Annotated in this window: 46 protein-coding genes, 1 tRNA gene and 2 pseudogenes (1 of these 49 running past the window's edge); 31 read left to right on the forward strand and 18 right to left on the reverse strand. The window is 40.2% G+C overall.

Features of this window, described 5'->3' with window-relative positions:
* The first annotated feature begins 515 nt into the window (after nt 1-515).
* The gene (locus VB775_RS16635; RefSeq protein WP_281009393.1) at nt 516-1,166 is read left to right on the forward strand and encodes a DUF2079 domain-containing protein; all 651 of its coding nucleotides are present in this window, start codon (nt 516-518) and stop codon (nt 1,164-1,166) included.
* Nucleotides 1,167-1,169: 3 nt separating this feature from the next.
* Here VB775_RS16635 and VB775_RS16640 read toward each other — a convergent pair whose 3' ends face one another.
* On the reverse strand, nt 1,170-1,868 hold the full coding sequence (locus VB775_RS16640) for a Uma2 family endonuclease (protein WP_281009057.1): 699 nt from the start codon (nt 1,866-1,868) through the stop codon (nt 1,170-1,172).
* Between the two features lie 66 nt (nt 1,869-1,934).
* Here VB775_RS16640 and VB775_RS16645 point away from each other — a divergent pair, with 66 nt between their 5' ends.
* From VB775_RS16645 to VB775_RS16665, 5 genes are all read left to right on the forward strand, one after another.
* Nucleotides 1,935-2,636 carry an ABC transporter ATP-binding protein gene (locus VB775_RS16645; protein WP_281009058.1) on the forward strand — a complete coding sequence of 234 codons (702 nt, stop codon included), beginning with the start codon at nt 1,935-1,937 and terminating at the stop codon, nt 2,634-2,636.
* Nucleotides 2,637-2,820: 184 nt separating this feature from the next.
* A complete protein-coding gene (locus VB775_RS16650; RefSeq protein ID WP_281009059.1) occupies nt 2,821-3,909 on the forward strand; it encodes an AI-2E family transporter in 1,089 nt (362 codons plus the stop codon).
* Nucleotides 3,910-4,099: 190 nt separating this feature from the next.
* Nucleotides 4,100-4,402 (forward strand): hypothetical protein, encoded by a 303-nt coding sequence (locus VB775_RS16655; protein WP_281009060.1) that lies wholly within the window; start codon nt 4,100-4,102, stop codon nt 4,400-4,402.
* A 257-nt stretch (nt 4,403-4,659) separates the two neighbouring features.
* Nucleotides 4,660-4,980, forward strand: coding sequence for a hypothetical protein (locus VB775_RS16660; RefSeq protein WP_094534760.1), 321 nt, complete (start codon nt 4,660-4,662; stop codon nt 4,978-4,980).
* 918 nt (nt 4,981-5,898) lie between these two features.
* Complete coding sequence (locus VB775_RS16665) at nt 5,899-7,374, forward strand: alpha-amylase (protein WP_281009061.1); 1,476 nt, start codon at nt 5,899-5,901, stop codon at nt 7,372-7,374.
* A gap of 172 nt (nt 7,375-7,546) precedes the next feature.
* On the opposite strand, the pseudogene VB775_RS16670 reads toward VB775_RS16665, so the two are convergent.
* A pseudogene (locus VB775_RS16670) lies at nt 7,547-7,690 on the reverse strand (IS256 family transposase); the annotation flags it as partial.
* 24 nt (nt 7,691-7,714) lie between these two features.
* A pseudogene (locus tag VB775_RS16675) lies at nt 7,715-7,865 on the reverse strand (transposase); the annotation flags it as partial.
* Nucleotides 7,866-7,906: 41 nt separating this feature from the next.
* On the opposite strand from VB775_RS16675, the gene VB775_RS16680 reads away from it, so the two are divergent.
* A complete protein-coding gene (locus tag VB775_RS16680; RefSeq protein WP_281009394.1) occupies nt 7,907-8,011 on the forward strand; it encodes a hypothetical protein in 105 nt (34 codons plus the stop codon).
* A 153-nt stretch (nt 8,012-8,164) separates the two neighbouring features.
* On the opposite strand, the gene VB775_RS16685 is transcribed toward VB775_RS16680, so the two are convergent.
* Both VB775_RS16685 and wecB read right to left on the reverse strand, forming a co-directional pair.
* Nucleotides 8,165-9,091 carry a glycosyltransferase family 2 protein gene (locus tag VB775_RS16685; RefSeq protein WP_281009063.1) on the reverse strand — a complete coding sequence of 309 codons (927 nt, stop codon included), beginning with the start codon at nt 9,089-9,091 and terminating at the stop codon, nt 8,165-8,167.
* 128 nt (nt 9,092-9,219) lie between these two features.
* Entirely contained in the window at nt 9,220-10,305 is a 1,086-nt protein-coding gene (gene wecB, locus VB775_RS16690) for a non-hydrolyzing UDP-N-acetylglucosamine 2-epimerase (RefSeq protein ID WP_281009064.1), read from the reverse strand.
* A gap of 165 nt (nt 10,306-10,470) precedes the next feature.
* Here wecB and VB775_RS16695 point away from each other — a divergent pair, with 165 nt between their 5' ends.
* On the forward strand, nt 10,471-11,646 hold the full coding sequence (locus VB775_RS16695) for a glycosyltransferase (protein WP_281009065.1): 1,176 nt from the start codon (nt 10,471-10,473) through the stop codon (nt 11,644-11,646).
* Between the two features lie 60 nt (nt 11,647-11,706).
* Here the strand turns inward: VB775_RS16695 and asnB (VB775_RS16700) are convergent, their stop codons facing one another.
* The gene (asnB, locus tag VB775_RS16700) at nt 11,707-13,617 is read right to left on the reverse strand and encodes an asparagine synthase (glutamine-hydrolyzing) (RefSeq protein ID WP_281009066.1); all 1,911 of its coding nucleotides are present in this window, start codon (nt 13,615-13,617) and stop codon (nt 11,707-11,709) included.
* 72 nt (nt 13,618-13,689) lie between these two features.
* Between asnB (VB775_RS16700) and VB775_RS16705 the strand changes: the two genes are divergently transcribed.
* From VB775_RS16705 to VB775_RS16775, 15 genes are all read left to right on the forward strand, one after another.
* Nucleotides 13,690-15,030: a nucleotide sugar dehydrogenase gene (locus VB775_RS16705; RefSeq protein ID WP_281009067.1), complete on the forward strand. Its 1,341-nt coding sequence runs from the start codon at nt 13,690-13,692 to the stop codon at nt 15,028-15,030.
* A gap of 39 nt (nt 15,031-15,069) precedes the next feature.
* On the forward strand, nt 15,070-16,023 hold the full coding sequence (locus tag VB775_RS16710) for a Gfo/Idh/MocA family protein (protein WP_281009068.1): 954 nt from the start codon (nt 15,070-15,072) through the stop codon (nt 16,021-16,023).
* Nucleotides 16,016-16,630 (forward strand): acyltransferase, encoded by a 615-nt coding sequence (locus VB775_RS16715; RefSeq protein WP_281009069.1) that lies wholly within the window; start codon nt 16,016-16,018, stop codon nt 16,628-16,630. The genes VB775_RS16710 and VB775_RS16715 overlap by 8 nt, the downstream gene beginning before the upstream one ends.
* Nucleotides 16,627-17,784 carry a DegT/DnrJ/EryC1/StrS family aminotransferase gene (locus tag VB775_RS16720; protein WP_281009070.1) on the forward strand — a complete coding sequence of 386 codons (1,158 nt, stop codon included), beginning with the start codon at nt 16,627-16,629 and terminating at the stop codon, nt 17,782-17,784. The genes VB775_RS16715 and VB775_RS16720 overlap by 4 nt, the downstream gene beginning before the upstream one ends.
* A gap of 97 nt (nt 17,785-17,881) precedes the next feature.
* A complete protein-coding gene (locus VB775_RS16725; RefSeq protein WP_281009071.1) occupies nt 17,882-18,895 on the forward strand; it encodes an NAD-dependent epimerase/dehydratase family protein in 1,014 nt (337 codons plus the stop codon).
* 15 nt (nt 18,896-18,910) lie between these two features.
* Nucleotides 18,911-20,788, forward strand: coding sequence for an asparagine synthase (glutamine-hydrolyzing) (gene asnB / locus VB775_RS16730; protein ID WP_281009072.1), 1,878 nt, complete (start codon nt 18,911-18,913; stop codon nt 20,786-20,788).
* Between the two features lie 92 nt (nt 20,789-20,880).
* Nucleotides 20,881-21,627 carry an ABC transporter permease gene (locus tag VB775_RS16735; RefSeq protein ID WP_323216888.1) on the forward strand — a complete coding sequence of 249 codons (747 nt, stop codon included), beginning with the start codon at nt 20,881-20,883 and terminating at the stop codon, nt 21,625-21,627.
* Entirely contained in the window at nt 21,624-24,020 is a 2,397-nt protein-coding gene (locus tag VB775_RS16740) for an ABC transporter ATP-binding protein (RefSeq protein WP_281009074.1), read from the forward strand. The genes VB775_RS16735 and VB775_RS16740 overlap by 4 nt, the downstream gene beginning before the upstream one ends.
* 5 nt (nt 24,021-24,025) lie before the next feature.
* Nucleotides 24,026-25,990: a class I SAM-dependent methyltransferase gene (locus VB775_RS16745; RefSeq protein ID WP_281009075.1), complete on the forward strand. Its 1,965-nt coding sequence runs from the start codon at nt 24,026-24,028 to the stop codon at nt 25,988-25,990.
* A gap of 9 nt (nt 25,991-25,999) precedes the next feature.
* A complete protein-coding gene (locus VB775_RS16750; protein ID WP_281009076.1) occupies nt 26,000-26,917 on the forward strand; it encodes a class I SAM-dependent methyltransferase in 918 nt (305 codons plus the stop codon).
* 16 nt (nt 26,918-26,933) lie between these two features.
* Complete coding sequence (locus tag VB775_RS16755; protein WP_323216889.1) at nt 26,934-28,538, forward strand: glycosyltransferase; 1,605 nt, start codon at nt 26,934-26,936, stop codon at nt 28,536-28,538.
* A 56-nt stretch (nt 28,539-28,594) separates the two neighbouring features.
* Nucleotides 28,595-29,731 (forward strand): class I SAM-dependent methyltransferase, encoded by a 1,137-nt coding sequence (locus VB775_RS16760; protein ID WP_281009078.1) that lies wholly within the window; start codon nt 28,595-28,597, stop codon nt 29,729-29,731.
* The gene (locus VB775_RS16765; RefSeq protein ID WP_281009079.1) at nt 29,728-30,933 is read left to right on the forward strand and encodes a hypothetical protein; all 1,206 of its coding nucleotides are present in this window, start codon (nt 29,728-29,730) and stop codon (nt 30,931-30,933) included. Before VB775_RS16760 ends, VB775_RS16765 begins: the two co-directional genes overlap by 4 nt.
* Nucleotides 30,930-31,814 (forward strand): NAD-dependent epimerase/dehydratase family protein, encoded by an 885-nt coding sequence (locus VB775_RS16770; RefSeq protein WP_281009080.1) that lies wholly within the window; start codon nt 30,930-30,932, stop codon nt 31,812-31,814. Before VB775_RS16765 ends, VB775_RS16770 begins: the two co-directional genes overlap by 4 nt.
* A gap of 14 nt (nt 31,815-31,828) precedes the next feature.
* Entirely contained in the window at nt 31,829-32,905 is a 1,077-nt protein-coding gene (locus VB775_RS16775) for a glycosyltransferase (RefSeq protein ID WP_281009081.1), read from the forward strand.
* Nucleotides 32,906-32,961: 56 nt separating this feature from the next.
* On the opposite strand, the gene lhgO is transcribed toward VB775_RS16775, so the two are convergent.
* The gene (gene lhgO, locus VB775_RS16780) at nt 32,962-34,146 is read right to left on the reverse strand and encodes an L-2-hydroxyglutarate oxidase (protein ID WP_281009082.1); all 1,185 of its coding nucleotides are present in this window, start codon (nt 34,144-34,146) and stop codon (nt 32,962-32,964) included.
* Between the two features lie 440 nt (nt 34,147-34,586).
* Here lhgO and VB775_RS16785 point away from each other — a divergent pair, with 440 nt between their 5' ends.
* Complete coding sequence (locus VB775_RS16785; protein ID WP_281009083.1) at nt 34,587-35,156, forward strand: Uma2 family endonuclease; 570 nt, start codon at nt 34,587-34,589, stop codon at nt 35,154-35,156.
* A gap of 92 nt (nt 35,157-35,248) precedes the next feature.
* On the opposite strand, the gene VB775_RS16790 is transcribed toward VB775_RS16785, so the two are convergent.
* From VB775_RS16790 to VB775_RS16820, 7 genes are all read right to left on the reverse strand, one after another.
* Nucleotides 35,249-35,701, reverse strand: coding sequence for a DUF29 domain-containing protein (locus tag VB775_RS16790; RefSeq protein WP_407072979.1), 453 nt, complete (start codon nt 35,699-35,701; stop codon nt 35,249-35,251).
* 106 nt (nt 35,702-35,807) lie between these two features.
* Entirely contained in the window at nt 35,808-36,191 is a 384-nt protein-coding gene (locus VB775_RS16795; protein ID WP_281009085.1) for a tetratricopeptide repeat protein, read from the reverse strand.
* Nucleotides 36,192-36,263: 72 nt separating this feature from the next.
* The gene (locus tag VB775_RS16800) at nt 36,264-38,048 is read right to left on the reverse strand and encodes an Hsp70 family protein (protein ID WP_281009086.1); all 1,785 of its coding nucleotides are present in this window, start codon (nt 38,046-38,048) and stop codon (nt 36,264-36,266) included.
* Nucleotides 38,049-38,120: 72 nt separating this feature from the next.
* Nucleotides 38,121-38,846 (reverse strand): nucleotide exchange factor GrpE, encoded by a 726-nt coding sequence (gene grpE / locus VB775_RS16805; RefSeq protein ID WP_281009087.1) that lies wholly within the window; start codon nt 38,844-38,846, stop codon nt 38,121-38,123.
* 101 nt (nt 38,847-38,947) lie between these two features.
* On the reverse strand, nt 38,948-39,247 hold the full coding sequence (locus VB775_RS16810) for a molecular chaperone DnaJ (RefSeq protein WP_281009088.1): 300 nt from the start codon (nt 39,245-39,247) through the stop codon (nt 38,948-38,950).
* Nucleotides 39,248-39,337: 90 nt separating this feature from the next.
* Nucleotides 39,338-41,824 (reverse strand): tetratricopeptide repeat protein, encoded by a 2,487-nt coding sequence (locus tag VB775_RS16815; protein WP_407072950.1) that lies wholly within the window; start codon nt 41,822-41,824, stop codon nt 39,338-39,340.
* Nucleotides 41,825-41,995: 171 nt separating this feature from the next.
* Nucleotides 41,996-42,787: a PD-(D/E)XK nuclease family protein gene (locus VB775_RS16820; protein WP_281009090.1), complete on the reverse strand. Its 792-nt coding sequence runs from the start codon at nt 42,785-42,787 to the stop codon at nt 41,996-41,998.
* On the opposite strand from VB775_RS16820, the gene VB775_RS16825 reads away from it, so the two are divergent.
* Nucleotides 42,787-45,891 carry a hypothetical protein gene (locus VB775_RS16825; RefSeq protein WP_281009091.1) on the forward strand — a complete coding sequence of 1,035 codons (3,105 nt, stop codon included), beginning with the start codon at nt 42,787-42,789 and terminating at the stop codon, nt 45,889-45,891. The genes VB775_RS16820 and VB775_RS16825 overlap by 1 nt on opposite strands.
* 3 nt (nt 45,892-45,894) lie before the next feature.
* A complete protein-coding gene (locus tag VB775_RS16830; protein ID WP_281009092.1) occupies nt 45,895-46,353 on the forward strand; it encodes a Crp/Fnr family transcriptional regulator in 459 nt (152 codons plus the stop codon).
* 232 nt (nt 46,354-46,585) lie between these two features.
* Here the strand turns inward: VB775_RS16830 and VB775_RS16835 are convergent, their stop codons facing one another.
* Nucleotides 46,586-48,220, reverse strand: a complete 1,635-nt coding sequence (locus VB775_RS16835) for an ArnT family glycosyltransferase (RefSeq protein WP_281009093.1) — start codon at nt 48,218-48,220, stop codon at nt 46,586-46,588.
* A 352-nt stretch (nt 48,221-48,572) separates the two neighbouring features.
* On the opposite strand from VB775_RS16835, the gene VB775_RS16840 reads away from it, so the two are divergent.
* The 3 genes from VB775_RS16840 to VB775_RS16850 all read left to right on the forward strand — a co-directional run bounded on the left by VB775_RS16840 (nt 48,573) and on the right by VB775_RS16850 (nt 50,132).
* Nucleotides 48,573-48,836, forward strand: a complete 264-nt coding sequence (locus VB775_RS16840; RefSeq protein WP_094535344.1) for a hypothetical protein — start codon at nt 48,573-48,575, stop codon at nt 48,834-48,836.
* A gap of 178 nt (nt 48,837-49,014) precedes the next feature.
* Complete coding sequence (locus VB775_RS16845; RefSeq protein ID WP_281009094.1) at nt 49,015-49,953, forward strand: DMT family transporter; 939 nt, start codon at nt 49,015-49,017, stop codon at nt 49,951-49,953.
* A gap of 107 nt (nt 49,954-50,060) precedes the next feature.
* Nucleotides 50,061-50,132 (forward strand) — tRNA-Asn (locus tag VB775_RS16850).
* A gap of 331 nt (nt 50,133-50,463) precedes the next feature.
* Here the strand turns inward: VB775_RS16850 and VB775_RS16855 are convergent.
* Both VB775_RS16855 and VB775_RS16860 read right to left on the reverse strand, forming a co-directional pair.
* Nucleotides 50,464-52,575, reverse strand: a complete 2,112-nt coding sequence (locus tag VB775_RS16855) for a putative bifunctional diguanylate cyclase/phosphodiesterase (protein WP_281009095.1) — start codon at nt 52,573-52,575, stop codon at nt 50,464-50,466.
* A 278-nt stretch (nt 52,576-52,853) separates the two neighbouring features.
* On the reverse strand, nt 52,854-53,378 hold the full coding sequence (locus tag VB775_RS16860; protein ID WP_281009096.1) for a Ycf51 family protein: 525 nt from the start codon (nt 53,376-53,378) through the stop codon (nt 52,854-52,856).
* Nucleotides 53,379-53,868: 490 nt separating this feature from the next.
* Between VB775_RS16860 and VB775_RS16865 the strand changes: the two genes are divergently transcribed.
* Entirely contained in the window at nt 53,869-54,645 is a 777-nt protein-coding gene (locus VB775_RS16865; RefSeq protein WP_323216890.1) for a carbonic anhydrase family protein, read from the forward strand.
* Between the two features lie 465 nt (nt 54,646-55,110).
* A complete protein-coding gene (pgeF, locus tag VB775_RS16870) occupies nt 55,111-55,857 on the forward strand; it encodes a peptidoglycan editing factor PgeF (RefSeq protein ID WP_281009098.1) in 747 nt (248 codons plus the stop codon).
* Here the strand turns inward: pgeF and VB775_RS16875 are convergent.
* On the reverse strand, nt 55,837-57,671 hold the 3' portion of the coding sequence (locus VB775_RS16875) for a low-complexity tail membrane protein (protein ID WP_281009099.1). 550 nt of this gene lie beyond the right edge of the window; 1,835 of the gene's 2,385 nt are visible here — the last part of the coding sequence; the start codon falls outside the window, past its right edge; its stop codon occupies nt 55,837-55,839. The two genes, pgeF and VB775_RS16875, sit on opposite strands and share 21 nt — an antisense overlap.

Below are 57,671 nucleotides of genomic sequence, written 5' to 3' on the forward strand. Positions count from 1 at the left end.
AGGACTTTCAGAAGGCAGTGAATTTGATCAATTACAGACCCAGAAAATCACTTGACTATCGTACTCCTTACGAAGTATTCTTTGCTTCATCAGAACCCGTTGCATTTCATCCTTGAATTGGCGAACCTTATAAATAAAAGCGTCATGAGTGAAGCCAAGTCTTTATTTATAAGGCATTGGTCAGCTAAAAAAGTGATCGACTTATTTGAGTCTTTTCTGTCGTCATGAAATGTCCATTTCAAACCCAATTCATCTTTAACAGACCAGTGGCTATTTATACAACGTCTAAACAAGCTGAAGTGCTTAGTGGTGCAGAAAATTTTTTGAGGTCTTATTTTAAGATTTTATTCAGGCAAATTAATCTCTTGAAATAGCATATTTACAAGGCTTTGAGTAAAAGCTGTTAAAATACATCTTAGGTTAAGACTACGATATAGTGCGGATTTCCAGACTTTTCTGCACCACTAAGGCAAAGATCTCTAGGCGTTGCATTTCATCCTTGAATTGGTGTAGTTATAAAACCAAACTTGATTTTAAGTAAAGTTTTCTCAGTTGAGAGCTTGATATACTTATTGTTATTAGTTGCACCAGTTATTTGGTGCTTAAAACATGCAAATAAAACACTATTAGTAATTGCATTCCCAACCATATTAATGAGTGTTTTGTCAGCTGATCCTCAACAAAGATATTTGGCAAATCATTATCCTTTGCCTATCTTACCGATTTTGATTGTAATGGTCATTTCTAGTATTAGTGAATTTACAGGACAAAAGAAATGGCGGTATCAATTTATATTGTTTTGGACAGCATTAGCATTTGTAACAATGTCACGTTTAAATCTATTTACTGGCGAATACTTGGGATCATTAGATACTTGGCAAGCTAATAATGAAGCTATCGCCTTGGTTAAAACTCAAGGCAGTATTCTTACCACCCATGAAATTTCTTCCCATGTTACTCATCGCCCTCAAGTCAAATTAGCCTTTTCTAATCTGAATCCTAATCTTGAGGAGTTTGATTATATTCTGCTAAATACGAGGCATCCCGGTTATCAAAGCGATCGCAATTATGCGCTGAGTCTGGTTGAACAAGCAAAACAAATACCTAGTTTCAAACTTGAGTATCAGAAAGATGATGTTTATTTATTTGCGAAAAATAATTTGTGATTTCTAGATTGATAATTGATTAGGGTCAATTCCTTGTGATCGCAAAATAGCCTCTAACTTATCAGCTCTTTCTTCTGCTGTTGGGATCAATTCGCCATCAGCAGTAAACCATCGCAATTGTTTTTCATAGATACCCAGATATAGCTCTAGTTGATCGCTCCATAGATATCCTGATTCATTCGGTGCGATCGCCTCATACTTGCCATCAACTAGCTTAAACCCAGCGAACTCTAAACTATCGGGATCAAACCAGAAGTAATTAGGTAAGCGCCACAGATCTTGATATAGCAGTTTTTTGGTGCTGCGATCTACTTTTGCCGTAGAGTCTGACAATAACTCGATCACTAGATTCGGATATTTATTGCCCTCATTCCACAATACCCAACTTTTGCGATCGCGCTTTTCTACATCCATCACCACAAATACATCGGGTCCCCGAAAGTCACGGTTTGTGAGTTTGTCTGGATTGTAATAGACTGTGAGGTTACCTGTCACATAGACATCTTGGCGATCACGCCAGTAATATTTCAAAAGGCGAACTAAAAGATTGATTTGTTCACGGTGTAAATCACTTTCCAATTCTGGCTCGTCACTCTCTATTTCAATCGGAAGTAGTTTGATATCTTTAGAAATACTTGCATCAATATCACCATTGACAATATTTTCACTAACAGATGGCGGGTTGACATTCAAAAGCACCATGGCAAGTCTCCATAGCAATATTCGTTTTAGTATAGCTTAGGCAGAAAATTTGGGAGATGAGATTAAGTGTTAGAGATTAATAACCTTAGCGTTAACTATGGTGGCATTCAAGCCTTACAGGATATTAATTTAACAGTCAATGAAGGCGAAATCGTGACCTTGATTGGCTCTAATGGCGCAGGTAAGACGACCACTTTACGGACTATTTCTCGTCTTGTTTCGCCACGTTCAGGACTGATTATTTACAACGGTAAAAATCTTACGAATCTACGACCAGATCAAATAGTCAAAATTGGGATTGCCCATAGCCCAGAGGGGCGGAGAGTATTAGCAAGACAAACTGTGCTGGATAATTTGGAACTAGGGGCTTTTTTACGTAGCGATCGCTGGGGAATTAAAGCTGATATCGAAAAGCAATTTCAGATTTTTCCGAGACTAGGTGAACGTCGTGATCAACTCGCAGGAACCTTAAGTGGTGGTGAACAACAAATGTTAGCGATCGCCCGTGCAGTAATGAGCCGCCCCAAGTTGTTGCTATTAGATGAGCCAAGTTTAGGGCTAGCACCGCAAATTGTGCGCGAAATTTTTAAAACCATTGTTAATCTCAACCAAGATGGAGTCACGATTTTATTAGTTGAGCAAAACGCCACCTTGGCTTTGCAACATGCAAATCGCGGCTATGTGATGGAGTCGGGAGTGATCACCATTGAGGGGCAAGCGTCAGACTTATTAGTTGATCAAAGGGTGCGCCAAGCTTATCTAGGATGAGACCTAAAAGACGAGTGGCGGTGCTTTGCACCGCCACTCGTCTTTTAACGTGAGTTCGATATAGCAGCTATATCGAACTCACGTTCTTTTAAGCTTTATGGGAAACTTTTAGTGGATTTGTGTTTTATCCAACACTTTTAGCGCACAATTTTAAGTAGATACCTAGCGCTTCAAATTGTTTCGTATGATTGAGACCCTCAATAAGTTGCCTCGTTGGTTTTCACTGGGCTTAACTTTCCCGTTAATCTTTCTAAACGGGTGGTTATTGCTATTGCTATGCCGAGAATTGCAACCATTAGTCAGTATTCTCATTACGGCAACAGTTATTTCGTTTTTGCTAGATTATCCCATACGCTTTCTGATCAAACTGAAGGTTAAGCGAGGCATTGCCGCAGGACTAGTAATCCTGATATTTTTCATGCTGCTTAGCACCTTAGCAATTTTTCTTGTGCCTTTAATCTTGGCACAGGCAAATGAATTAATCGTGCGCCTACCTGAATGGATTAAGTCGGGTCAGCAGCAGCTACTAACTCTTGAAACTTGGGCGATCGCCCAGCAGTTACCGATTGATATTAGTAGCACCTTTAATCAACTCATCGAAAAGTTAACGGGTGTCTTGCGATCGCTGACTAGTCAACTTTTTAGTATTGTCTTTGGAGCGATCGGTAGTCTTGTAAATATCTTCTTAACCTTGATATTTTCAATTTTTCTCGTCCTGCGTGGCTCCTTTTTGTGGAATGGTTTGCTAAGTTGGCTACCCCAAAAATGGAACGATCAAGTTCGGAATTTATTGCCCCGTAATTTTGAGCGTTTTATTGTTGGACAGGTAACTTTAGCAACGATCCTCGGTGTGTCACAAACTACTGCCATGCTAATTTTAGGGGTTCCCCTTGCTCAGCTTTTTGGCTTTGGTATTGGTATTGCCAGTTTAATTCCCCTTGGTGGCTCCAGCACAATTATTACTGTAAGCCTATTAATCGCATTACAAAATTTTTGGCTTGGAGTCAAGGTGTTATTGGTCGCCGTAGCAATAATTCAAATTGTGGAGAATGTACTCGGTCCTCGAATTGTTGGTGAGTTAACGGGTTTAAATCCCGTATGGATGCTAATTTCTCTTGATATTGGCTTTAAGTTAAATGGTGTACTCGGTTTATTGGTAGCTGTGCCGATCGCTGGTTTTATCAAAGGTACTTTCGACACAATTCGCGGTGTGAATAGTCCGCCTACTATTGAGGCGAGTCCTGAAGCTCATACAGAAGTTTCAATTAAATGACAAATTTCTAGAATATATAGCACTGTAAGTTTTGCTTAGAAAATGAAACCCAAATAGATAGAGGCGGCGCGAAGTGCCGCCTCTATCTATTTGGGTATTGTATTTACATGTTTTTTATCATCAAAATAAGGGTAAGATTAATTTTTAGAGGGGGAATACCTATTAATTAACTTACAATATTCTAAAAACAATGCTCGATTTACTTCTCAGTACAACAATAAACACTACTCAAATTCAACTTGTCGCCCAATCACAAGCAACAATTATTTATCTGCCAATCTCAACTAAACAATCTACCACCCCTAAATGTGTTACTTATGTAGCCAAAAATTCTACTGGTAGAACAGTAAGAAATGTAAAAGTCAACCGCCGCAACAGTCAAGGCAAAATTTATCAGGAGCGTTTAACTTCTTCATTAGCTGCTGGTAAAACTACATCGTTTGATCAATGTCAAAGTGACGGCTCATTTGTAAATGTTGAAGCAAGGCAATAAACTAACGTGAGTTCTAAAAAGGCGAAAAATGGTAAGCATCGCTAAGCGATGCTTACCATTTTTCGCCATTTGCGTCGTGCTTCGCACGACGCAAATGGCGATAGCAAAACGTACATTGCTATAAATGCATCTTTAAGTTTTTGTAACTTATGCCCCGATTCATGGATATCCTGTTAACCTAAGTAAAAGAAACATGAGTAGCAACCAAACGCCGCTCATGTTTCTCTATTTAGAGAATTACTGAATAATTTGTGCATATGAAGCGTTTTCGGGATGAATGGATTGACGAATGGTGTCAAGAGAATGGTTGGACTGACCTATTTGTAGAACGTTGTTGTAACTATTGGGCATTTCCACCTAGTTCTGTAATGCCATTACCAATTCCTAACGATACTCTTCGAGCCATTAAAAATGCCAAAGGAATGAGTGATGATGAAAAGACTTGGACATTTGCCGCGATCGCCATTTCCTGCCTAGCATCAATCTTTAGCTTTATCCTCAAAAACCCCTTGCCGATTACCTGTGCTTTCGGCTGTGTCGCCTTTATTGTTGGTCAACTAGAAATTGAAGAATTTTAATTGAAATGTTATTGCTAAGTTCTCTAAGAAACCATTTAAGAATTACTTTCTGCGGTCAAAAGTTCTAAGAGATCCCCCTCAATCCCCCTTAAAAAGGTGTTCATTTACTTAACAAACCAAAGCACTAAGCCCTCACCCCTAGCCCCTCTCCCGCAGGAGAGGGGAACAAGAAATCTAATATTTCTCCCCTTCTCCTGCGGGAGAAGGGATTGGGGGTTGAGGGGTGCGTCAAGTATGTTAACGCCCTTAAAAAGGGGTAAGAATTCAAATCCCCCCCTCTTTTTAACGTCAGTTCGACGAAAGCAGAAAATGGTAAGAATCGCTAAGCGATTCTTACCATTTTCTGCCATTTGCGGCGTGCTTTGCACGCCGCAAATGGCTATATCGAACTCACGCTCTATTACACTTTGCGACAGCTATAGCACTCCTAAATGAGTTGTAAGATTTTGAGGGTTGTGAGAGAGCGCCCTGAAGGGGCGCTCTCTCACAACCTATTTAGGATTGCTATATACATTCATAAAAGTGTGGTTGATATATCGAATGAAATGAGTGACTTGATGAATTACGAAATAAAATGTAACAAATGGTATTCAGCTTGTAGATATAGCGATCGCATTTCTAGTTAAAACACAATCAGAGTAGGCGCAAAACGTCATTGTCTTTAGGAAAAAACAGTTCTGACATCAAAAGTCCCACTTGCTCTTAGATGTTTGATTTGTCTTAATAATTTTGAAGATAGATGATCGCCAGCCCTTGTATCCATGGGGTGAAATTTTAAATTGCTAAAATAGTCTAGATTTCCTTAAATGCATTATTTAGGCGTGTTCCCAAAGGCTTTATTGCCAAGAGGATCTCGCAATGAAGCAAGAACTTCTTGCTTCTAGTTTGTTTTTTTAACCTTACACCGAGAATGTAACAATGCCTGACCAGAATGGTGTGATGATGCAGTACTTCCATTGGTACTTGCCAGATGATGGAAGCCTATGGAATCAAGTAGCTGAGAAAGCCGAGGAATTAGCAAAAATTGGCATTACTTCCCTTTGGCTGCCACCTGCTTATAAAGGCACAGGTGGAGGGATGGATGTGGGCTACGGCATTTATGACTTATTTGACCTTGGGGAATTTGACCAAAAGGGTTCCATCAGAACCAAATACGGCACTAAAGATGAATATATTCGTGCCATTAAAGCTTCCCAGAAAGCAGGAATTCATATCTATGCGGATGTAGTGTTTAATCATAAACTAGGAGCCGATCAGACAGAAGAAGTAGAAGCAACACCATTTAGCATGGAAAATCGCAATCAAGCGATCGGTGAGTATCAAAAGATCAAGGCTTGGACGCATTTCACCTTTGAAGGTCGCAAAGGCAGATATTCCACAATGGAATGGCATTGGTGGCACTTTGATGCGATCGACTACAACGTTTATAACGAAGGTGAAGATGCTATCTACTTACTCAAGGGCAAATCCTTTGACCAAAATGTTGATCTTGAGAAAGGGAACTTCGATTACTTAATGGGCTGTGACCTCGACATACAAAATTCTGAAGTACAGGGAGAACTCAAATATTGGGGAGAGTGGATTTATGATACTACCCATGTGGATGGCTTCCGATTTGATGCAGTCAAACATGTTTCTGCCGAATTCTTTCAAGAATGGCTAGGGCATGTGCGCCATTATGCCAAACGGGATTTATTTGCCGTAGGAGAATATTGGTCTTACGAAGTTGAAGCTTTGCATCATTTCATCGAGGTTACTGAAGGCAAGGTTGATCTATTCGATGCACCCTTGCACCTAAATTTCCATCTCGCTAGTCAAGCTGGCAAAGATTATGACCTCAGCCAAATTTTTGAAAATACCTTGGTCAAAGAGCAACCAACCCTTGCCGTTACCTTGGTAGAAAACCATGACTCTCAACCATTGCAGTCTTTAGAATCCATCGTCGAGTCTTGGTTTAAGCCCCTTGCCTATGCACTAATTTTGCTGCGCCGTGAAGGATATCCTTGTATTTTTTACGGTGATTACTACGGTGCACATTACAAAGATTTTGGGAAAGATGGCAATGAGTACGAAATTTGGATGGATAGCCACCAATGGTTACTTGATAAATTCCTTTTAGTTCGACAAACTTATTGCTATGGCGATCAACTTGACTATTTTGACCATCCTAATACGATTGGTTGGACGAGATTGGGCGATGATGAGCATTCTGGTGGAATGGCTGTAGTGCTAAGTAATGGCGAGGATGGACGAAAATGGATGAATATTGGACATCCAAATAGTACCTATATCGATATTACTGAGCATATCGATGAGCCTGTAACCACCAACGATGAAGGTTGGGCAGAGTTTCGTTGCAATGCTGGTTCTGTATCTGTATGGATTAAGAAATAAGGAAAGCTGATTTAAAAACTTCTCTAGCTATAGCAATCCTAAATGGGTTGTGAGAGTACGCCCCGAAGGGGCGCACTCTCACAACCCTCCAAGATCTTACAAATCATTTAGGATCGCTATATAAATCACTGGATTTTTGAGACTGTCAAGTAAAATGTGTAAAGTCTAGAAGCTAGATGTGGAGTCGATCCTCTTCGAGGATGGTAAAGCGATTAAGAGCAGGTATCCAATCCCGAATCGGCATTGTCCATTTCTTAGAAATATTCCGCATCGCCAAATAAACGAGCTTGAAAGCAGCCTCTTCGGACGGGAAAATCTGTTGAGATATAATCACACTTTACGCATTGGGAAAACCAGTCAAACCATCAACGCAAGCAATCAAAATATCTTTGACTCCACGGTTATGAATTTCGGTGAGTACGGACAACCAGACTTTGGCTCCCTCATTGGGGGGGGATCCACATACCCAGAAATTCCTTGTACCCGTCCATGCCAAAAGATCCTGCTAGAAAAATTCCATTCCGTAGATTATATTTGTCAAGCAACAGTCGAACAGCTTGCCGAAACCGACAGTTTCGGCAAGCTGTTAGCACAGCATATCTATAACCATTTCCATCCAGTCAGCAACGCTCAATAGAAAAAGCAAAGATCTGGGCATTTACACCTAAATTAACGTGAGTTCAATATAGCCATTTGCGGCGTGCGAAGCACGCCGCAAATGGCGAAAAATGGTAAGAATCGCTTAGCGATTCTTACCATTTTTCGCTTTCGTCGAACTGACGTTAAATTATTAACGGAACATCAGCTTGCTTTCTTCATCCCAATTACGATACATCCAAATTACCGTGTACCAATTCATATAAATCCGAAAGATTTCCATCGCAACTTCCGATTTGCCGCGATCACATAGCCATATCAATAAAGGTTTGAGGGTGCGATCGTTGAGTGTTCCTCCGAGAGTGAGAATCCCCCAAAGAGCTAAATGCAGCCAAGTTTTTTGAATCATTAACTTGACTTCCCATGTGGGATGCTTTTGATAAAAAATAATGCTCATTCGACCACGTTGTTCTTCTAAATCAAGTAAACGGGGCATTTTATCAATGGAAAATTTAGCGTGGTAATGGAAAGCGATCGCCCCTGCACAGGTCAAACGTTTTAAACCTAATTTTTTAACGCGCATTCCTAGCTCAAAATCTTCCCAACCATATTGGAAAAAGCCTGTATCAAATTTTCCTGCTTCTAACAGCCATTTACGGGCGATCGCTAAGTTACAAGTGTCAAATAACGCCGCCGTAAAATATGGCACTGCGGAGACAGGCTCAGAATCAGGTGCTTCCAAATTGCTAGTGTCGATGATCCTGCCATAGCTATAGACTTTTTCACCTTGAGCTAGAGTCTCGGTATGGGCTTGGAGATATTCAGGATTAACAGTAATATCGCTATCGACAAAGGCAATGTATTTGCCCTTGGCTGAGTCAATGCCATAATTGCGGGCTGTGGCGGCGGCGGCATGGTCTTGGGTTAATAGGCGCAAATGTGGATACTGATCACTATTAGCTCTCAAAAACTCTACCGTGCCATCGGATGAGCCATCATCTATCACCAAAATTTCGTAAGGCTGGGTTATGGTCTGTTTTTCCAACGCTGCTAGACATTTTTGCAAAATTGGTAGGCGGTTATAAGTGGGCACAACCACTGACCACAACATTTCTGACACAGTATTTCTCCTAAGCGATCGCCAAAAGAATTATAAATTTATACGGATTTTGGAAATTCATATAAACAGGATTTGATTTTTGATTTCCTGAAAGTATAAGGAATAGACGACGCGAAATCGCCCATTCCTTATTTTAATGTTTTTAGAATTTTCGTTGAGGCTGTACCATCACCATATAACTGATTAGTGTCTAATGGCGAAGGCTGATGAATTTGATGATGCAGTTTTTGTAAGATTTTAGAACTAGTTGAATCAGGGGAAATTAAGCAATTCCATCCTGATTCAACTAGTTCTACCCATTCAGTTTGATCTCGTAAAGTTATACAGGGAACTTGATAAAAATAAGCTTCTTTCTGTATCCCACCAGAATCGGTGACAATCATTTTGGCATTTTTTTCCAGCATGATTATGTCGTAATAACCAACTGGTTCAATCAAGCATAATGTTTTAGGGATTTTATCTAACAATTGCATGTCTTCTAGGATTTTTTTAGTGCGTGGGTGTAGGGGTAAAACAACTGTAATTTCTTGGCTAAACTCACTTAAAGATTTAAAAATTGCTGTCAAGCGATCGCAGTTATCAGTATTTTCAGCACGATGGATCGTACTTAAAATATATTGTTGGGGTTGTAGGTTTAAACTATCGAGAATATGGCTGGCTAATTCTGCTTTTTGAACATAATAAAGAGATGCATCGTACATGACATCTCCGACAAGATGCACAAGATTTCTAGAAATACCTTCTTGATACAAATTTTGGTTAGCAGTTGTAGTGGGTGTAAATAATAAATTGGCTGCGTGATCGGTTAATACTCGATTAACTTCTTCAGGCATTCGTCGATTAAAAGATCTTAATCCAGCTTCTACGTGAGCAATGGGAATATGTAATTTCGTGGCTGCGATCGCCCCCGCTAAAGTCGAATTTGTATCTCCATAGACTAATACCCAATCTGGCTTCTCGGTAATTAAAACTTGCTCGATCGCTTCTAGCATTTTGCCAGTCTGTGCGCCATGACTTGCGGAGCCAATACCAAGATGATAATCAGGTTTAGGAATATCTAGTTCCGTAAAAAACACATCGGACATATTCTGATCATAATGTTGTCCTGTATGTACTAGAACCTCTGTAATATGGTCTAGCGATCTCGCTATTCGAGAAACGGCGGCGGCTTTAATAAACTGAGGTCTTGCTCCTACAATAGTTAATATTTTCATTTGAGAGTTCTGCATGAGGAAAAAATTGTGCTTTTTATTCTAGAATATAGCGCTTCCCTGTATATTGAAAAGCGTTTTAACGCAAGGTGAGAAAAAATATTTGTAACTCGCTTGCGTGAAAAGCGCTATATAAGTAAGATAAATTCTCTAAATTTGGTCAAAAACATGAAAATATTAATTATCTCTACTCTTAACTTATCTGAATCAAATGGTGGCACTGTTCATTTTACATCTATTGCTCAAGAGTTTTGTCGTGCTGGTCATACCGTAGATGTAATTATTCCTAGTACAGGGAGTAAAGAAATTGATAATCAGATAGGTGTAGGCTTTTTTGATCGGGTAATTTTTTCTAGTAATACCTTAAGCAAACTAATTCCAACTAGTAAGACAAGTATAAATAGTTTGTCTCAATTCTTCACTGTTTTATTGCAAAATCCCAATGATTATGACTGGGTATATCTACGGAGTAATTTATTGTCATTAGTTGTTTTGTTAGCGCTAAAAATAAGAGGGTTTAAATATATTATGACTGAACACAATGGATGGTTTATTGATGAACTTAAAATGATGGGTGTCTCAGCTTGGCAACAAAACGTTATTAAGTATTTACAAATAACTGATGCTAAACTTGCTAATTTAGTAAGGGCTGTAGTTCCTAATATCAAAGCAAAATTAATTGAAAATGGGATAAATGAAAAAAAAGTATTTGTTGCTGGAAATGGAACTGACATTAACTTTTTCCAGCGAGATAATCGAGAAACATCACTTAAAAAACTCGGCTTAGAAATAGAATACTTCTACTTGGGATTTATTGGCGATTTGGAACCTTGGCAGGGTGTAGAAGTAGCAATTAATGCTATGTCGATAATTTGTCAAAAATATCCCAAATCTCGTTTGCTAATAGTAGGCGGTGGACGACAGTTAAACTATTTAAAAGAAAAGTTTGGACATTTAGAGTTCCTCCAATTTATAGGCGCAGTTCCTTACAAAGAATCTAATGCCTATATTAACTGTTTTGATATCGCACTATTGCCAAAACATGGTTTGGCTAATATTGGCTATTCTCCTATTAAACTTTATGCCTATGCAGCTACTGGAAGACCAATACTTGCATCAGACATTACAGGTATACGAGAATTGGAACCAGCTCAATTTTTAGTTTTACACAGCCCAGGCAGTTCTGAAGATTTAGCGATTAAAGCAATAGATATGATGTCTAAATTAGAAGATCTATCTAAGATGTCTCTGAATGCTCGGAACTATGCTGAGAAGTATTTTTCTTGGAAATTAGTAACAGAAAAAGTTCTTCAATCAATGGAAGCATATAATGATCTTCGCTAATGGACTGAGTTTTCATATCCAGCAATTATTTTAAAAATTGATTTCATAATAATTGCTAACTCATGTCTGTACCTCAAATACTTTCAACCATCGACTGAAGCTAATTACGCGCCAGATAACACTTTGCATTTCTTTTTTCCTATTAAGTGTTGCTTGAAAGATTTTTTCTAGCATATCAGGATGCAACCACTTTCCTAAGTTTAAAATCGCTTCTTGCAACTCTAACTCAAAGCGATCGCTCAGATCATGGCGCATCCATTGCAACTCAGGAGTCACAAAGCCCATTTTATCCTGACGGGTACGGATTGGTTCAGGCAAAATGCCACGCATAGCTTCTCGTAAGACAGCTTTAGTTTGTCCTTGTTGGATCTTGAGTGTATCGTCAAGGGAATAGGCAAATTCCACCAAACGATAATCTAAAAATGGAACACGGGACTCGACTGAATGAGTCATTGAGTTACGATCTTCCCAATGTAAAAGCATCGGCAAACTAGTAGCAGTCATTTGTATATGGGAGAGTGTATGAATTGACTTGGGCGGGGCAAGGGCTAATTTGGCGCTAGATTGCGGATCAACTCCTAGCGATCGCAAATAGTTAGCGTTTAGCCAACTAGGAACTGCCATTTCTGAGCCATAGCCGAGTAGACGACGTAAGGGTTGACGTATCCATGCTGGTAATAGTGGCTCAATCATCCGTTGAATTTCCGTCACATTTTGGTAACGCCGACAGGTAATAATTTCACGCAATAATTTATCTAACTGCCAGCTACTGAGTAAATGTGAGAATAGGGCTGCGTAGAATTTGGTGTAGCCACCGAGTAATTCATCGGCTCCCTGTCCATCCAGCATTACTTTGACACCTGATAAGCCAGCCTGTCGAAATATACACCACTGCGCGAAAATACTGGTTGAGCCAAAAGGTTCATCTTGCTGCCAAGTTAGGTGATCGAGCTTTGTAAATAATTCGTTAGGATCAGGAAATATAAAATGAGGCTGTACCTGAGTTTGTTGGATCGCCATTTTGATATATGAGCGCTCATCGTAGCGCAGGTCGTCAAAACAAGAGGAAAAAGTTTGAAAAGGGATATTGTTGGATGATTCGCGCCTTAGGCGATCGCTAAGACAGACAATTGAGGTGGAATCTAGCCCCCCAGACAAACAAGAGCCAACGGTAACATCGGCTCGCAAGCGTAGTTTTACGGAATCTTGGAGCAAATCTTGCAGTTTTTGTTTTGCATCGGACATAGAAATTTTTTGCTGTGTCGATGGCAATTGATACCACTGTTTGACAATCGGCTTACCAAAGTTTTCAGCTTGGAGATCGCAGTTAAGAGTTAAGTATTCGCCGCCGCGCAATTGCCAAACCACTGCAAACATTGTCTCCCTAGTATGGTCGAGCATCCCATAGGCGAGAAAGTCATAACAGCGTTGGGGATTGGCTCGAGCTTGCCAGTGGGGTAGTTTCGTAAACTGCTTGATCTCTGAGGCGAAGGCGATCATATTGGGCGATTGCTCCCATATATATAGTGGCTTCACCCCAAGGCGATCACGAGCCGCCCATAACACTTTTTTACTACTGTCCCATAATAAAAAAGCAAACATACCATTAAAGCGATCAAGACAGGCATATCCCCATTCTTGATAAGCCGCCAAAATCATTTCGGTATCTGAATGACTACGAAATTGATATCCTAGATTCACAAGTTCGGCAGTCAATTCTAGGTAATTATAAATTTCACCGTTATATACCAGCCAACATTGTTGATCGTAGCTAGACATCGGTTGATGCCCCGCCGATGACAAATCAATAATCGATAGTCTCCGATGCCCTAATCCCAAACCATAGGCGTCGTCAAAATAGTAACCACTGTCATCGGGACCTCGGTGGGCAATAACTTGTGTAAAAGTCTGTAAAAGCGATCGTTCCACAGTTTTTTGATCTCGATTCCAAATTCCACTGATGCCGCACATGAGTTAGGTCAATAAACGCTGATAGACTTAGTAAGCGATTGTGTGTCCTTAACTTTACTTGATTATGTGTGTATGGAGTCTATAAGCGTGGAGCAATCATCCACTTTTGCAAACTTGCAAACCAAAATTAAAGATCATTCGGCATTGGTGGGCGTTATTGGGCTTGGCTATGTGGGCTTGCCTTTTGCAGTCGAAAAAGCAAAGGTTGGTTATTCCGTGATTGGCTTTGAGCAAAATCCTCAGCGCGCGGATCAGGTTAATGCAGGAGAAAACTATATTCCTGATGTCAAAACTGAAGAATTACAAGCAATTGTTAGTAGTGGCAAGCTCAAGGCTGTAACTAGTTACGAGCTAGTATCACAAATGGATGCGATCGTTATTTGTGTACCAACTCCACTTACCAAAAATCTCACGCCCAATTTGAGCTATATCGAGTCTGTTACTCAGCAGTTAGCCAAATATTTGAGAGCAGGTCAATTAATTACCCTTGAGTCAACAACTTATCCTGGGACGACCGATGAGGTGATGCGTCCAATTTTGGAGCAGGTTAGTGGTTTAAAACAGGGGGAAGATTTTTTCTTAGCCCATTCGCCTGAGCGAGTCGATCCAGGGAATTTGCGCTACACCACCAAAAATACTAATAAAGTGGTTGGCGCATCTGATCCACGTTCCTTAGAAATTGCCAAGTTATTTTACGAACAAACCATTGATCACGTAGTTCCTGTAAGTAGCGCCAAAGCTGCCGAATTAGTTAAGGTATTTGAAAATACGTTTCGGGCGGTAAATATTGCACTTGTTAATGAGTTGGCTATACTTTGCGATCGCATGGATCTCAACGTCTGGGAAGTGCTAGATGCTGCTAATACTAAGCCATTTGGAATCATGCCATTTTATCCAGGTCCTGGGGTGGGCGGTCACTGTATTCCTATCGATCCCCATTATTTAGAGTGGAAAGCTAAGGAATTTAACTTTGAAACCCATTTCATTGCCCTCGCAGGTGAAATCAATCGTCGAATGCCTGAATTTGTGCGCGAGAAGGCATGGCGGGTGCTTAACCAAGTTGGAGTTGCCCCATCACGATCTAATATTTTAGTAATGGGTGTCGCCTACAAAAAAAATATTGATGATTGGCGTGAGTCTCCCTCAATTAATGTGATTAAGCGACTACTCGAAGATCGTGCCAATATCGTTTACCATGATCCTTTTGTGTCTGAAATCAAGATCCGAGGTCAAGTTTTACAATCAATTCCACTTACCGATGACGCGATCGCTAATGCAGATATCGTTATAATTTTGACCGATCATAGTCAAATTGATTATGCAAATCTTGTTGCTAAAGCGAAGGCAATTCTCGATACAAGAGGAGTGACAAGACATCTGCAAGGCGATCGCGCTAACGTTACACTCCTCTAAGTTTTATAAACCTGAATCTGGATATCTCAAAAATTATCTATGCAAAAAGTTATTGTGGTTGGGGCAGGTAGTTGGGGCAGAAATCTTGTTCGTAATTTTCATGCCCTCGGTGCATTGGCGGGTGTTGCCGAAATGAGTCCAGACTTACGGGCGGGGATAGCATCCAATTTTCCTGATGTGACTCTTTATCCCGATCTACAATCAGCCTTAGAAACGGATGCGGCGATCGTGTTAGCAACTCCTGCGCCATCCCATTACAAACTTGCCTTGCAAGCTCTGCAAGCAGGTAAAGATGTATTTGTGGAGAAGCCGATGACTCTTAAAACGTCGGAGGCTCGTCATCTTGCGGAATATGCGGATCGCCAAAACCAGATTTTAATGGTGGGGCATTTGTTGCTATATCAACCTGCGATCGCTTGGATGCGTGACTATTTAGCCACTGGTAAAGCAGGCAAAGTATTTCATGTATCAACACAAAGGGTAAAGCTCGGAAAGGTTCGCCGTGAAGAGAATGTCTGGTGGTCATTTGCTCCTCACGATGTCTCAGTGATTTTAGATTTGCTCAGCAATTCATCAACAGCTCTAAAACTACAAGATGTTAAGGCAACTGGTCACGCCATGTTGCAGTCGGGTATTGCTGACAATGTTCATGTAGATTTACAATTCGCCAGCGGGCAAACTGCCCATGTACATACTTCGTGGTACTACCCTTTGTCTCAGCGTTCTACTGTTGTGCTTGCCGAAAAACAAATGCTGGTCTACGACGAGGTGGCTCAGACCGTTACGATTCACAACAAAACCATTGATGCCGAGTTAAACAATCAGGATCATGGTAGTGAAACAGTGGAAATTGCAGCTGCCGAGCCCTTAAAGATTGAATGCCAGCATTTTCTTGATTGTATTGCCACCCGTCAACGTCCGCGATCGGATGGTTGGAATGGGGTGGCAGTTGTGGAAGTTTTAGAAAAAGCTGAGGAGGCGATTAATGCCTGAGATGAATTCTGTTAATTCTCCAAAAGAACAAGATTACTTTGCCCATGAATCCGCTTATATCGATGTAGGTGCAAGCATTGGCAATGGCACAAAAATCTGGCATTTCTCTCACATTATGGGCAAAGCCAAGATTGGGAATAACTGCATTCTTGCTCAAAATGTATTTGTCGCGGACAACGTGATTGTGGGCGATCGCTGCAAGATTCAAAACAATGTCTCTCTTTACGAAGGCGTAATCCTCGAAGATTATGTGTTTTGTGGTCCCAGCATGGTGTTTACCAATGTGAAAACGCCACGCTGTGAATATCCTCGCAACACCAGTGCTGACTATGGAACAACGCGGATCAAACATGGATCGAGTATCGGCGCAAATGCTACGATTGTCTGCGGCATCACCCTGCATGAACGCGCCTTTGTCGCCGCAGGTGCAGTGGTCACCAAAGATGTTCCTGCCTATGCCATGGTTGCAGGTGTTCCCGCCAGAATCATCGGCTGGATGAGTGCCTATGGTGATGTCCTCGAATTTGATTCTGAAGGATACGCAGTAGACTCCATTGGCGATAAATACCAAAAAATATCAGATACAGAAATCAAAAAATTAGCATGAGCGATCAAAAAATCCCGATTCTCGACCTCTCTCCCCAGTACCAAAGCCTTAAGCCCGAAATCTATGCAGCGATTGATCGCGTATTGGAGTCAGGTCAGTTCATCATGGGACCTGATGTCAAGCAGTTTGAGCAGGAGGTTGCGACTTATTTAGGTGTTAAACACGCGATCACGGTTAATTCTGGGACAGACGCTCTGGTAATTGGCTTGCGAGCAATGGGTATTGGATCTGGGGACGAAGTGATTACCACGCCTTTTTCTTTCTTTGCAACAGCTGAGTCAATTAGTAGCGTTGGTGCAACCCCCATTTTTGTCGATATTGATCCAAAGACCTTTAATATTGACCCTGCCAAAATCAAGGACAAAATTACATCTCGAACCAAGGCTATTATGCCTGTGCATCTTTATGGTAATCCTGCGGCAATGACGCAAATTATGGGGATTGCTCAAGCTCATGGATTGAAAGTGATCGAAGACTGTGCCCAATCCTTTGGGGCTCGTTATGCAGGTACATGTTCAGGTTGTGATGGTGCTTGTAGTGAAACTTTGCGTTCTACGATCACGGGCAAGATGACAGGCACAATTGGCGATGTCGGGGCTTATTCTTTCTTCCCTTCCAAAAATCTGGGGGCTTACGGTGATGGTGGTTTGATTGCTACCAACGATGATGAGATCGCTGATTTAGCAAGGATGCTGCGTGTTCATGGTGCTAAAAAGAAATATCACAATGAAATCATTGGCTATAACTCCCGCCTAGACACCTTACAGGCTGCCATCCTGCGGGTGAAGTTACCCCATATTGATGAATGGAATGCAGGTCGCCGCCGTGTGGCAAGTTTATATACTGAGTTATTAGCAGATATCCCTGAAGTAGTCGCGCCTGAGGTGGTCACTGGTCACGTTTTTCATCAATACACAATTCGGATTGTTAAAGGTGATCGGGACAAAGTGGCAAGTGATCTATCGGCTAAGGGTATTAGCACAATGATCTATTATCCAATTCCTCAAGATCGGTTACCAATTTATGCAGGTAAATATCCAGTTAATCCCATCAGCGATCAACTAGGAACACAAGTATTAAGCTTGCCAATTTGGCCAGAGCTAGATCGCTCGATCGCCGAAGAAGTGATAGGATGGCTTAGAACAAGTATTTAGAACTAGTTCATCTTTCAGCTTGCCATTTATGTAATCAAGCAATTTAATCAAGCAATTTAATCAAGCAATTTGTAGAATTTGAGTAAGGAATTAGGGAATGGACTTAAAAGGTAAGCGCTTTCTGGTCATTGGTGGGGCAGGATTTATTGGTTCTCATACAGTCGATCAGCTTCTTCAGGAGGATGTTGCAGAAATTCGGATCTACGATAACCTGAGCCGTGGTAGTCGTGAGAACCTTGCTGAGTCACTCAAAGATCCAAGGGTCAATATCTTCCCTCTGGGCGGGGAGTTAATGCATCGAGATATTTTAGACGTAGCCATGAAAGATATTGATGGAGTGTTCCATTTTGCGGCTCTCTGGTTATTACATTGCTATGACTTTCCTCGTTCTGCGTTTGAAGTAAATATTGGCGGTACATTTAATGTACTTGAAGCTTGTATTAACAATGGGGTGAAAAAGCTGGTTTATTCCTCATCTGCTTCTGTTTATGGAGATGCACTAGAAGAACCAATCACCGAAGATCATCCCTACAACAACAATAACTTTTACGGCGCTACCAAAATCGCTGGCGAGCATATGTGTCGATCTTTGTACCATCGCTACAAAGGTACTGACAAACATTTTGACTATGTAGGCTTGCGATATATGAATGTATATGGTCCACGCCAAGACTACAAGGGAACATATATTGCCGTGATTATGAAAATCTTAGATCGTCTAGATAAGGGCTTACCGCCTGTTGTTTATGGCGATGGATCACAAGCCTATGACTTTATATATGTTGGTGACTGTGCTGCTGCAAATGTATGTTCAATGAAAGCTGATAAGACAGACTCTTTCTACAACGTTGGTACAGGTGTAAAAACAACTATTCAAGAGTTAGCTGAAATGATCTTGGAAGTTACAGGCTCTCACCTCAAAATTCAGTATGAACCTGGTGGCACAACCTTTGTCAAAAATCGTGTTGGTTGTCCTAAAAAAGCAACTTCAGAAATTGGGTTTACAGCTAAAGCTGAGTTGCGCGAAGGAATCAAAAACTTGATTGAGTGGCGAAATACTCATAAAGAAGACGTGGAAATGCGTCGTTTGGCAGCTGGGCTTAAAGGATAAAGGCAGATAAAACTAATGTGCGGAATTGCTGGAGTCTTCCATTTTGACGGTGAGCCTGTTTCATCGGTTATTTTAAAAAAAATGACGGATGCGATAGCTCATCGTGGTCCTGATGGCGAAGGTCAGTTTATTGAAGGTGGAGTAGGGATCGGGCATCGACGCTTAGCAATTATTGACCTATCTCCAGCAGGTCACCAGCCTATGTCAACGGCTAACGGTCGGTTTGTCATCAGTTTCAATGGCGAAATCTATAATTTTAATGAACTTCGTGTTGAGCTTGAAGCCCTTGGTTGCCCTTTTCATTCCCGCACAGACACTGAAGTTCTGCTTTATGCCTATGCTACGTGGGGTGAAGCGTGTCTAAATCGTCTTAATGGCATGTTTGCCTTTGCGATTTTTGATCGCCATACCCAAGAAGTCTTCATTGCTCGCGATCGCTATGGCATTAAGCCTCTGTACTACACCCTTCAGGGTCAAAAATTTATTTTTGGCTCTGAAGTAAAAGCAATTTTAGCTAACCCTAGTTATCGAACCACGATTGACCAACCATCTCTACTCGAATACCTCACATTTCAAAATTTCTTTACGGACACCACCCTATTTCAGGATGTCAAGCTCCTGCCAGCAGGAACCTCAATGTTGTTGTCACGAGAGTCAGGTCAAAAATTACATGTCAAGCAATACTGGGATTACCATTTTGTTGAACCCGAAAAACCTCTAGATGAACGTGAATATGTTGAAGAACTTGATCGCCTATTTCGTCAAGCGGTCAATCGACAGCTAATCAGTGATGTTGAGCTAGGTGCATACCTCAGTGGAGGCATGGATAGCGGCTCGATTACAGCAATCGCAGCACAGCAACTCCCGTATCTCAAGTCTTTTACTTGTGGGTTTGATCTCAACTCAGCATCTGGCATTGAAGTTAGCTATGACGAGCGTGAGGCTGCTGAATATATGTCCTATTTATTTAAGACCGAACATTATGAGATGGTCTTAAAAGCAGGAGACATGGAACGAGTGATGCCTCGCCTTGCTTGGCACTTAGAAGAGCCAAGAGTTGGGCAAAGTTATCCTAACTTTTATGTAGCCCAGCTAGCCAGTAAGTTTGTCAAGGTTGTCATGTCTGGAACTGGTGGTGACGAGTTGTTTGCTGGTTATCCTTGGCGTTATTATCGAGCTGTAGTCAATGACGATTTTGAACATTACATTGATAAATATTATGGATTTTGGCAACGTCTCTTGGTTAATGGTGAAACGAAGTCAGTTCTTGCCCCAATATGGGATCAAGTGAAACATATTTCCACTAAAGATATTTTTAAAGGAGTTTTTCGTCAACCAAGACTACAAATGTCTCGTCCTGAAGATTATGTCAATTGTTCGCTTTATTTTGAAGCTAAAACTTTTTTGCATGGTCTACTGACAGTTGAAGATAAACTGAGCATGGCGCATTCTCTGGAAACTAGAGTGCCTTTTTTAGACAATGACTTGGTTGATTTCGCGATGAAAATGCCAGTAAATTTAAAACTTGGCAATCTTACCGAAGTGGTTCAACTCAATGAGAATGATCTTGGCAATAAAACTGCTAAATATTTTCAAAAGACAAAAGACGGCAAATTACTGTTGCGTAAAGTTATTTCTCGATATATACCTACGACTGTTACAGAAAGAGAAAAACAAGGTTTTTCTGCTCCTGATGCTAGTTGGTTTAAGGGAGATAGTATAGATTATGTCCGACGGAGATTGTCTGATCCCAAAGCTCAGATTTACAATTTTCTCGATCATAAATCTGTACAATTACTAATCGATCAGCATCTTGATGGCAAGCAAAATCGTCGTCTTTTGATTTGGTCGTTGCTCAATTTAGAAAGTTGGTGTGAGCAGTTTTTAGGATGAACATGCGATATTTTCTATCATTTGATTTGCATATACGAGCATTTCGAGAAGTCTTAAGGCTTGTCATAATGTATAAATCTCTAACATGGGAAATGACAAAAAGTGAGGTGACAGATCGTTATAGAGGACAGATACTTGGTTGGTTCTGGGCAATACTTCATCCATTGATATTGATAGGAGTTTATATCTTTATCTTTGTTGTTATATTCAAAATTAGAATCGGTGGGACAAGAGAAATGCCGCTTGATTACACTACTTACTTGCTATCTGGGTTAATCCCTTGGTTGACTGTGCAAGAGGTAATGTCTAAAGCAGGTACTGCAATTACTAGTAACGCAAATCTAGTTAAACAAGTTGTGTTTCCAATTGAGATTTTGCCAATTAAAAGCATTTTGGCTTCCTTAATTACGCAAGGGATTTTTCTATCTATTTTGATTATGTATGTGTTAGCAACGAATCATTCTCTGCCATTTACATATATATTTTTGCCATTGCTCTTTTTTATACAAATGGTTGGGATGGCTGGTATTTCTTTTACTCTATCTGCAATAGGGGTCTACTTCAAAGATGTTAAAGATATTGTACAGATGTTTACATTGATTGGTATATATTTGTTGCCAATTTTTTATCTTCCCGAGCAAGTACCTGAACAATTTAGATTACTTTTATTTATAAATCCTTTCAGTTATATGGTCTGGTGTTATCAAGATGTACTCTATCTTGGTAGATTCGATCATCCTTGGGCTTGGGTAGCATTCATTGTCATGAGTCACTTCTCATTTACTTTCGGTTACAATCTTTTTCGTAAGTTAAAAATAATGTTTGGTAATGTTTTATGAATTTACAAGATCGACAAGGTATTGCAATAAAGATTAGTAATCTTTCTAAGGTATACAAAATTTACGAAAAACCTGCTGATATGGTTTGGGAGTTATTTTCATCTAAGACTATTCACAAAGAATTTTGGGCTTTAAAAAATATTTCTTTAGAAATTAGAAGAGGAGAAATTCTTGGGGTCGTTGGAAGAAATGGAGCTGGCAAGAGTACTCTTCTAAAGATACTAGCAGGAACCTTAGATAAAACATCGGGTGATATATATATTAACGGTAAAATCTCCGCTATCCTAGAGCTAGGGACAGGTTTTAATCCTGAGTACACAGGTCGTGAGAATATCTATATGGGTGGATTATGCTTGGGTATGTCGAGAGAAGAAATAGATCAAAAAATTGACTCTATTATTGATTTTAGTGAGTTGAGACATGTTATTGATCAAGCATTTAAAACATACTCTAGCGGAATGCAAGCTAGGCTTACTTTTTCTACGGCTATCAGTATAAAACCTGATATTTTGATTATTGATGAGGCATTAGCTGCTGGGGATGCACCTTTTGTTGAAAAATGTATTCATAAAATGGAGGAGATTATTCGCTCTGGCTGTACTGTTTTACTTGTTTCGCATAATACTAACTTAATAAGTAGATTTGCAAATCGCGCAATTTTACTAGAAGAAGGTAAAGTAGTCGCGGATGACTTATCAGAAAATATAGCTAAAATATATGAAGTTCGCAGCTATACATCTAGCCTAAATGAAAATAATGATGGGAAGAAAGAACGTGTTGGCGATCAGAAAATACACATAGTAGATGTCCAAATCTATGGAGAAGAGTTTGATAGTAATGTATTCTTTCAGGGAACTGATTTAAGTATAGAGATCGAAATTGACTCTTTGATTGAAAGTAGTACAGCGAATTTTTATGTAGCAGTTTATCGCACAGACGGCATATGTGTCTGGAGCTCAACTAACTATAAACATATTGATAATAACTACAATCTAATTTCTACGCAATTTTGCATCAAACCAGGGAACAGCAAGATTCAGTTAAAGATAAAGACAATACCTTTTAATTCTGGAAATTACTATCTCACAATTGGTATAGAGCCGTATCCTGATGTTAATGCTGTAGCAAATTATCATGATTATCTACCACGGTATAAAAAATTTTCTGTTACCCGTCGCGATAGCTTAGTGCTTAATAAAATATGTGATACACCTTCAAAATGGTTTCTCAGAAGCAATTACCTTATAAAATCTAAGATAGAAGTAGAATCAGAGATTAGATTACGGAAATTCCCTTATCCCTACAAATCAGCTATTTCAATCTCCAATGATTGTGAGTTTATGTCTTGGGATAATCACTTGAAACTATACAGATTTTTATGCAGTAAACAAGGTCTTGGTCTAGAAATTGCCAACAGTATATTTTTTAACGTGACAAATTCACTTTGTCACTCAACGTTCAGCTATTTTCAAGATTTATCTGATAAACCATCTGTTTATAGTTCAATTTTAAAAGAAATGATTCAATCGGGTTATATTGATACTATTCATGCCTATGGTGACTTTGATGATGGTACTTTTAAAAATAAATTTGCTGAGAAAACAATCGAAGAATGTATAAATAATCAATTGAAGTTTAAAGTTTGGACAAATCACGGTTCAAATAAAAATTATCAAAATATAGGACATCATAATTTAGATAACTACCAGCAGGGAGATATTCCAAAGAGTAAATTTTATCACTTAGATATTTTAAGGTACATTGGAACTCGTTATTTTTGGGTTGACGACGGTTATGTAAATCATCCATCGGATGGCAATTTATTATATTGTGAGCAAGCCCGTGATGGCTCAAACCTTAATCTGTTCAGGAGATATAGGGGGCTTGTTGGTAAGTCTGCTCCCAATGCAAGTTTATTGCCAGAGCAAATTTGCATAGACGATATAAATTTGCTAATTGCTCAAGAGCAAGCTTGTATTTACTATCAACACTTAGGCTGTTGGAAAAAGAATAATGATGGGACATTTGAAACCAATCAGCCACCATTTTTTTCTGCCGAGGCAATTAAGGTGCTAGAATATATTTCTCAAGTATTTCACGAAGGCAAGTGTTTAGTTACAACTGTAAGCCGATTGCTTCAATATCTTGAAGTATGTCAATCAATTAAGTTTTGGTCTTCAGACACAGAAATTATCATTTCATCCACATCCGAAAATATTACTTATCATGATCTAGAAGGGCTTACATTTTATATCCGAGAACCAGAAAAGATGAAATTAGTTTGGCATAGCAAGAATGGAGAAATTATTGCTTTACCTTCAGAGACGTTTATTGATAATGATGAAAGTTGTATAGGCGTGCCTTGGAGAAAAATGGGAGAATTTATATGGTAAGACCTTTGGATAAACTAGACATTTCTCTGATTTTATCGATAGCCAAAGCATATAATGACGAAGGGTACGCAAAATTCATTTGTCAGTTTCCTATGTCTTTCTATTTAGATCGAGTAAAGCGTATTAACTTTTCTGGCTATGAGAAGGTTTTGGATATTGGGTGTGGGTATGGACAATGGACATCCGTATTAGCCATGTATAACCAAAAAGTTATAGCCCTTGAATGCAATCAGAATCGTTTGTCAATCGCACAAGAGTTTATCAAAAACTGTGAAATTCAGAATGTAGATTTTGTCCTTGGAGATGCCATTTCTCTTCCATTAGATGATTTGGAGGTAGATGCCATTTTCTGCTATGGGGTGTTCATGTTCTTAGACAGACAGAAAGCACTAAAAGAATTCCATAGAGTTTTAAAGCCAGGTGGGAAGATCTATATTTGCACTAATGCTTTTGGTTGGTGGCTAAGAATGTGGCTGAAAAATATATTTGGCGATAAGAATCTCAGGTCTGCTGCCTATAGAGCCATGACACAAGGAAGAAAAAATGTAATACCAAACTCTACCAACAAGAAAGATGTTTTTAGACTTTTGAATTCTGATGATTGGGAGGATGTGTTAGTAGAATACGAGGGCCATTTATTTAATGAAATAGAAGCAAAACCTTTAAATTGCTATCAAGGAACATTCTTGAATTTTGATGCTGTAATTGAATTCACTTCTAAAAAAAAAGCAATTAAAACAATAGATGAGAAAGCAAATAGAGAACCTAAAATCTCGCCTAATAATGTTGTTAATATATTTAAAAATACTGTTTTAGAAACTTTAACAAAAACCAACTATGAATACATAACTCCTTTAACAAAATACCCTCAGCCTAAACCATCTCTTGATTTAGTCAATAACTGTTATGCAAGTATAATAGAAGTGAAAACTAGTTTATCTCTTTCACTAAATAGGTTAGAGCAACTTCAATGGCTTTATGCGAGAATAACTGAATCAAGTCAGTCTGACTTAGAAAAGTTCTATGCCTGCTTAACGTTTGCTCAGTTACACTTTTTTCATCACTTTGCTGGACAACCGATGCAGACTAATGGGGTTTCTGTACTAGATCCTATTGCTGGCATACTGCTTGGTTTTGGAAGATGTGGGACGGTTTCCCGTTTACTAGTTGACCTATTTCTTTGTAATGGATTTCAATCGAGGCTAGTGACTGCTGGTTGCCACACTTCATCTGAAGTTTTTTTAGGTGGAAAATGGGTTTTAGCAGATGCTAGTCTTTTCCCCCCTGGGATTTATCCTATGGATGATTCTGGTGATCCTGTAAGTTTGGAGCAAATAGCTGAATGTCCAGCATTAATTGACAAATGTCCTTCCTATATTAATTATCATCACGAGTACATAGATGCTTTCCTAAAAACTTATCCTGAAACTGATGGCATTATTGGAAAATATCTTAGAAATCCTCTACTTCCTTCTTCTGGTTATTTTGCAAAAGAATACTTCACTGGCGGTCGTGCTATTGGATTAATTGAGCGTCTTTCTAAAACTGGAAGCTTTCAAGAATGGAATGCTGATGTAAACTTTGGTTGGACAAGAAATTATGAAAAAGATGTTCTACAAGGACAGATACTAACAACTAGGCAAAGACCAAGCCAAGTTCAAGATATTTATCTTGTGGGAGAATACATAACATGGAATAAGTCATTTTCTGTTCAACATGATACAGAAATTGTGTATAGACTAATTGTTTCGGATACATCGCGAAAATGGGCTTACGATAGCATACCAATAGGTTTCAATTTGTCAGTCATTGGAGAAGTCATAAAGATACAAGATAATCACATTTCTATAAAAAATTTACTCTGTCTGGGCAGGTATTTAACTATCTATGCAGAGATAAATTCATGGCAAGAGGAAGATATATTTTATCTTCCATCTAAAGAGTTTGATTTAAGATCTCTAGTAAATTAGTCAAATAATATGCATCATAATGATTTTGAGCGTGAAGAGAGTTTGTATGAAGATGCTATTGCTGAAAGATACAATCGTGATTATCACAGCTATTTAATTATGCAAGCACATGATGAAGATTTTTCCCAGTTTGTGTCTCAAAACTACCATAAAGGAGATCGAGTACTAGATTTGGGATGTGGACCTGCATCTTTGTGGCATCTTTGGAAAAGGGCTTTACCTGATCCTTCCCAAATAGTTGGAGTCGATTTATCTGAGGGGATGATCAAAGAATGTGAAAAAATGTTTCCTGAAGATGATTTTAGAGTTGGTAGTGCATTAAAAATTCCAGCTGACTCAGGTAGCTTTGATTTAGTAATTGTCTCTAGTATATTGCATCATATTCCTGACGAATTTCTGCCAGATGCATTTAAAGAAATTAATAGAGTATTAGATGAGCATGGAGTTGTTGTTGGTCGTGAGCCAGTATCTAAAGGAAGATTAGGAGACGAACCCGGTTGGTTCTCGGGCGCAATTATGTCATTTAGACATTTAGTGTATAGACTCACTCATACTCGTGAATACCCAGAACCAGCAATTGGTGACTACCACCATGCTTACATCCCAACTGAATTTTTAAAATTGCTTAGTCATTCTTTTTCTCCAAAGGGAGTTATTCTAAAGCACCCTGTCAGCTCATATGTTCTTAGAAGTAATAACACTTTGGTCGCTAAAATTGCCCGTCTCTTAGATAATTCTATTGGCTTTGGGGGACATGAATTTTACTACTCAGCCTCAAAAAATTACTATGATTCTGGTGATGTCATGGACTGTATAGAGAAAGAGTTAAATACCATACTCGATCCAGATAAAAAAATAGAGTTTATGGCTTTATTACAAAAATCTGCTGAACTTCTTGAAAGAGAGCTAAATACTGAAAATGGCTAGTAATTCAGATGTTCATATGACAGAAACGGCAAATTGGATTGAAAAATTCCGCCAAAAATATGGGCAATCGCCACGCATATTGCATATAGGGAATATCGCGAACAATGCTTATAACAATGCTAAATTACTAAACAATGCAGGGCTAGATTGTGATGTAATCTGCTATGACTATTATCACACTATGGGTTGTCCAGAATGGGAAGATGCAGATTTCATAGGTTCTGTTAGAGATCAATTCTTCCCAAATTGGCACAGTTTGGAAATGAATAAATTCCAGCGCCCTCTTTGGTTTGCCCAAGGTCCAACAAAACTCTGCATTCGTTACCTATTAGCAAAGAGACAAAGTGGTTTAAAGAGTGCCAGATCTTTGTGGTTTCAGCTAGGGCTATATAGATTTTTTCGCACATGTTTAGTCGGCAACTATGTATACAAAAAACTTTTATCCTTAAAAAAGATCAAAGACTCATATACACAGCCTGTCCTAGGAGCATATAGCTATGCAAAATATCAATTAAAGCGTTGTTTTATTAATAAATACACGCGCCCTTATCTTAGAAAATATTTCCCCAAACTAAAAACCTCTAAAGATTTACCAGAATCTACTAAATCTTTATTTGAAGAACGAGTAGAAGAAATCATCCAAAGATTTAAAGTCAATTTCTCTGAACGTAGCGATCAACTATTAGCGACAGATTTAATTCCTTACAACTCTATAATACCTTTATGGAGCCAGCTCTTTGATCAATATGACATTATCCAAGCATATTCTACAGATCCGATTTTGCCATTACTCGCAGGCAAAAAATACTTTGCTTTTGAGCATGGAACATTAAGAGATATTCCTTTTTATCCAAACACGCAGGGTAGAATTACGGCAATTTCTTATAGTGAAGCACAGCATGTCTTTGTCACAAATTCTGATTGCTTAGAAAATGCGCATTACTTAGCTGGGGAAAGGGTTTCTTACATAAATCATCCGTATGACGAAAGCCATGGTGATGCTATAAGTGGCTCAGAAGATTTACGTAGACGCTTATGTAAAGAACTTGATGCTGACTTTCTTTTCTTTTTCCCGACTCGACAGGACTGGGTGGTTGGCACTGGCTATGCAGACAAAAGTAACGACATTTTTTTGAGAGCCTTCTGCCAATTGCGCCAATCAGGATATAAAGTTGGCATGGTTTGCTGTCGATGGGGTAAAAATGTTCAAGAAAGTATTCATTTGTTGAAAGACAACCAATGTGATAAATATGTGCTTTGGCAAGAGCCTATGGGAACAGTACAGTTTGAGAGGACAGTAAAAGCTTGTGACGTAGTTGTCGATCAGTTTAAGCTTGGGTCTTTTGGTGGAATAATGTTTAAGGCTATGGCAGTTGGTACAGTAATTTGTACTTACTTAAATGAAGCCGAAATTTTGAATCAGTATCAAGAGTTACCACCAATAATTAATTGCCAAACAGAGGTGCAAATCGTTCAAGCTGTTCAAGAACTTATCAATCACCCTGAAAATATTAATCGCTTATCACTCTCTGCTAAGCAGTGGATTGACAAGTACCATAGCTCTAGTCTGACAGTACAAACTCAGTTACAGCAATATAAGTTGTTACTTATGCCTGATTAAATCCCCACATTTTCTTCTGTCATCAATTATTGCAAAAATCAAATAATTACATATTTATGAGAAACGAAGTTTTACCGAATTTAACAATTCCTGCAAATCTTGACAAATTTGATTTTCGTTGTTTCCAAAAAGAAATGGAGCAAGTGATTGAAGGTGTTTTTATTACAGATGAATACTGGTATCCAGTTATCAAAGGTGTTCCTTGCTTTTTAAAAGATGTGCTTAGACCAAACTTTACTTGGTTTCAAGAAAAATATAATTTGGCAAAGCTTGCCGAATCCTCAATATCAGAATTTGAAAGCGAACAGTTACTCACAAATACAACTTTCTCAGATAAGTGGAACAAGTTTCGTAATTATGGTTTAGAGCAAACTCACCAAGAATTTCTTTACGCTTGGTACTGCAAAAAATTTGGCGTTTCGACGACTGAGGAACTTGTAAGATTTTATCGCCAATTTAAGACGGTTCTAGAAATTGGACCCGGCTCAGGATTTAACACGAGATTTATTGCAGAAACGCTAGCTGATAATAATGAAGCAAAAGTCTTTGCTTTAGACATTTCTGATGCAGCATTTACAACCTTTGAAAATACTAAGCATCTTGCAAATTGCCATGTTGTCCAAGCAGATCTAATGTCTATGCCATTTGCTGACTGCTCATTTGATTTCATTATTGCTGATGGTGTTTTACATCACACACCCGACACGAAAAAGGCTTTGTTTGCAGTTTATAAGAAACTCAAACCAAATGGACAGATGTTCTTTTATGTTTATAAGCAGATGGGTGCAGCAAGGCAGTTTTGCGATCGCTACATTCGTGAGCATTTTACACATCTAGAGCCAGATGAATGCTACAAAGCCTGTGAGGGACTTACAGAGTTAGGCAGAGAGCTTAGTCATCTCAATGCCAAAATCACCCTTGAGAAAGATATTCCAGTATTGGGTATACCAGCAGGAACCCATGATGTCCAACGGCTTTTCTACTACAATTTTGTTAAATGTTTTTGGAATGATGCTTTCGATTTTGAAACGAATAATATGGTTAACTTTGATTGGTATCATCCCCATAATGCTTGGCAACATACAGAAACAGAAGTAGCAGGTTGGCTACAAGAGCTAGGTGTAAGCGATTACAAGTTTAATGATGCAAACCCAAATGGTATCTCTGTCCTCCTAACTAAGCCCTCGCTGTGAAAAGATTATTTTGGTTTGGTTATGATTTTTTGTCTTATGTTTTTTTGGGTATAGGCTTATTACTATTTCCATTGAGGTGGCTAGTTAAGTTTATTTCTATAAGAACTCAGCCTACTGATCTAAGATTAAACAGCCTCTGGACAGGCACACCAATTATTACATTGGCAGTTAAAGCAAAAGCAGAAGCTCTCTTAGGAGTTAATGCAAAATCATTGGTCTATGATACTTATTTTATTACTAGTGACTTTGACTACAATTTGAGTGGTTGGACAACTATTCCTTTGGTAGGTAAATTAACCTCTTTATTTGTTTTTATTTGGGTTTGCCTATGGGCTGACCGTATCCATATGTACATGGATCGAGGCGTTTTACTTGGTAGTAAACCTTTACAGTCAAGTTTTAAGGAATTATTAGTTTACAAAAAATTAGGTATTTCGTTTTTTTTCTGGACTTATGGTGCAGATGTACGGAGCCGTCAAACTACAGAAAAACTAGGACATCCAAATTGCTGTACGGAATGTCCTGCCATTGGAAAAGCCTGTATTTGTGATGAGTATAGCCGTAAAATTCGTATAAATAAACTCACACATTATGCGAGATGTGTATTTTCTATGGGCGATATGATGGAGTACACAGTAGGAAGTCGCAACGATCTATTTTTTTGGCCATTGGATCTATATGGCGCGAAGTCTGCAAAGTATAAAGCTATATATCCAACTAGTGATCGCACAAAACCTGTACGCATTGTCCACGCTCCTAACCATCGGGCCTTTAAAGGAACACATTACCTAATCGAAGCTGTAGAAAGACTAATTGCTAAAGGTACACAGATAGAACTAGTTCTAGTCGAAAAAGTTGCTAATGAAAAGGCTCTTGAGATGTATAGATCTGCTGATATCATATTTGACCAATGCTTAATAGGATTTCATGGCTACTTTGCATTAGAAGGTATGGCAATGGGAAAGCCTGTGATGTGTTATATCCGCAAGCCACAAGAATATCTGCTGAACCATGAAGAATGCCCAATTATAAATACTCATATTGATACACTAGAGCAAGATATTGAAGAACTTGTAAATAATCGCGATCGCTTAAGAGAGATTGGAATTAAAAGCCGCCAATATATTGAAAAATATTTCACATTGGAAGCATTTGCCGATAGGCTAAAAAATGCTTACCAAGATTTAGGAGTTACTATATGAAAGTCTTAATCATCGGATCAGGTGGCTTTTTAGGAAAAAATTTGCTCAATTATTTTCTAGCGCAAAATATTGACGTTATAGGTTGTAGTTCTGCTCAAAGTAATGGTGGCATATGTGCAGATACAGGTTTGCTCTCTAGTCAATTTTCTATTCCACCAGATACGCATACAGTCATTTATCTTTCCCAATCCCCATACTATCGACAAGTCCCAGAAATGGCAGAGCATTTACTAAATGTAAATGTAGTTAGTGCAGTTAAAGTTGCTGAATTAGCCCGTAGAGCAAAAGTTAAGCATTTCATTTACACATCCACAGGAAATGTTTATGCCCCAAGTTTTGAACCACTCACCGAAGATGCCCCAATTAATCGGAATAACTGGTATGCATTGAGCAAAATACATGCGGAGGAATCATTATCCTTATTTCGCAATGACTTTGATGTGACAATTATGCGATTGTTTGGTGTGTATGGGACAGGTCAAACTGACAAATTAATCCCTAACTTATTCAATACTGTCTTACAAAGAAGAAAGGTTTTTGTTGATCGTAATTCTATTGATACAAACGATATAGATGGATTGCGAATATCACTAATTAATGTAGTAGATCTTGTCAAAATTTTTCTGCAATGTATAACTTCTTCAAACTTAAAGAGCTATTTACTAAATATTAGTAGTCATGAAGTTGTTAGTATTCGTCATATCACTACATTAATTAGTCAAGCTCTCGATCTTCCAGTTGATATAGAGATTAGTGACAAATATCAACAATCTAGTTTAATAGCAAATATTCAGTTGTTACAAGCAACTTTTAATCCAGTTTTTACACCTATAGAAAAAGGAATCCAAAATATGGCTGTTCAATATAAAGTGCTAAAGTAAGATTAATAAAAACAATGAAAGTTCTTCATTTACCTACTTATACTGGTGGACAGGCTTGGGGACTCGCACAAGGGGAAAGATCTCTCGGATTAGATAGCAAAGTTTTAGTAAGAAATAATGAATGGCTTGGATATTCCTGTGATATTGACTTGGGATTAGATAAAATGTCTTCTCCATTCACTAAATTTGCTAAGCTAACAAAGACTTTTTTTCAAATTAGAAATAAATATGATGTATTCCATTTCAACTTTGGCTCATCTTTATTTCATTCACCTAAGGACTATCTTAATCATTTAGAACTGCCATTTTATCCTAAACAAGCTAAGCTTTTTGCAACTTATAATGGCTGTGATATTCGCCAGAAATATATCACGATGCAACGTACTTCAATAGCAGCCTGTCATAATTCTACTTGTTACAATGGGCAGTGTAATTCTGGCAAGTTAGATGAGTTACGGCTTAAAGGCATTACAAAGATGCAAAAGTATGTACAGCATATTTGGGCAGTAAATCCAGACTTACTGTATTTCTTACCGCCTCATATGTCTTCTTTTCTTCCCTATTCCATTAGTCTAGATGGAATAGCTGTAAACCTTCCAAAACTTGAGCGTAAAAAAATAAAAATTATTCATGCTCCAACTAATCGTGCTGCAAAAGGGAGTGACTATATATTTACAGCGATCGCAAAGTTAGAAAAAACCCATGCTGAATACTTTGATTTTAAGGTAATTGAAAATATTCCTCACGCACAAGCCTTACAACTTTATCAAGACGCAGATCTAGTTATAGATCAGATCTTGATTGGTTGGTATGGAGGATTTGCTGTAGAAGTAATGGCAATGGGTAAACCTGTGATCGCAAGAATAGCTACTGAAGATCTACATTTTTTACCACTACAAATGGCTAAGGAAGTTCAAGAATCAGTTATTAATGCCGATCCTATCTCTATCTTTACAGTTTTAAAACAGTGTATTGAAGATCGCAAACTACTCCAAGATTATGCCAATACTGCAATTGAATACGCTCGCAAATGGCATCATCCGCAGCATGTTGCTAGTCTAACAAAAGAAAAATACGAATCATATTTCTAAACAGCTAGATAGAACTAAAGCTTATGCTGCTTGCAGCAGCGGCACAAGCTTTAGTTCTATGTACTTAATTCTCTAACGATCGCTTTTCCAATTTCTAAAGAAGAAGTAGCCGCAGGAGATGGTGCATTACAAACATGAATAGATTTTTGATCTTTAATAATTAAAAAATCCTCAACTAACTGTCCATTAGGCTTAAGTGCTTGGGCGCGAACTCCTGCGTGTGTTGGCACTAAATCATCCGATATCACTTCAGGAATCAATTGCTGAAGACTACGCACAAATGCATCTTTACTGAAAGAACGAATGATCTCTTGAATACCATCTTTAGAATACTTAGAGGCTAATTTCCAAAAACCAGGATAGGAAAAAATTTCAGCAGCATCTCGCATATCAAAATCTGTTTTGTGGTATCCCTCTCGCTTGAGACTAAGAACAGCATTTGGTCCAGCATGAACACTACCATCAATCATTTTGGTAAAGTGAACTCCCAAAAACGGGAAATTAGGATTAGGGACAGGATAAATCAGAGTCTTTACTAAATACCTTTTTTCAGGCTTTAACTCATAATATTCTCCACGAAATGGAATAATTTGTATTTGTGGATCAACATTTCCAAGCTTTGCAAGGTGATCGCTTTGAAGACCACCACAATTAATTAGCATTCGAGTTGCGAAAATTCCTTGACTTGTATCTATTTCTTTTCCTTCAGAAATATCTTTAATCTGAGTCACATGTGCCTTCAGCAAAAGTTCCCCACCATCATCTCTAATCATATCCACTAACTTTTGACATACTTGGCGATAGCTGACAATTCCTGTGGAAAAGACTCTTAATCCTGCGATACAACTTACATGCGGTTCAACTTCTTTGACTTCTTCAGCACTAATTTTTTCCACCTTAAGTCCATTAGCTAATCCACGTTGATAAAGATCTTCAAGTAGAGATAACTCTTGTGGCTTAGTTGCAACAATTACTTTCCCGCATATTTCGTGACTGATATTATATTTATTACAGAATTCTGTCATGGAAATATTCCCCTCACGGCAGAATTTTGCTTTAAAGCTACCTGGCTTGTAATAAATACCAGAATGGATCACACCACTATTGTTACTGGTTTGGTGGAAAGCCCATTGACTCTCTTTATCTAGGATTAATAGTTTTGCTCTAGGATAACTCTGGAGTAAATTCCTTGCTGTTGCAAGTCCAACAATTCCACCGCCAATAACTATGAAGTCATACATACTATATATTCGTAAAGGTGATCTATATCAATTATTCCTAATTTTTGATCCTACATTGAGTAGGTGATCTCGACAAAAATATTTATCGTGAAAAAATGAGGATTCTAGAGATCCTATTCTCAATAGTATATTCTTATTGACTATAGCAATCCTAAATAGGTTGTGAGAGTGCGCCCCTTCGGGGCGCACTCTCACAACACTCAAAATCTTACAACTCATTTAGGAGCGCTATATCCTATATCAATTCAAATACCCACCAGTTTCAAATTCAAAAAGCTGTAAATAATACAGACATAAATAACTAAGGAGTGAAAATTCAATAACCTGTGCAAATAAACCCAAAACATTTTTGGGTTTTATTAAATTTCTGACCCTAAACACCTATTAAGCATTTGTAATATACTCAGTAATATATTGCTAGACCAATACTGATCAAACTTATGGTTGTGCAAACTCTAGCTCGTCGAAAATCTATTGAAGAATACCTTGACGCAGAAGAAACTGCTGAGCAGCGCAGCGAGTATCGTAATGGAGAAATAATCGCAATGGCTGGCGGTTCAATTAACCACAATCGCATCATTCGCAATTTCAGTAGATTGCTAGAACCTCCAGACTATGAAGTTTTTATCAGAGACTTACGCTTGTGGATTCCTGCTTATAACGAATATACCTATCCAGATATTTTGCTAATCAAGGGTGAGCCAATCTTTCAAGAAAACCGTATAGATACGGTGATTAATCCCAGTATCATTATCGAAGTTTTATCTAAATCCACCAGCAATCGCGATCGCGGTGACAAGTTTGCATTTTATCGATCAATTCATGAGTTTCAAGAATATATTTTAGTTGATCAATATCGAGTTCACATCGAACAGTTTCGAAAAAATGACGATGGTAACTGGTTACTGAGCGAGTCTGAAGATCAAAATGGGATTCTGGCTTTAGCAGATGGGCTTTGCCAAATTTCCCACCGTGACATCTACGCAAAAGTCAAATTTGATCAGGTATAAAAGTTCTTAGCTCAAAATATGGCAAAGGCGATCGCAGAAATTTATTTGACTCAAACAAGCCTAGACAAGTGATCGTAGAAAACATCAAAGGTTTACTGTTCCCAATCTTGGCTAGTGTCACATATAAAATTTTCTGTCACAATATCTTCAAATTTATAGGGACAACTTTCTGGAAAAGCGCGTAAGGGTAAGTTTGTTTCTCGGAGTGCCAAATCAATACCTGATTCAAATCCATCTGCCAACGCCTCGACAATACGAGATTTTAAACTGGGATTGCGATGAAAATGTCGGTTAATCGCTCGGCGCTGTTCTCGAATTGTCAAGAACCAACTACGCGATCGCCGATCTGGTTGATATTCCCACTTAAGCAAGTGTCCCAACAAAACACCAAGATGACTAACTAACTCGCGATACTCCTGTCTACCCAAGGCTTGAACTTCCTCCAGTAAATTTTGCCAGTCTAGGGCTGATACTTCGTGACGGGCTAGTGCTTGTTCTTGCCACTGCACCCAACCGTAAAAATCTTGATCGTATAGTTTGCTCATATAAAGTAAAGCAATGTTGAAACAAGATAATTCTAACAAATTCCCGAAGGTTTTCTGCTCAGAATATGACATAGACGATCGCTGATATTTACTTGTCTTACAGACTTTAGACTAACGGTACAATTCCCAAAATCCGAAGAAGCTCCCCAGCTTTTGGGTGTTTCGGGTTTATTTCTATAGCTTTGTGCCATGCAGCGATCGCCTCTTCAAGCTCTCCTAACAAGGCAAAGACTTGTCCTGCTAAGACATAAAAATCGGCATTAGAGGAATACAGCGCGATCGCCCGTTGGTTTTGGGAAATAGCTTCCATGAGATCGCCTGATATATAAGACTGAATGGCTTCGCGATGATGACAGAGAGCCAAATCATGCAGACAAATTAATGGGGCAAGATCGACACCACAACGATGACAGCTAGTAGATGCGATCGAACGAGAATCTTCGTTAATTCTTGATGGACGGTAAATAGCTCGACAAACAGGGCATTTCATTGGGTTTAATATTAATTTCAAGCCTAAATCTGTAAGGTTGCGTCCCTGCGAGAGGCAACCTTACAGATTTAGTTAGGATTCTTTGGTGGTGGAGTAGTAGAGAAAATCAGATAGTTCTTCTTGAAGTTGAGCGATCAATACTGTTTCTTCTTGAGCGATCGCCTCTTCTAGGCGATCGAGCAGATCTTGCAATTCATCCGCTTGCTCATCTTCGAGGGTATCGATGAGCTTTTGTCCCTGCTCAACCAGTTTTGCTAACTCAGGATCGAGTTCAGTAAATATCTCATCATCATCTTCAATCTCATCATCATCTTCCACAAATAGAGAATCTAAATAATGCTTGGCTTGATTGAGAGCTTGACTAGAAAGCTTCTGCACACCTGTGGCGCTTTCCACAACTAGCTTAGCTTGCTGCCCCTTGCCTTTCTCGGTTGTAGTGACTGTGAGTATGCCATTGAGGTCGAAGTCAAAATGGACTTCGATCTTAATGCTCCCAGCCGCCCCACGGGGAATATCTTCGATTTTATAGGAACCCAGTGGCACATTTTCCTCAGCCATTTGATTTTCGCCTTGAAAGACATCGATCTTAACCACAGATTGATTGTCAGAGGTCGTGGAGTAAACTTGGGAACGGGAGACAGGGACAACACTGTTGCGCGGAATAATCACGCTAAAAAATCCTGGCATCATCCCCATGGGTGTCATTACTACTGCCGAAATGCCTAGAGAGTGAGGGATTACATCCACCAAAATCGCTTCTACATCCTCGCCCACCAGCACTCCTGCTTGTATCGCTGCGCCTAAGGCAACACAGAGATCGGGCTGAATACCATCCACAGGTTTTTGATTTAGGTGTGCATCCACCATCTGTTGCACGAGTGGAACGCGGGTAGAGCCACCAACTAAAATGACACGATCCAGATCACTAGGGACTAAATTAGCATCTGCAAGCGCTCGATCGATCGCTTCTAAAGTCTCATTTACTAATGGTCGAATCAGATCTTCAAAATCAGAACGGGCTACTTCAGTTTCTAGATGCAGTGCTGTCTTGCCCTTAGTTCCCAAAAAAGCTTCCCTAACTGGAGCGAAGGCGTGGGAACTAAGCTCCATCTTAATTTCTTCGGCAGCCTGTAACAGTCTCGCTTGAGTGGATGGCTCATCAGGAACATTCACTCCATGTGTCTTCAGGAATATATCTGTTAAGTGTAGTTGCAGCCTACGGTCAAAATCATCTCCCCCTAAACGGTTGTTGCCGTGACTTGCCAGCACTTCTGTGACTGAGCCTGTAATCTCAACCACCGACACGTCAAACGTACCGCCGCCTAGGTCATATACTAGAACGCGTTCGGTTTCTTCCGATCGCACGTCGTAGGCTAGCACGGCGGCAGTGGGTTCATTAATGATTTGCAGTACCTCAAAGCCTGCAATCTCCCCAGCCGTTTTGGTTGCTTGCCTCTGAGCATCCGTGAAATAGGCAGGAACAGTAATCACTGCTTTGGTCACTTCTTCCCCTAAAGCATTTTCAGCGCGTTGCTTCAGCGATCGCAAAATTATTGCCGAGATTTCATGGGGTAAATAGTCTTTTGTATCTTCAGATTCAGAGCCGCCTATACGCAATGTTGTCTTGTGGTCAGTTCCCATCCAACGCTTGATCGATCGCACGGTACGTTCGGGCGCAGCAGCATACTGTCTTAGGGCTTCGCGTCCCACCAAAAGTTTGCCCGTATCGCTAAATCCCACACAGGATGGCAACATCAGATTGCCATCTGTGTCGGGTAATATCCTCGCTTGTCCATTCTCGACGATCGCTACTTCTGAATTCGTAGTTCCCAAATCAATGCCGACGGTTCTGCCCATTATCTGTACCTCTTAATGTTTGTTTTTAATGGAATTGGGTTGTGGGCGCGGAGCCGCCCACAACCCAATTCTTTACTTTGCTGCTACGATTACTTGTGCTTCTCGCAGGACTTGCTCTCCCCACATATACCCTCTCACCACTTCTTGAATGACGGTGTTTTCAGGGAATTCTGTCGTTACCTGACGACCAACCGCATACATGGTTTTCGCATCGAAAGACTTGCCAAGGGCGGGGATCGGCAATACTTGGCGTTGGCGTAACACATCAAGCAGCGATCGCCGAATTAGTTCGCCTCCCTGCTGATCGCTGACTAAAATCTCACGAATTGAGGATGAAGATAAGCTTTTGCCAGAATCTGGAGTCTTGCCTATCAACTTTTGCCATAAAGATTGAGGGTGATTTGCCGAATTCGTTTGAGCGAGATCTAGATCTGCAATCTGTGCTTGCCAATGGTTACAAGCTCGATCAAGCGCATCTACGACCCCAATCAAATCGCGCCATAGCGCTTTGCGATCAGCTTGAGACAATTCTTGCTGTTGAGCGATCGCTAGCTGTTGTTGCAGAGATGCTTTGTCTGACTGGATCTCGGTCAATGCTGCTTGGAGTATATTAGATGCCCCTTGAAAAAGTTTTCCTTGCTGCTTTACCTCCTGTCGCAGGGCAATCCATTCGGCTACCATTTGATATGGGTCAAATTCTGTCACTGATTCGGGAGGCTCTCCTAAATACTCAGGTAATGGTGGTGGAGTCTCGATAACCGTGAGAAATTTTTCAAATAGTGCTTGTTTATCGATCATGCTTGACTGACTGTTTATTATAAATTTTGTGTGATACTGCAAGGGATTGGTAATTGGGGATTGGTAATTGGTTACCCATCACCCATTACCCATCACCCAATTCAAAAGGTTTCTCGAATTAATTCGTCTAAACTTATTTCTAAGCGATCGCGTACCCTTTGCCTCAAACCTTCTAAATCATTAGGATTGAGTGTTGCTTCCAACGGACGAACCATAAAAAAGAAATCATCAACTGGCGATGTTTTGCCTTTACGAATAGCTTCGTAAGCTGAACGAATAGCTTTAAATTCCTCAGGGTGACTGTGGGCTGGGAATTCTTTTAATTTGGTATGGTACGCTGCTTTAATTTCAACGGGAGTAGCGGTGGGAGAAACGCCAAGGCGATCGTGGGAGGAAGTCATAGCTAAATTTTTACGGGTTGGGGAGTTTATCATCCAAACCCGTAATATGCCCCTGCGGGGCATATTACGGGTTTGGGAATTCTGTACACCTTATCTACGGCGGCGCTTTGAAGTCTTTTTATAACTAAGGGAAATACCTTTGAGCGGATCGTCGTCATCATCATCAAAGTCACCAAAGTCAGGCATATTATTCATCATCATTTTCTTCATTTCTGGGAGCATTCTTTTTAACTCATTTGGAGGAACTTTATCTCCAAACATGTTGCGAATCATCGCATCTAGCATATCGCCAAAATCCTCCATATCGAGATTGTCGAAACTTTCAGGTGATGGGAAAGACTGCTGTACTTCCTGAGAACTAAGGTAAGCATCTTCTTCTCGGAATGCTTGTAACGCTCTAGCATCTTGCAAACGCCGCGCAATCTCAAATCCTTGTTGCCGCAACTCCTCATATTTTTGAGGATTACCATCGTAAGTTGTGGCTTTGGCTAGCAGCAGAAGTGGATTTTGAGGTTCTCGATTTAGGGCTTCTTCTAGCATGGAGCGTAAAACTGTATTCTGCATAAAATCCGCATAGCGCCGCAATTGTAGCTGAATTAGGGCTAGAGCATTACTTGGTTGCGGTGTTGTACTGAGATAATTTTGGAAAGGAATTTGCAGCTTTTTGAGATCCCGCTCTTTGAGCGAGAGGATCACCAGATGCGCTTCTCTGGCGGCAGGTTGTTCAGCCCCTAGATCAAACAGCTTGAGCATATATTGGGTGACCAGCGCTGCAATCCCCTTCTCGCGCTTGGCAAAAAGTTGAATGCACAGCGCGATCGCTTGCAATGTTGGTACTTGGTCTTTAGACGATAGCCTTTGCAAAAGAGCATCCCATCTTTGCGTGGCTTGTGTTTGGTTGAGGATAATCTTATCGCCTGCTTTCGTTTCTCCTTGAGCCGCCTCCACAAAAATCTGACAGGCACGGATGGCTGGGTCGAGATCGCTGGCATCCTTGACCAAACGGCTAAAAAATTGATAGCTACGGGTAGACAGAGCGTCAACCCAAGGCAGCATTTCCACTTCTGTTTCAGGGCTGAGATCGCCAAAATTCTTGCCAAAACGGCGACGGATCTCGAACGCAGTTTCGGATTTACCCAAATCTTTCCAAGTGCTAATCAATGCGCTATAAACTTCAAGAGAGCGACATCCTTCCTCTAACGCTTCAGTGAGCATTTGAGTAGCCTTGTCAAAATTCTTCTCGGACAATTCAACTAGTCCATACCGCCCTTTGACTTCAGGAGATTCTCGCCAAATCCGTTCGGCAGTTTGAAGCGCTCCTAGAGCCGTTCGCGATCGCCCCATCGCCATCCAAGTATCGGCTAGTCGGCAATGGGCATAAGCTAGCGTGGTTTTACGACGAGCTTCTGACCAGTCTTGGGGATGCTGCTTAATTTCTTGTTCTAGCCATCTGATTAGCTTAGTGATTAACTGCTGTAGCTCTTGGTAATCTTCATTGAGATCTAGCACCTTCATCAGATTAAGAGCTAGTTGTGGTTGAAAGGGCTGCTCTCGATATACTAACTGCCAAAATGTGCAAGCACAATCTATTTCCCCTTGAACCATTGACTGTTGTCCAGCCATTGTTAATAGGGTGGGGCGTAGGGCTGCTAACTCTGGGAATTGCTTAGAACGGCGATCAATATTTAGTAATGCATGGGCTGCATTGTGCGGATCATCTGCGTCAATCAGTTCAAGCATCGTCAAAGCGTTTGCTATCTCCATGAGAGCTTGATCGTTTTGATTCAAGGACATACTTTTTATGGAAGGTTGTCCAGTTTTACACTTTTGCCAGAGGGCTAACCGCGTTAACATCGGATGATAGGCATAGGTTGGTTTCCCAAATAAAGATCCACCCATGGCGAACCCTCCCAATAAAATTTGTCCTTGCAGTTTCAGTTTTTTCGCGGCGGATTCCCAATTCTGCATAATCTGGAGTGTGTAAACTTGCCAGATATCTTGGTGATCGCTAGCTGTTAGAGGGGCTTTTAGTTTTTCAAATGACGATAATGCTGCTTCAGACTGCCCAGATTTCAATGCTAAAACACCACGAATCCATTGCTGCTGAGCGACAAAAAACCGTTTAGACTTTTTGCTTAGCAACTGTTCGACTGTTGCGGTGTCGCCTTTCAAGAATAGGAGTTTGGCATAGCAAATGCTGTACTGATTGGGTAAACTCCCATTGTCGAAAGCATTGCCAATTAAGGCGATCGCTTTGTCAAGCTGATCTCTCGCAAGCAAACATTTAGCGAGCCAATAATGCGTTTCTCCCACTATCCCCAATTGCAAAGCACGCTGCAATGAGGTTTCGGCTTTTTTAAATTCTCCCTTATGAAATTCTTCTTTGCCAATAAGTAACCAAACTTCCGCCTCGGAAGGAGTAATTTTTAAGTCAGGTTGAGATTTTTGAGCCTTCTGTATCTTTTCTAAAGCTTGACGAAACTTTTTTTGCTTCAGCAGCGATTGAAGTTGTATCTGCAAACCATCCTGAGGCGAGGACTTTTCTGTTGTCGGAACTGGTTGTTTAGCCACAGACATTTCTCCAAACGAACAATCTCATAAAGAATCAATTTTTGTGACAAGGCAAAGCCGTGCCACAAAAATTGATTCTTTATTCATGCCCAAGAATACTTCAATGCTTTCTCAAAATCAAACGTTTTAAATAGGTAAGGCATAGACGACTCGAAGCGCTGTCTATGCCTTACCTATTTAAAATGTGACTTCGGGGATATCGGCGATATTGCTAGGTATTGGGCTGGTTAACAGATCTCCCCGATCGCAGCGATCGCGAAACTCACAGTAAACACACTCAGAGCTATCAACTGCTAATTTTGGATAGTCTTGAGCTTGGGCAATCTGCCCCAGAATATGCTGTAATTTTTTTTCGGTTTGATCATGCTCTACCTGCGAGTAGGAAATGATTACTGATTCGGCGGTATTGGCAAACCAATAGGTCATTGATAACTGCTCAGGCGCATAGTTAGTTGTTTGAGCTAGTAGATATAGATAAAGTCGGGTTTGCCAATTGTTTTTTAATTTTTCCGCAGCGATCGCCACTTGATGGGTTTTCCAATCGAGGATTTGGGCTTGGCGATCGCCCAAAATCAGAAAGTCATAAATTGCAGTCAAGACAAAATACCCTTGACCATAATCACTATTCTGACTATGATGCTGCGACCTTTCGATTTGCCTTTCTAAGGTGCGTCGATGCTCGCAGAGGCGATCGCCAGCAATCATTTCTGGAGGCTGATGCTCAAAGGCATCTAGCCACGATTTCAACTTCGGATCACTACTGGCAAGTACTGCCACATCTAGCCCTAGTTCTTTTTGCTGCATTAGCAAGTGAAAATTAGATCCTAGAAGCAAATTTTTTTTGATCTTAGGATCAGCTTCAGGTAAACTCAATTCCTCTAGAAAGCTATATTGATATTTACGCCGACAAATTTCCCAAATATTGAGATGTCCCTGTGAAATTGAAGTAATTGGCGAAATAGCTGTCATTGCAGATTTGCGTTCTTGTAGTACCATATCGTCAAACGATCGCCATCATCCATGAATACACCCAGATGACTGCACCCGTCATTCCTAACTCTAATTCTTCGATGCGCCGATTTCTAAAAATCGTCAACCTGCGTCCAGACGAAGCTGAACGCACATTTTTGATGTTTTTATTTTACGGTGCAACCTCGATTGGAGCAGTATGGCTTGAGTATTCTAGTTCTACCTTGTTCCTTCAAGCCTACACAGCCGAAAATCTGACTTGGGTATACATTGCCACCGCTTTTGTGGTGACAGCTTTAGGTGTGTTTTATTCATGGCTGCAAAAAATATTTCCTTTGCGTTGGGTGATGCTAGGCATATCCTGCTTGCTGGCTCTGCCACTGCCTTTGGCATGGATGGGACTCATGCAAGAAGGCAAATCATTTATGTACATGGCGGCAGTTTTCGGGATTCGCCTGTGGGTTGAGGGGATTTATGTACTGAGCAATATTAATAATGATATTGCAGCCAACCAGTTGTTTAATATTCGGGAAATTAAACGAGCTTTTCCCTTAATTAGCACAGGGATTATCGTTGCGGAAATAGTAGCGGGTTTTTCCTATCCATTGTTGGTAAGTTGGGGTGGGGCAACGAATATGACCCTTGCCACTTGCTTGATGTTAGCGATCGGTTCTTGCGTACTGTTTTATCTGAGTACCCGCTATAAACAAGCTTTTCCTAACTCTGTCTATAACAGTGAAGAAGATCGCGAGATTTCTACTCGTACTCTCAAAGGCAACATCCGCAAGTATGTTTGGCTTTTGTTTGGCTTCTTTATTGCTGCTCAAATTTTATTTTTTATGATTGAGTTTCAGTATCAGTCACAACTGGAAATTCATCTAAAAACTGAAGAGGCGATCGGCAGCTTTCTGGGGATTTTTGGCGGAATTATGGGGGTATTTAAGCTTGCCCTTCAGCTTTTTGGCTCTAGTCGAATTATTGAACGAATTGGGGTGTTTTTTGCGGTACTGATGCCACCCATAGGCATCATCATTACAGGCACGATCGCAGGATTTGCTCCATTTGGTTTATTAGTAGGTTTTGTAGTTCTAAAATTCTTTGATGAATTATTTCGGTTTACCATTGTTGCGGCTACAGCACCCACACTCTTTCAGGCTGTACCAGATCTGTTTCGCAGTCAGATCCAATCTTTGGTGCGGGGTATTGCTGATCCCCTAGCCACAGGCGGTGCAGGAGTCTTGATCTGGGTTGTAAGTGAAATTTTTAGGCTTAACAATATTAGTGATGCTATTTCTTCTCAGTGGTTTGCAGGAGTAATCGTCTTGGTTGCGATTATCTGGGTAATAGTTATTTGGTTATTGCGACGGGGGTATTTAGAGCTTTTGATTCAGAGTGTGGAGCGGGGGCAATTGAGCTTGTTAACTGTCGATACTCGCGAAGTTCGTCGGGCGGTGTCGGAGTCGATGACTAGAGCCGAAACCCAAACTGAGCAATCGGTCTGTATTGACCTATTGACGCAAATTGTGCCGCAAGCTGTAGGTGAAACTCTTGCGCCGATGTTGTCGCAGATGACACCAGACTTACAAGCTCAAAGCATTGCCGCCATGTTGGAAAATCCTGAGCCTAGGTATTTGTCTTACATTCGTGAAGTGATGCAGTCTCCTAACGCATCGCCGCAGGTACAAGCTCTATGTCTGCGCTACGTGTTGATCGCCGATGAAAAAAATCGTGATATTGATGGATTACGCAAGTATTTAGGCCCAGAACAAAATCCAATTATTCGGGGTACGGCAGTGGCTTTGATGATGAGACTGGGGGCTTCGTCACAGGTTGCGGAAGCAACTAATACTTTGCGGCATATGATTACCAGTTCATCACAACCTGAGCGGGTGTTAGGTTGTCGAGCTTTGGCTGAAGCCGCCTTTATGCAGTCTCTGCGTTTTTATGTACCGCAATTATTGCAAGATCCATCCATTGAGGTTCGTTGTGCCTTGCTCAGGGCGATCGCCGCCACTCGTGCTAGTGAATATTTCCCATCGATTATTCGGGGGTTGCATTACAAAGCAACGCGCAAGGCGGCTTATGAGGCTTTAGTAACCCTTGGTGATGACGCGATTCCCTCTTTGCTAGAACTATCCTTTAGCGATCGCAGTCCTGACACTGTCCGCATACTTGCATGGGATATTTTGGGTGAAATAGGCTCTCAGGCTTCCATTGCAGTGCTAGCCAATAATTTGTCTAAATCTTGGGGTAAGCATCGACGACAAATTTTGCGTACCCTCATACGCATACCCCAAGAGCAAGGTATTGAAGCGATCCTTGAACTGATCGGGCGTAGTGGTATCGAGAAAATGGTGGTGCAAGAGCTTGGGGTAATGACTGAGGCTTGGGCAGGTGTAGTCGATCTGTCGGTGGATCAAGTCTCCACCACAGAGACTGGTCTATTGATCGATTCGTTGCAAAATGAAGCGATCGGTAGTTTGGAACGAATTTTCTTGATGATGAAATTACTTTATTCAGCATCAGCAATTCAGGCGGCAGCTTTTAATATTCTGTCTGACTCCAAGAGCAGTCTGGCTCGCGGCATGGAAATCTTAGACAATACCGTTGACTTAAGCGTTAAACAAATTATTTTGTCAGTGGTTGACAATCGCTCGATCGCTGATAAATTAAGCGTGCTTGGGAACATTCATCCTTATGAGCCTTTGTCACCATCTAAACGGTTACAACAACTTGTGGATTTGCGCTATTGCCTATCAGATTGGACGTTAGCTTGCTGTTTTCATGTGGCGCGGACACAACATTGGAGCGTGCCTGCGGAGTCTATGTTGAAATGTCTAGAACATCCCACAGGATTTGTGAGGGAGGCAGTTATTTCTTATTTGCAAGTTGCTTCGCCGCGATCGCTGCTTAAAGTTCTGCCACGGCTGCTTAAGGATCGCGATTCTTTGGTGCTTGCCCAAGCAAGGGCTATTTCCTACTACTTTCAAAATAATGGCAAAAATATCCTAAATCTAAGTGATAATTTGCATGACAGTAATGATATAGATACTGAGATAAAAGCCAGAATGGGCGGCAAACCAAATGGGTATGGGGAGTCTTAGGCCATGTTAACCAGTATTGATCGATTGCTATTGGTGCGCGGAGTTCCAATTTTCAAGGAATTGCGCGATGACTTCTTGGTGCGCCTTGCTTCGATCATGAACGAGGTGTCCTATCCATCTGGCAAAATGATCTTTGCAGAAGGTCAGGAAGGCCGATCGCTATATATAGTAGTTGCTGGTCGGGTGCGGGTGCACTCGAAGGATCAGGAACTAGCCCTGTTAGAGAAAGGTAGTTGTTTTGGGGAAATGTCGCTATTTGATGCAGAACCGCGATCGGCTTCGGTAACGGCAATTTCTGGTTGTGATTGTCTGGTGCTAACGCAGCAACAGTTATATGAAGCGATCGATGAGACTCCCGATATTGCTGTCAATATTATTCGTTTACTATCTCGCCGCATTCGTAGCCAAAACGTAAAACTTAATGAGTTAAAAGCGGCTACGACATTACCAACACCGCATTAGCGGTGCGGTGCTTTGCCTCGCACTGCTAATGCAGTGCTATTGTGCAGACCCTTACAGCAATTACCGATCAAACGAACTACAAGAAAAAATTTGAAAGCGTTGCTTCGCAACGCTTTCAAATTTTTTCTTGGTTTGGGTTTGAGCGCAAAGCGCTGTAAGGTTGCGCCCCTGCGGGGCGCAACCTTAAGGGTTTTAAAAACGCAAAATGGCTACGCCATTTTGTATTTTGGTATTACCCATAGGGGCGGGGATAGGGTTTTAACATTGGTGAAGCTCGATAGACTGGAAAAATTTGGACAGCTTGACCGCTCCGTTTAATGGGAATATCCGCAATTTTTTCTAAAGATTGAAAGTAACCTGCATATTTATCTAAGGGTTGGGGAAATCTTTCATCTTTTAGAAATTGCTCTGAAGTGATGTAAAGCGAAGTCTTACCGACAAAATCTTCAGCTTTGCTCCAATAGGCAAATCCACGCAAATCTTCATCAAAACAGGTGACTTTCTTGCCCAGTGGTTCGATCGCCATGCCCACTTGCCCTGCCACAAAGAAATTATTACTAAATACAAAATCAGATTTTGCTAATTCTGCTTTTAGCATCGGTGAATCAACAAAGGCTTGGCGTAACTGCTCAATGTCAATCATTTGTGTGGAAGGATCATCTTTGGCTTCCCAGAAACCACCTGCGATCGCTGCATCCCCACCTTTCTGCGCGATCCCTAAATGCACATGCAGTAATCCAATTAGCAACAGTGGCAAAATCACTACCCCCGATCCCCAAAGCCAATTGCGAATAAATTTGGGACGCTTTAACTGCACTTGAGCAGCCCGTTCGCCTAGTAAAAGTGTTGCCCCAAAAAATCCTGGCATATGCCATGAGGGCAAGATTTGGATAAATCCGCCCATGAAAGTAAATCCAAAGAAAATTGGTGCTGATACGCAGAGGATTAGCAATCTTTTGGTACGCAGGATATCTTCGGCGATCGCTAATTCATGGCTATTTTCATCAGTCTTGTCTTGTTTTGTAGGAACTTTTACCAACTCCCCCAATGTCCGAAAACTTGTCCACCATAGGGGAAACCCAAACGTAGGAAACAGATAACCCAGCGCTAATAGAATGGTTACCAACAATCGCTCTAGGTTATATCCCTGCGAAGGCACAGCCCGTCCACTCTGAAAGCGAAATGAGGCAAATTCATGTTGGTAATTCCAGATCAGCACGGGAGAAATGACGATCGCAAATAAAGCGATCGCGGCTAAAGTCCAGACTGAGAACAATGCTACGCGATGGCGACGGCTGAGCAAGCAAAATAGTACTAATCCGCCACCGAGAAGCACTCCATGATATTTACCTAGAAATGCTAAACCAACTAATAAACCAATAATGGCAAGGCGGTAAGTCGGTTTGTAATCATGAACTTGATTAGCAACTTGATCGGACGGAAAAAATTCTGTGGCGGCAACCCATAAACAAGCTGCCCAGAAAAACATCAAGGCATTATCAGGCAGAGTGAGAATCCCAAAGGCAATCTGGAAAATCGGAATTGTGGTCAAAATCGCCAGAGTTAAAGTGGCTGTGCGATCTCCAAACAGTTTGCGACTAGCCAAATAGGAAAAAATTAGTGTCCCTGTATAAAGTAAAACGCCCCCAATTCGTAAGGTTAAAGGCGTAACTGCACCCGTTAGCCAGATCCCAATTCCTGCGGTGAAAGCCACTAGGGGGGGATGATCGAAATAACTTAGGTTGAGATTTTGGGTATATAGGTAATAGTAAGCTTCGTCAAAGCCGATGTTGAGATAGATCGCGCATACAGCCCTAAACAGGAAACCCCACAATAATATGGCGATCGCCCACTTATGAATTTTCACTCTAGATTCCTTTGTTTAATATACAAATAATTTTTCAAATCCTTACTTTGTAAGGATTTGAAAAATTATTTGGTTTTGACCATCCATATTATCGCAACACAAATGATCAGTATCTGGGCATAATCAAAAACCAGATCCAAAACTCATGATGCACGCGCAGCGTGCATCATGAGTTTTGGCTGTTTATATTTAATTGCGCCTCCAAAGATTATTGGTGCGGCGCGAAGCGCCGCACCAATAATCTTTGGGTGGGAGTAGCAAATGATAGTAGGGACAATTCATGAATTGCCCCTACTATCATTTGCTATATAATTCAGCATGATTACGTGAAAACTAGACGGAGTAGATCGAGATGCCGAGAGAACCCAGAAAGCCTAATGAATACATCGTGCATTTAAAGCTAGAAGGCGGACAGGAAGTCACCACAAAATTTACGACTATCGAAGAAGTTAAAACCTGGTATGCATCGCAATTTAAGGCAAAGGCAAATGAGGATGATCTGATGCCTATTCCAGTGAGGGCTGAATTAAACGAAATTTTGTTAGTCCGTCCTAAGCGCGTTATTGCTATTCATGTTGAGCCGATTTACTCCTCTAGTGTCGAAATGTTTGCATAAAATTTTGCATATAGCTGTCGCCAAGTGTATGAGGACATAAAACCCAAGAAGAGAAAGGCGGCGCAAAGCGCCGCCTTTCTCTTCTTGGGTTTTGCTTTTGTCCTAACACAATCGACGGCAGCTATAAAATTAAAAGGGACGCATTGCGCCCCTTTTAATTTTATATGACCAAATTTCAATGCTTTTACACCAAGTTTCAGGGCGATCGCGTTTAGGGCTAGCGCTATCGTTGCTCACAGTTTTGCTATGGGGATTTTTAGCGATCGCTCTCAAGATTGTCCTCCAAGAGCTAGATCCCTTCACCGTTACTTGGTTTCGCTTTACTGTTTCAGGGGTTGTGCTGGGAATATATTTAGCGCTACGCAAGCAACTGCCAACATGGCAACAATTGCAGAAAGTTTCCTTGCCATTGTTTTTAGTAGCTGTGGGTGGACTATCGCTCAACTATATTTTGTTTTTAATTGGCGTAGGCAAAACCTCAGCCAATAATGCTCAAGTAATTACTCAAATAGCACCCGTGATGATGGGAATGGCTTCATTGGTCATTTTCAAAGAAAAATACAACTATCGCCAATGGGGTGGGGTGGCAATTCTCGTTTGTGGGCTGTTGCTGTTTTCCCATGATCAAGTGCGATCGCTGGTTACCAGCTTTGACACCTACATGTGGGGCAATATGCTTCTAGTCCTAGGGGCGATCGTTTGGGCTTTTTATGGACTTGCTCAAAAGCAGCTATTACTTAATCTACCTTCGACTTCTGTGTTGTTATGTCTCTATCTCATTGCAGCTATGCTATTTGCACCAATGGCTCAACCTGATAGACTCTTGACTCTATCAGGATTACCATTGATCGCCCTCATCTTTTGCGCGTTCAATACTTTGATTGCCTATGGTGCATTTGCGGCAGCGCTCGAACATTGGGAAGCCTCGCGAGTCAGTGCCGTGATTACCCTTGCACCCCTTGTCACCTTAGCTGCGTCGGCGATCCTGCCCAATTTTGTCCCGCAATTTTTACCGCCATCGCCTCTAAGTTTATTGGGCTATACAGGGGCGATCGCTGTAGTACTTGGCTCCATGATTATTTCTCTATGTGCAAGTCGTAAAAGCCAGTTCCCATAATGCTTTACAAATTTTTTCAAAAAAAATTAAAAATGATTGCGCGATTGTCACACTTATACGCTATAGTTGTTAACGCTGAAGTCATTGACGCAGCAAAACAGCTACTTTCCTCAGTAGCTCAGTGGTAGAGCAATCGGCTGTTAACCGATCGGTCGCAGGTTCGAATCCCGCCTGGGGAGTTATATAAAAAAGAAGGTATGCAATGCATACCTTCTTTTTTATGAATCGCTTTAAAAGAGCAATGGCAGCGCTAAGCGCTGCTATTACTCTATTGGATTTAAGCAAAACTTATATTGCTATAAATTACTGATGTTACGTGGAACTCAGATGATGAACCTTTTGCTGATAGCATATCAGGGCAACCACAGGGGGATTGCCCCTACCTGTAAATTTCATATCTTGTAGGGGCTGCGCCCCCGTGCCAGCCCTAGACTTACTTTTGTGGATTAAAAAATAAACCCATTAAGGGTTTCAAGTTAAGAAATGGCTACGCCATTTCTTAACTTGGTATTAGATATTTGATTGAATCCATTGAGTAGCTTTTTCCTGATCTAAAGGGTGCGAAATAAAAAAGCCCTGTATCTCTATACTACTACCACCTAGCCCTTCAAAATAATCCAACTCCTGAGATGTTTCTACGCCCTCAACAATAATTCCAATACCAAGGTTGTTTGCCAAACGTAAAATTGACTGAATAATTCTTTGACTTTTCACATCAGTAGAGACTTTACTCGTAAAGCTCCGATCTATTTTTAAAACGTCTATGGGCAAATTTTGTAAATAGCTGAAAGAAGAATAGCCAGTACCAAAATCATCAATATATACTTGAACTCCAATTTCTCGAAGTTGCTCAAGTTTTTGAGAAGAGATTTCGATGTTATCCATCAAAATTGTTTCGGTGATTTCTAGTTTAATTAAGCTTGGTAAAACTTGATTAGCTACAATTATTTCTTGAATACGTTCTACAAAATCTGGCTGAACAACTTGAATGGTAGAAACATTAATTCCTAGAGTGAGAGATAGAATATCAGGAAATTCTTGCTGCCATTGATATAACTGCTTGCAAGCTGTTTCAAAAACCCAATATCCAATCTGAATAATCTCCCCCGTTTCTTCAGCAATTGGTAAAAATTCCTGTGGAGAAATCAGCCCTTGTAAGGGATGCATCCAACGAAGTAAAACTTCAAATCCTGTTAGCTTGTGTTGATGTAGTGAAACTATAGGCTGATAGACTAGATAAAATTCTTCATGGACGATCGCTTGACGTAGATCGGATTCTAACTGCCAGCGTATCTTCGCGCCTTGATTCATATTATTTCTAAATAAGGCTTGCTTACCTCGACCAAGACCACGGGCGTGATGCATAGCAATATGAGCATCTCGCAAAATTTCATTAGCATAGATATAATCAGCATCGCTAATAGCTATACCAGTGCTAGCAGAGATAAAAAATTGATTATCATCAATCAGAAATGGCTGTTTAATACTTTCGGAAATTTCCTCAGCTAATTCAATCGTAAAATTTTCACCACCAAGATTGTCTTTATCAATATTTTCAAGTAAAAGCGCAAACTCATCGCTGTCAATTTTGGCAATAGTTATATTGGCACTACGATATGCAATTATACGTTTACTAATTTCTTGTAATAGCTTATTGCCAATGGCAACACCAAAATCATCATTAATTGATTTGAAGCGATCGCAATCTATAGACAGAACAGCGAAATTGCGACTAGCATCAGTTTGCAATTTTGCAAATGCTAAATCTAGAGACTCCATAAATGAGTTGCGATTTGGTAAACCTGTTAATGAGTCGTGAAGCTGGTTATGGTGTAACTTAGCAATTATTTGATCCCTCTCAAGTCTAACTTCATTAGACTTGGCAAGTAATTGGATTTGATGAATAGAAATTGCTAGTTGAGTTCCTAGTTTTTCAAGTATTTCGATCTCCCAGTTATGCCAATTACGTGGGTTATTATATTGATGAATTATTAACAATCCCCATAGTTTGTTACCTTTAGGAATAGCAATTGCAATTGCAGAATGGATACCTAATGGAGCTAGTGATGTTGAAAATTTAGGGTCAACAGCCTCACCGTTAATATTGTGAATAACGTGACTAATACATTTTTGAAAAGTTTCGAGCCATTGGAGATCGGTATAGATGGATGGGAGCGCTTGCCCCTGAAGTGAGTAACGAGAATTACTAACAATTTCGTATTGAATTAGTTGAATATCTTCTAAGTGATCAGTTAGTTGATAAACAATAACTTGATCACTTTGTAACAACTGATATGTTTCTAAAACAACAGAATCAAGCAACTCATCAAGATTTATCGCATGTCTTAGACGCGCAAAAATCAAGGCTAATAAAGTATAACCTTCATCTTCATATTCATTATTTAATTCTATGCTTAGTATAGATTGATTAAGTTCTTTGATTTTTTGTCTCAGGCTGCTTGTCTCTATATCTAAGTTGTTAAAGCAGAGAGTTAAAGTTGCACTAAGAGACTTAATGTTTTGCAAATCATCTTGCTGCTCTTTAGTTAATAACTCGGATTCGCTTACACGATTTACACAATTTAACAAGGCTGATAATGTTTCAGAGAAAATGTCTCGCATAGTTTTAGAAGAAGTCTTGCGTGGATAATTCTTGAAATTATACCAAAGCACAAAATGGCTACGCTATTTTGTGCTTTTAGAACCCTTACTGGGTTTAGTTTTTAATTCACGAAAGTGTAGTTACACTTTCGTTAATTGATATTAAACCATATAGCACTTTTCAAGCAAGTGAGGTACAAAGGTTTGTACCTCACTTGCTTGAAAAGTGCTATATCTTTCTTAAAAACGTAGTAGATGCTCTAAAAAGCAAAGAGATACTTAGTAATCTCTCTGCTTTTTTATGAAGTTGGATCTTTGTGTAATTCTGCGAATTTATCGGTAAATATATCTAATTCAATATTTGGATCATTCCGTAAGCTTAGCGATCGCTTGACACGCCCTAAATATAGTGGTTTGGATACTCCTTCGCGCACATGAACAACGGTTCTAGCATAAATAGTTAGTTGTGACTCACCTTGACCATTGCGCCCCGAAGAAAATAAGTTACTACTAGCTTGTTTTAACGTTGACTCAAGCTGTTCAGGTGTGATTGTGGGTGCAACTGCAATCGTGGCTTGGGGACCAAAGCGATCATAAACAAGCTTAAATGGAACAGATCCTTCAATAGATGAGCGGGTAATTGGCTCAAAACTAAGAGAGAAAAGCCCCACAACTAAGACGACTGAAAATAAAGTTGCTCCGACCATTCGATAGCGCCAACTCCACTTAAAGGCTATAGCTAGTCCTGTAATTAAGGCGCAGACTAATACAAATACGCCCATTGCTTGTGCGAGTTGACCAAATAAAGCAGGCGTTAGCGACATAAATTAATTTTTTGTGAATTTTTAAATAACTACTCATTTCATTTTATAGCGCTTTGATCTGCAAGCCGCAAAAAGTCGTGATCAACTTTAAATAATACCAACTCACGAAAGTGGGGTAACACTTTTATGAATTAAAAACCAAACCCTGTAAGGCTTTTAAAAGCACAAAATGGCTCCGCCATTTTGTGCTTTGGAATAAAAGGAGAGATGAGGAGAGATGAGCAGCACTTAGCGCTACTCATCTCTCCTTTTACTGATCGAACAAAGCTGAGCCAACACTTTTGCAAAAATTCTTTGTTCGCGTTTTATTTGATCGCAGAACCCTGTAAGTTGTAACAATTCGGAGTAAATCTCAATGGTTGTTATATATTGACTTTAACTTTCAGAAATTAATATTGCTGCCAAGTAATTGTGTTGTGAGCGCAAAGCGCTCACAACACAATTACTTGGCATGATTACCCAGAAATTTAACCGAAGAGAGCGTAAGTCAATGGATATCCTCAATAGGAATTATGGCAAGAAGTTAATATCTCTAGTAGCGATCGCCCTAGTGACATTAGCACTACTAGCAAAGCCTGTTTTAGCCGTAGACTCCCCCCATTGGAGCTATGGCGGTGCTGCAAATCCTACTCAATGGGGTAAACTCAGCAACGATTTTACAATGTGTGAATTAGGTAAAGATCAATCTCCAATCAATATCAAAAATGCAATAGAAGATAGTCCAGCAAAAATCAGTTTTGATTATCAGCCTTCTCCCTTGAGTGTCGTCAACAATGGTCACACTATTCAGGTGAACTATGCTCAGGGTAGTACTGTGAGTATTAATGGTGAGAAATACTTGTTACTTCAGTTCCATTTCCATACTCCCAGCGAACATGAAATTAACGATCGCGCCTCAGCAATGGAACTTCATCTCGTCCATCGTAATGAGGCAGGAAAACTTGCTGTGGTAGGAGTTATGCTCAATGAAGGTAAGTCAAATCCTCTAATCGCCGAAATCTGGAAGCAAATTCCTGATGTTGGCGAAACAAAAACGGTGAGCGATCGCCTGATTAATGTGGCTAACCTCTTGCCTAGTAACAAAGCTTATTACAGCTACGCGGGATCGCTCACCACGCCGCCATGTAGTGAAGGTGTTAGCTGGAACATTTTTGTGGAGCCAATCACTGTTTCAGAAGAACAGATTGAAACATTTGCCAAAATCTATCAAGTTGATGCGCGTCCCCTTCAGCCTATTAATAATAGAGTTGTGCAGTTACATCTTTAACTCATAGCGCAAATCGCTGTGATACCAAAACACAAAATGGCTATGTCATTTTGTGTTTTTAACGTCAGTTCGACGAAAGCTAAAAATGGTAAGAATCGCTAGGCGATTCTTACCATTTTTCGCCAATTGCGTCGTGCGAAGCACGACGCAATTGGCTATATCGAACTCACGTTGTTTTTAAAACCTTTACTAGATTTAGTTTTCAATTTACAAGAGTGTCGTCACACTCAGCAATTCTCATTATGAAACCGATTTTGGTATTTCCAGCGCCGAAGGCGCTGGAAATACCAAAATCGGTTTTTTGAAAGTCCGCCAACGGCGGACTTTCAAAAAACCGATTTTTATAATGATAATTGCTGTAAGTCATGCTAAAGAATGAAGTGGCGAAGATTTTTTTCACTCTTCATTCTTTTTAAGTTAGGATCAAGCTTATTGCGGAATCGTTACTTTTAAGACTCTAAATCAATGAATGCGAATCAATGGCAATGGCGAGACAACGTATTAACTTGCGATCTATTGGCTGAATGGCGACATGGATTTTTTACGCGATCGCACGCTCCTCAATTACCAACCGATTTGCATAATCATTTGGTGACATCTGGCAAAGCCTATCGGGCGAAACAAGTACATGGTAATCGCTTAGTACATGCCGATGAAATCGAAACTGCACCAAATACAAACTTGCCTGAAGCCGATGGTGTATGGGCTACACGCGATGGTATGAATCGGTCAGTATGGGTCTGTACTGCTGATTGTGTACCTGTATTGATAGGCGATCGCAAGTTAGGCTCAATAGCGGCTGTCCATGCGGGATGGCGCGGAACTGCTGCGGGGATCGTGACTAAGGCGATCGCCACATTGTGCGATCAAGGTAGTGAGCTAAAGGATTTGCGAGTAGCGCTTGGTCCTGCAATTTCGGGTCATGTCTATCAAGTGTCTCAAGATGTGGCGCAACAGGTTACGGCTACAATTAGTCAAGCTGTGGGGGTACAACCTGATGAGCATCCAGAAAGAGTCAAGCTCGATTTACGTCAAGTCCAAGTGCAACAGCTTCAAGAATTAGGATTGCCAACAGAAAATGTGGCGATCGCCCCTTACTGCACTTTGCAACATGAGGAAATCTTCTTTTCCTATCGACGTTATTTTCTAAATAATCCCAATCCCCTGCCTAGAGCGCCACAAGTGCAATGGTCAGGAATTGCGATCGCTTAAATCCTCAGTGTTGTTATTCTCATTTAAGGGATTTCCATCTAAAAGTGCTTCCAGATCTGCAAATTCATCTATTTCAGTATCAATTTCCGAGGAAATTTCTTGAGCTTTCTTTTTTTCTGGGTTAACTTTATCTGCGTTATTCAATTCTTCTAATCTTGCGAAAAACTTATCAACCAAAAATTCTTGAACTAAGTATTTAGCATCTTGAATTTTTTGGTCATTACTTGCTATCTCTTCAGTACTTTCCTCACTAACTTGAGTTTCTAATGCTGGTAGATTTTCAGTAAAAGATTCTACATTTTCTTGTGCGATCGCTACTTGGGTTGGATCAAAAACTATTGATGGATCAATTGGTTCAGCACTTTCCTCATCTAAAGCTTCTCCATCAACTAGGCTCTGCTCAACAAAATTGCTTTCAATATCTAATTCTGGTGTTGCTTCAATAATCTGCACAGTTTCTAGATTATTGTCAACATCCTCAGATTCTTCGTCATTATCTTCTAAGTATTCTTTGAGAATATTTTCAACATAAGCATTAAAAGCAAGTAGCTCATCTAATTCGTCATCAAAATCTTGAGTTTGGTGGTTAGGTGTTTCTAACTTTAGCTCAGTAGGCGCAGCGATCGCTTCAATATCAATATGAGGCTCGTTAATAATCTCTGGCTCAGGTTCAAGACTTTTTGGAATGCTTACAGGAAGATTCTCTCGCTTGATCGATTTACCAAAACCAAGTTTTTTAGGCGAACCTCCAGTTTTACGTGACTTTTTTAAAAAATTTAGTCCTCTTTTGTCATCATTTGTTGTGGTTGTATTATCAACCACAACAACGTCCGAATCTTCGACAGTTTCAAGGGATTCTAATTCTTCATTATCTTCTGCAAGCTGTTCATTTAGAAAGGTATCAGCAGGATCTAAACTAGTTTCAACCTGTTCAGGTTCTTCAAGGTTTGTCTCTGAGCTAGTATCGGGACTTTCAAAAAACGTTAGTTCAGGATCTTCATCAGTCTCAAAAGCAACTAATTCATCAGTTTCTTCAACAATATTCTCAATCTCAGGCTCTTCAGTTGATGACTCAGATGCAGTATCAGTAATTTCTAAGTCTGTTTCAACAGGAACTGCTTCGTCAATAGAATCATGGGAGGCAAAAGGATTTAATTCTTCAGGTTCTTGAGTAATTGCTTGATCTAGTTCTTGATTCAAAACTGACTTGATTTGAGGTTCTTCAAAAATCTGCTCAGTTTCAGGCTCAGCAATTGCTTCAATTACAGATTCTTCGGCAGCGATCGCACTAATCTCTAATTCTTCAACTTCTTCTACAAGCTGAGCATCTGAGCTAACATCGGCAGCTTCAGATTCTTGAACAATCTCTTCATCTAAAATAGTTTCGAGCTGAGGTTCTGGAAATATCTCGGTAGGTTCAAAAGCCGATGTAATTTCAACAGGCTCTGTGATCGCATCTTCTGTAGTACTAGCGATCTCCTCAGTCTCAGAGACATTTTCAACAAGACTATTAATTTCTGAATCTACTTCAGATATGACTTCTGAAACAATATTGCTAGGCTCTGCTTCTTCCGTCTCTTGCTCTTGAGAATCTTGGGATTCCTGTAAATCTGGAGACTGATCGACTACTACCTCATCAGCAATCTTGCCTTGAGGCAAATCATTTGTGACTTCGCCGATCGCCTCTTCTTCAAAAAACTTTAATAACTGGGGCGATCGCCAACCAATATTTGTAAAGTTGTTTTTGATTTTATCAACTGCAAAGGGTTGTAAGCCCTTGAAATCTGAATCAGCCGTTAACTTAATTCGTAAAG

This window comes from Pseudanabaena sp. CCNP1317, from assembly GCF_034931345.1.
Classification (GTDB): domain Bacteria; phylum Cyanobacteriota; class Cyanobacteriia; order Pseudanabaenales; family Pseudanabaenaceae; genus Pseudanabaena; species Pseudanabaena galeata.

Bases quoted from the DNA above. Each gene is read 5' to 3' on its own strand.
- asnB (WP_281009072.1), top strand. From the start codon at position 18,911: ATGTGCGGAATTGCTGGAGTCTTCCATTTTGACGGTGAGCCTGTTTCA.
- VB775_RS16795 (WP_281009085.1), bottom strand. From the start codon at position 36,191: ATGAAATGCCCTGTTTGTCGAGCTATTTACCGTCCATCAAGAATTAAC.
- VB775_RS16845 (WP_281009094.1), top strand. From the start codon at position 49,015: ATGCTTTTACACCAAGTTTCAGGGCGATCGCGTTTAGGGCTAGCGCTA.
- VB775_RS16770 (WP_281009080.1), top strand. From the start codon at position 30,930: ATGAAAGTCTTAATCATCGGATCAGGTGGCTTTTTAGGAAAAAATTTG.
- VB775_RS16715 (WP_281009069.1), top strand. From the start codon at position 16,016: ATGCCTGAGATGAATTCTGTTAATTCTCCAAAAGAACAAGATTACTTT.
- VB775_RS16855 (WP_281009095.1), bottom strand. From the start codon at position 52,575: ATGCGAGACATTTTCTCTGAAACATTATCAGCCTTGTTAAATTGTGTA.
- VB775_RS16660 (WP_094534760.1), top strand. From the start codon at position 4,660: ATGAAGCGTTTTCGGGATGAATGGATTGACGAATGGTGTCAAGAGAAT.
- VB775_RS16650 (WP_281009059.1), top strand. From the start codon at position 2,821: ATGATTGAGACCCTCAATAAGTTGCCTCGTTGGTTTTCACTGGGCTTA.
- VB775_RS16665 (WP_281009061.1), top strand. From the start codon at position 5,899: ATGCCTGACCAGAATGGTGTGATGATGCAGTACTTCCATTGGTACTTG.
- VB775_RS16790 (WP_407072979.1), bottom strand. From the start codon at position 35,701: ATGAGCAAACTATACGATCAAGATTTTTACGGTTGGGTGCAGTGGCAA.
- VB775_RS16820 (WP_281009090.1), bottom strand. From the start codon at position 42,787: ATGACAGCTATTTCGCCAATTACTTCAATTTCACAGGGACATCTCAAT.
- VB775_RS16830 (WP_281009092.1), top strand. From the start codon at position 45,895: ATGTTAACCAGTATTGATCGATTGCTATTGGTGCGCGGAGTTCCAATT.
- VB775_RS16775 (WP_281009081.1), top strand. From the start codon at position 31,829: ATGAAAGTTCTTCATTTACCTACTTATACTGGTGGACAGGCTTGGGGA.
- grpE (WP_281009087.1), bottom strand. From the start codon at position 38,846: ATGATCGATAAACAAGCACTATTTGAAAAATTTCTCACGGTTATCGAG.
- asnB (WP_281009066.1), bottom strand. From the start codon at position 13,617: ATGTGCGGCATCAGTGGAATTTGGAATCGAGATCAAAAAACTGTGGAA.
- VB775_RS16755 (WP_323216889.1), top strand. From the start codon at position 26,934: ATGACAGAAACGGCAAATTGGATTGAAAAATTCCGCCAAAAATATGGG.
- VB775_RS16750 (WP_281009076.1), top strand. From the start codon at position 26,000: ATGCATCATAATGATTTTGAGCGTGAAGAGAGTTTGTATGAAGATGCT.
- VB775_RS16710 (WP_281009068.1), top strand. From the start codon at position 15,070: ATGCAAAAAGTTATTGTGGTTGGGGCAGGTAGTTGGGGCAGAAATCTT.
- VB775_RS16840 (WP_094535344.1), top strand. From the start codon at position 48,573: ATGCCGAGAGAACCCAGAAAGCCTAATGAATACATCGTGCATTTAAAG.
- VB775_RS16735 (WP_323216888.1), top strand. From the start codon at position 20,881: ATGACAAAAAGTGAGGTGACAGATCGTTATAGAGGACAGATACTTGGT.
- pgeF (WP_281009098.1), top strand. From the start codon at position 55,111: ATGAATGCGAATCAATGGCAATGGCGAGACAACGTATTAACTTGCGAT.
- VB775_RS16705 (WP_281009067.1), top strand. From the start codon at position 13,690: ATGGAGTCTATAAGCGTGGAGCAATCATCCACTTTTGCAAACTTGCAA.
- VB775_RS16695 (WP_281009065.1), top strand. From the start codon at position 10,471: ATGAAAATATTAATTATCTCTACTCTTAACTTATCTGAATCAAATGGT.
- VB775_RS16810 (WP_281009088.1), bottom strand. From the start codon at position 39,247: ATGACTTCCTCCCACGATCGCCTTGGCGTTTCTCCCACCGCTACTCCC.
- VB775_RS16800 (WP_281009086.1), bottom strand. From the start codon at position 38,048: ATGGGCAGAACCGTCGGCATTGATTTGGGAACTACGAATTCAGAAGTA.
- VB775_RS16860 (WP_281009096.1), bottom strand. From the start codon at position 53,378: ATGTCGCTAACGCCTGCTTTATTTGGTCAACTCGCACAAGCAATGGGC.
- VB775_RS16740 (WP_281009074.1), top strand. From the start codon at position 21,624: ATGAATTTACAAGATCGACAAGGTATTGCAATAAAGATTAGTAATCTT.
- wecB (WP_281009064.1), bottom strand. From the start codon at position 10,305: ATGAAAATATTAACTATTGTAGGAGCAAGACCTCAGTTTATTAAAGCC.
- VB775_RS16760 (WP_281009078.1), top strand. From the start codon at position 28,595: ATGAGAAACGAAGTTTTACCGAATTTAACAATTCCTGCAAATCTTGAC.
- VB775_RS16655 (WP_281009060.1), top strand. From the start codon at position 4,100: ATGCTCGATTTACTTCTCAGTACAACAATAAACACTACTCAAATTCAA.
- VB775_RS16815 (WP_407072950.1), bottom strand. From the start codon at position 41,824: ATGTCTGTGGCTAAACAACCAGTTCCGACAACAGAAAAGTCCTCGCCT.
- VB775_RS16725 (WP_281009071.1), top strand. From the start codon at position 17,882: ATGGACTTAAAAGGTAAGCGCTTTCTGGTCATTGGTGGGGCAGGATTT.
- VB775_RS16785 (WP_281009083.1), top strand. From the start codon at position 34,587: ATGGTTGTGCAAACTCTAGCTCGTCGAAAATCTATTGAAGAATACCTT.
- lhgO (WP_281009082.1), bottom strand. From the start codon at position 34,146: ATGTATGACTTCATAGTTATTGGCGGTGGAATTGTTGGACTTGCAACA.
- VB775_RS16865 (WP_323216890.1), top strand. From the start codon at position 53,869: ATGGATATCCTCAATAGGAATTATGGCAAGAAGTTAATATCTCTAGTA.
- VB775_RS16640 (WP_281009057.1), bottom strand. From the start codon at position 1,868: ATGGTGCTTTTGAATGTCAACCCGCCATCTGTTAGTGAAAATATTGTC.
- VB775_RS16720 (WP_281009070.1), top strand. From the start codon at position 16,627: ATGAGCGATCAAAAAATCCCGATTCTCGACCTCTCTCCCCAGTACCAA.